This is a genomic window from Acidovorax sp. LjRoot117 (genome assembly GCF_964252695.1).
Classification (GTDB): domain Bacteria; phylum Pseudomonadota; class Gammaproteobacteria; order Burkholderiales; family Burkholderiaceae_C; genus Acidovorax.
In genome coordinates, this window is record NZ_CAXUPO020000005.1 from 56,175 (window position 1) to 110,031 (window position 53,857).

General features: G+C 67.8%; 56 protein-coding genes (2 of these 56 only partly in view). 33 read left to right on the top strand and 23 right to left on the bottom strand.

The features are described 5' to 3' along the window. Together aroQ and ACSQ3D_RS15395 are read right to left on the bottom strand one after the other, a co-directional pair. On the bottom strand, window positions 1–25 hold the beginning of the coding sequence (gene aroQ, locus ACSQ3D_RS15390; protein WP_436127496.1) for a type II 3-dehydroquinate dehydratase. 470 nt of this gene lie to the left of the window's left edge; the window shows 25 of its 495 coding nt (coding positions 1–25); it begins with the start codon at window positions 23–25; its stop codon lies beyond the left edge, outside the window. A 189-nt stretch (window positions 26–214) separates the two neighbouring features. After that, window positions 215–556, bottom strand: a complete 342-nt coding sequence (locus ACSQ3D_RS15395; RefSeq protein ID WP_056418859.1) for a hypothetical protein — start codon at window positions 554–556, stop codon at window positions 215–217. 174 nt (window positions 557–730) lie between these two features. Between ACSQ3D_RS15395 and ACSQ3D_RS15400 the strand changes: the two genes are divergently transcribed. The 3 genes from ACSQ3D_RS15400 (at window position 731) to ACSQ3D_RS15410 (ending at window position 3,823) form a co-directional block, all read left to right on the top strand. After that, window positions 731–2,566, top strand: a complete 1,836-nt coding sequence (locus tag ACSQ3D_RS15400) for a glutamine--tRNA ligase/YqeY domain fusion protein (RefSeq protein WP_436127497.1) — start codon at window positions 731–733, stop codon at window positions 2,564–2,566. Between the two features lie 244 nt (window positions 2,567–2,810). Further along, window positions 2,811–3,239 (top strand): hypothetical protein, encoded by a 429-nt coding sequence (locus tag ACSQ3D_RS15405; RefSeq protein ID WP_436127498.1) that lies wholly within the window; start codon window positions 2,811–2,813, stop codon window positions 3,237–3,239. Between the two features lie 404 nt (window positions 3,240–3,643). Beyond that, entirely contained in the window at window positions 3,644–3,823 is a 180-nt protein-coding gene (locus ACSQ3D_RS15410) for a hypothetical protein (protein ID WP_436127499.1), read from the top strand. Between the two features lie 38 nt (window positions 3,824–3,861). On the opposite strand, the gene ACSQ3D_RS15415 is transcribed toward ACSQ3D_RS15410, so the two are convergent. After that, on the bottom strand, window positions 3,862–4,803 hold the full coding sequence (locus ACSQ3D_RS15415; RefSeq protein ID WP_436127500.1) for a M14 family metallopeptidase: 942 nt from the start codon (window positions 4,801–4,803) through the stop codon (window positions 3,862–3,864). A 193-nt stretch (window positions 4,804–4,996) separates the two neighbouring features. On the opposite strand from ACSQ3D_RS15415, the gene ACSQ3D_RS15420 reads away from it, so the two are divergent. The 5 genes from ACSQ3D_RS15420 (at window position 4,997) to ACSQ3D_RS15440 (ending at window position 8,926) form a co-directional block, all read left to right on the top strand. Beyond that, window positions 4,997–6,388 carry a trypsin-like peptidase domain-containing protein gene (locus tag ACSQ3D_RS15420; protein WP_436127501.1) on the top strand — a complete coding sequence of 464 codons (1,392 nt, stop codon included), beginning with the start codon at window positions 4,997–4,999 and terminating at the stop codon, window positions 6,386–6,388. Continuing rightward, a complete protein-coding gene (locus ACSQ3D_RS15425) occupies window positions 6,385–7,371 on the top strand; it encodes an FHA domain-containing protein (RefSeq protein WP_056418879.1) in 987 nt (328 codons plus the stop codon). Before ACSQ3D_RS15420 ends, ACSQ3D_RS15425 begins: the two co-directional genes overlap by 4 nt. Window positions 7,372–7,492: 121 nt before the next feature. After that, window positions 7,493–7,822: a hypothetical protein gene (locus ACSQ3D_RS15430; RefSeq protein ID WP_436127502.1), complete on the top strand. Its 330-nt coding sequence runs from the start codon at window positions 7,493–7,495 to the stop codon at window positions 7,820–7,822. 126 nt (window positions 7,823–7,948) lie between these two features. Next, the gene (locus ACSQ3D_RS15435) at window positions 7,949–8,266 is read left to right on the top strand and encodes a DUF2322 family protein (RefSeq protein WP_436127503.1); all 318 of its coding nucleotides are present in this window, start codon (window positions 7,949–7,951) and stop codon (window positions 8,264–8,266) included. A 168-nt stretch (window positions 8,267–8,434) separates the two neighbouring features. Beyond that, window positions 8,435–8,926 (top strand): SRPBCC family protein, encoded by a 492-nt coding sequence (locus tag ACSQ3D_RS15440; protein ID WP_056418889.1) that lies wholly within the window; start codon window positions 8,435–8,437, stop codon window positions 8,924–8,926. Window positions 8,927–9,026: 100 nt separating this feature from the next. Here ACSQ3D_RS15440 and ACSQ3D_RS15445 read toward each other — a convergent pair whose 3' ends face one another. Next, complete coding sequence (locus ACSQ3D_RS15445) at window positions 9,027–9,812, bottom strand: transporter substrate-binding domain-containing protein (protein ID WP_056418892.1); 786 nt, start codon at window positions 9,810–9,812, stop codon at window positions 9,027–9,029. A 289-nt stretch (window positions 9,813–10,101) separates the two neighbouring features. Here ACSQ3D_RS15445 and ACSQ3D_RS15450 point away from each other — a divergent pair, with 289 nt between their 5' ends. The 3 genes from ACSQ3D_RS15450 to ACSQ3D_RS15460 all read left to right on the top strand — a co-directional run bounded on the left by ACSQ3D_RS15450 (window position 10,102) and on the right by ACSQ3D_RS15460 (window position 11,657). After that, the gene (locus ACSQ3D_RS15450; protein ID WP_056170038.1) at window positions 10,102–10,350 is read left to right on the top strand and encodes a hypothetical protein; all 249 of its coding nucleotides are present in this window, start codon (window positions 10,102–10,104) and stop codon (window positions 10,348–10,350) included. A gap of 145 nt (window positions 10,351–10,495) precedes the next feature. Continuing rightward, window positions 10,496–10,951 carry a helix-turn-helix transcriptional regulator gene (locus tag ACSQ3D_RS15455; protein WP_436127504.1) on the top strand — a complete coding sequence of 152 codons (456 nt, stop codon included), beginning with the start codon at window positions 10,496–10,498 and terminating at the stop codon, window positions 10,949–10,951. Next, window positions 10,944–11,657, top strand: a complete 714-nt coding sequence (locus tag ACSQ3D_RS15460; protein WP_436127505.1) for a nucleotidyl transferase AbiEii/AbiGii toxin family protein — start codon at window positions 10,944–10,946, stop codon at window positions 11,655–11,657. The genes ACSQ3D_RS15455 and ACSQ3D_RS15460 overlap by 8 nt, the downstream gene beginning before the upstream one ends. 72 nt (window positions 11,658–11,729) lie before the next feature. On the opposite strand, the gene ACSQ3D_RS15465 is transcribed toward ACSQ3D_RS15460, so the two are convergent. Then, on the bottom strand, window positions 11,730–13,025 hold the full coding sequence (locus ACSQ3D_RS15465; RefSeq protein WP_056418903.1) for a phospholipase D-like domain-containing protein: 1,296 nt from the start codon (window positions 13,023–13,025) through the stop codon (window positions 11,730–11,732). 134 nt (window positions 13,026–13,159) lie between these two features. Between ACSQ3D_RS15465 and ACSQ3D_RS15470 the strand changes: the two genes are divergently transcribed. From ACSQ3D_RS15470 to ACSQ3D_RS15485, 4 genes are all read left to right on the top strand, one after another. Continuing rightward, window positions 13,160–14,095 (top strand): peptidoglycan DD-metalloendopeptidase family protein, encoded by a 936-nt coding sequence (locus ACSQ3D_RS15470; RefSeq protein WP_396504013.1) that lies wholly within the window; start codon window positions 13,160–13,162, stop codon window positions 14,093–14,095. A 116-nt stretch (window positions 14,096–14,211) separates the two neighbouring features. Next, window positions 14,212–14,748 carry a pseudouridine synthase gene (locus tag ACSQ3D_RS15475; RefSeq protein ID WP_436127506.1) on the top strand — a complete coding sequence of 179 codons (537 nt, stop codon included), beginning with the start codon at window positions 14,212–14,214 and terminating at the stop codon, window positions 14,746–14,748. Window positions 14,749–14,948: 200 nt separating this feature from the next. After that, on the top strand, window positions 14,949–15,359 hold the full coding sequence (locus tag ACSQ3D_RS15480; protein WP_436127507.1) for a PaaI family thioesterase: 411 nt from the start codon (window positions 14,949–14,951) through the stop codon (window positions 15,357–15,359). Between the two features lie 173 nt (window positions 15,360–15,532). Further along, on the top strand, window positions 15,533–16,504 hold the full coding sequence (locus tag ACSQ3D_RS15485) for an IclR family transcriptional regulator (RefSeq protein ID WP_396504010.1): 972 nt from the start codon (window positions 15,533–15,535) through the stop codon (window positions 16,502–16,504). Window positions 16,505–16,785: 281 nt separating this feature from the next. Here the strand turns inward: ACSQ3D_RS15485 and ACSQ3D_RS15490 are convergent, their stop codons facing one another. The 4 genes from ACSQ3D_RS15490 to ACSQ3D_RS15505 form a co-directional block, all read right to left on the bottom strand. Beyond that, window positions 16,786–17,760 (bottom strand): Bug family tripartite tricarboxylate transporter substrate binding protein, encoded by a 975-nt coding sequence (locus tag ACSQ3D_RS15490; protein ID WP_436127508.1) that lies wholly within the window; start codon window positions 17,758–17,760, stop codon window positions 16,786–16,788. Window positions 17,761–17,793: 33 nt separating this feature from the next. Next, complete coding sequence (locus tag ACSQ3D_RS15495) at window positions 17,794–18,996, bottom strand: CaiB/BaiF CoA transferase family protein (RefSeq protein WP_396504009.1); 1,203 nt, start codon at window positions 18,994–18,996, stop codon at window positions 17,794–17,796. Between the two features lie 7 nt (window positions 18,997–19,003). Then, complete coding sequence (locus ACSQ3D_RS15500) at window positions 19,004–20,149, bottom strand: FAS1-like dehydratase domain-containing protein (RefSeq protein WP_436127509.1); 1,146 nt, start codon at window positions 20,147–20,149, stop codon at window positions 19,004–19,006. Between the two features lie 107 nt (window positions 20,150–20,256). After that, window positions 20,257–21,810: an acyl-CoA synthetase gene (locus tag ACSQ3D_RS15505; RefSeq protein ID WP_436127510.1), complete on the bottom strand. Its 1,554-nt coding sequence runs from the start codon at window positions 21,808–21,810 to the stop codon at window positions 20,257–20,259. A 433-nt stretch (window positions 21,811–22,243) separates the two neighbouring features. Between ACSQ3D_RS15505 and ACSQ3D_RS15510 the strand changes: the two genes are divergently transcribed. Further along, window positions 22,244–22,597, top strand: coding sequence for a dihydrofolate reductase family protein (locus ACSQ3D_RS15510; RefSeq protein ID WP_436127511.1), 354 nt, complete (start codon window positions 22,244–22,246; stop codon window positions 22,595–22,597). Window positions 22,598–22,682: 85 nt separating this feature from the next. Here ACSQ3D_RS15510 and ACSQ3D_RS15515 read toward each other — a convergent pair whose 3' ends face one another. Further along, window positions 22,683–23,120, bottom strand: a complete 438-nt coding sequence (locus tag ACSQ3D_RS15515; protein ID WP_056423167.1) for an Lrp/AsnC family transcriptional regulator — start codon at window positions 23,118–23,120, stop codon at window positions 22,683–22,685. A gap of 131 nt (window positions 23,121–23,251) precedes the next feature. Here ACSQ3D_RS15515 and ACSQ3D_RS15520 point away from each other — a divergent pair, with 131 nt between their 5' ends. Further along, window positions 23,252–23,791: an RBBP9/YdeN family alpha/beta hydrolase gene (locus tag ACSQ3D_RS15520; RefSeq protein WP_436127512.1), complete on the top strand. Its 540-nt coding sequence runs from the start codon at window positions 23,252–23,254 to the stop codon at window positions 23,789–23,791. 57 nt (window positions 23,792–23,848) lie between these two features. On the opposite strand, the gene ACSQ3D_RS15525 is transcribed toward ACSQ3D_RS15520, so the two are convergent. After that, complete coding sequence (locus ACSQ3D_RS15525; RefSeq protein ID WP_082486026.1) at window positions 23,849–24,511, bottom strand: DUF2242 domain-containing protein; 663 nt, start codon at window positions 24,509–24,511, stop codon at window positions 23,849–23,851. A 607-nt stretch (window positions 24,512–25,118) separates the two neighbouring features. Here ACSQ3D_RS15525 and ACSQ3D_RS15530 point away from each other — a divergent pair. The 4 genes from ACSQ3D_RS15530 (at window position 25,119) to ACSQ3D_RS15545 (ending at window position 30,231) form a co-directional block, all read left to right on the top strand. After that, window positions 25,119–25,556, top strand: a complete 438-nt coding sequence (locus ACSQ3D_RS15530) for a thermonuclease family protein (RefSeq protein WP_056170053.1) — start codon at window positions 25,119–25,121, stop codon at window positions 25,554–25,556. A gap of 169 nt (window positions 25,557–25,725) precedes the next feature. Then, window positions 25,726–26,994, top strand: a complete 1,269-nt coding sequence (locus ACSQ3D_RS15535) for an MFS transporter (protein ID WP_436127513.1) — start codon at window positions 25,726–25,728, stop codon at window positions 26,992–26,994. Window positions 26,995–27,170: 176 nt separating this feature from the next. Next, on the top strand, window positions 27,171–28,763 hold the full coding sequence (locus tag ACSQ3D_RS15540) for a DUF1800 domain-containing protein (protein WP_436127514.1): 1,593 nt from the start codon (window positions 27,171–27,173) through the stop codon (window positions 28,761–28,763). 259 nt (window positions 28,764–29,022) lie between these two features. After that, window positions 29,023–30,231 carry a DUF1501 domain-containing protein gene (locus tag ACSQ3D_RS15545; protein WP_396504002.1) on the top strand — a complete coding sequence of 403 codons (1,209 nt, stop codon included), beginning with the start codon at window positions 29,023–29,025 and terminating at the stop codon, window positions 30,229–30,231. An 85-nt stretch (window positions 30,232–30,316) separates the two neighbouring features. On the opposite strand, the gene ACSQ3D_RS15550 is transcribed toward ACSQ3D_RS15545, so the two are convergent. Next, a complete protein-coding gene (locus tag ACSQ3D_RS15550) occupies window positions 30,317–31,234 on the bottom strand; it encodes a DHH family phosphoesterase (RefSeq protein ID WP_436127515.1) in 918 nt (305 codons plus the stop codon). A 128-nt stretch (window positions 31,235–31,362) separates the two neighbouring features. Between ACSQ3D_RS15550 and ACSQ3D_RS15555 the strand changes: the two genes are divergently transcribed. Further along, entirely contained in the window at window positions 31,363–31,827 is a 465-nt protein-coding gene (locus tag ACSQ3D_RS15555) for a TerB family tellurite resistance protein (protein ID WP_436127516.1), read from the top strand. Window positions 31,828–31,877: 50 nt separating this feature from the next. Here ACSQ3D_RS15555 and ACSQ3D_RS15560 read toward each other — a convergent pair whose 3' ends face one another. Then, window positions 31,878–32,213 carry an ankyrin repeat domain-containing protein gene (locus ACSQ3D_RS15560; protein ID WP_436127517.1) on the bottom strand — a complete coding sequence of 112 codons (336 nt, stop codon included), beginning with the start codon at window positions 32,211–32,213 and terminating at the stop codon, window positions 31,878–31,880. Between the two features lie 110 nt (window positions 32,214–32,323). Between ACSQ3D_RS15560 and ACSQ3D_RS15565 the strand changes: the two genes are divergently transcribed. Continuing rightward, a complete protein-coding gene (locus ACSQ3D_RS15565; protein ID WP_436127518.1) occupies window positions 32,324–33,187 on the top strand; it encodes a pseudouridine synthase in 864 nt (287 codons plus the stop codon). 9 nt (window positions 33,188–33,196) lie between these two features. Here ACSQ3D_RS15565 and ACSQ3D_RS15570 read toward each other — a convergent pair whose 3' ends face one another. Then, complete coding sequence (locus tag ACSQ3D_RS15570) at window positions 33,197–33,787, bottom strand: NAD(P)H-dependent oxidoreductase (RefSeq protein WP_436127519.1); 591 nt, start codon at window positions 33,785–33,787, stop codon at window positions 33,197–33,199. Window positions 33,788–34,296: 509 nt separating this feature from the next. Between ACSQ3D_RS15570 and ACSQ3D_RS15575 the strand changes: the two genes are divergently transcribed. The 4 genes from ACSQ3D_RS15575 (at window position 34,297) to ACSQ3D_RS15590 (ending at window position 37,057) form a co-directional block, all read left to right on the top strand. Beyond that, complete coding sequence (locus tag ACSQ3D_RS15575; RefSeq protein WP_436127520.1) at window positions 34,297–34,809, top strand: MgtC/SapB family protein; 513 nt, start codon at window positions 34,297–34,299, stop codon at window positions 34,807–34,809. Between the two features lie 257 nt (window positions 34,810–35,066). After that, window positions 35,067–36,011 carry a DMT family transporter gene (locus ACSQ3D_RS15580; protein WP_436127521.1) on the top strand — a complete coding sequence of 315 codons (945 nt, stop codon included), beginning with the start codon at window positions 35,067–35,069 and terminating at the stop codon, window positions 36,009–36,011. Window positions 36,012–36,145: 134 nt separating this feature from the next. Then, the gene (locus ACSQ3D_RS15585) at window positions 36,146–36,373 is read left to right on the top strand and encodes a hypothetical protein (protein WP_056170078.1); all 228 of its coding nucleotides are present in this window, start codon (window positions 36,146–36,148) and stop codon (window positions 36,371–36,373) included. A 144-nt stretch (window positions 36,374–36,517) separates the two neighbouring features. Further along, a complete protein-coding gene (locus tag ACSQ3D_RS15590; protein WP_056170080.1) occupies window positions 36,518–37,057 on the top strand; it encodes a DUF924 family protein in 540 nt (179 codons plus the stop codon). A gap of 54 nt (window positions 37,058–37,111) precedes the next feature. On the opposite strand, the gene ACSQ3D_RS15595 is transcribed toward ACSQ3D_RS15590, so the two are convergent. The 3 genes from ACSQ3D_RS15595 to ACSQ3D_RS15605 form a co-directional block, all read right to left on the bottom strand. Continuing rightward, the gene (locus ACSQ3D_RS15595; RefSeq protein ID WP_436127522.1) at window positions 37,112–37,888 is read right to left on the bottom strand and encodes a fumarylacetoacetate hydrolase family protein; all 777 of its coding nucleotides are present in this window, start codon (window positions 37,886–37,888) and stop codon (window positions 37,112–37,114) included. A gap of 111 nt (window positions 37,889–37,999) precedes the next feature. Then, window positions 38,000–38,977 carry a Bug family tripartite tricarboxylate transporter substrate binding protein gene (locus tag ACSQ3D_RS15600; protein WP_056170712.1) on the bottom strand — a complete coding sequence of 326 codons (978 nt, stop codon included), beginning with the start codon at window positions 38,975–38,977 and terminating at the stop codon, window positions 38,000–38,002. A 252-nt stretch (window positions 38,978–39,229) separates the two neighbouring features. Further along, the gene (locus tag ACSQ3D_RS15605; protein ID WP_396503995.1) at window positions 39,230–40,471 is read right to left on the bottom strand and encodes a pyridoxal-phosphate-dependent aminotransferase family protein; all 1,242 of its coding nucleotides are present in this window, start codon (window positions 40,469–40,471) and stop codon (window positions 39,230–39,232) included. A 122-nt stretch (window positions 40,472–40,593) separates the two neighbouring features. On the opposite strand from ACSQ3D_RS15605, the gene ACSQ3D_RS15610 reads away from it, so the two are divergent. The 3 genes from ACSQ3D_RS15610 (at window position 40,594) to ACSQ3D_RS15620 (ending at window position 45,341) form a co-directional block, all read left to right on the top strand. Continuing rightward, a complete protein-coding gene (locus tag ACSQ3D_RS15610) occupies window positions 40,594–41,289 on the top strand; it encodes a GntR family transcriptional regulator (RefSeq protein ID WP_056170086.1) in 696 nt (231 codons plus the stop codon). Between the two features lie 12 nt (window positions 41,290–41,301). Continuing rightward, window positions 41,302–44,346: an FAD-binding and (Fe-S)-binding domain-containing protein gene (locus ACSQ3D_RS15615; RefSeq protein WP_436127523.1), complete on the top strand. Its 3,045-nt coding sequence runs from the start codon at window positions 41,302–41,304 to the stop codon at window positions 44,344–44,346. A 110-nt stretch (window positions 44,347–44,456) separates the two neighbouring features. Further along, window positions 44,457–45,341 carry a LysR substrate-binding domain-containing protein gene (locus ACSQ3D_RS15620; RefSeq protein ID WP_436127524.1) on the top strand — a complete coding sequence of 295 codons (885 nt, stop codon included), beginning with the start codon at window positions 44,457–44,459 and terminating at the stop codon, window positions 45,339–45,341. Window positions 45,342–45,410: 69 nt separating this feature from the next. On the opposite strand, the gene ACSQ3D_RS15625 is transcribed toward ACSQ3D_RS15620, so the two are convergent. The 3 genes from ACSQ3D_RS15625 to ACSQ3D_RS15635 form a co-directional block, all read right to left on the bottom strand. Further along, window positions 45,411–45,815: a TerB family tellurite resistance protein gene (locus ACSQ3D_RS15625; protein ID WP_436127525.1), complete on the bottom strand. Its 405-nt coding sequence runs from the start codon at window positions 45,813–45,815 to the stop codon at window positions 45,411–45,413. 87 nt (window positions 45,816–45,902) lie between these two features. Further along, window positions 45,903–46,079 (bottom strand): hypothetical protein, encoded by a 177-nt coding sequence (locus tag ACSQ3D_RS15630; RefSeq protein WP_436127526.1) that lies wholly within the window; start codon window positions 46,077–46,079, stop codon window positions 45,903–45,905. Window positions 46,080–46,396: 317 nt separating this feature from the next. Then, the gene (locus ACSQ3D_RS15635) at window positions 46,397–47,332 is read right to left on the bottom strand and encodes a succinylglutamate desuccinylase (RefSeq protein WP_436127527.1); all 936 of its coding nucleotides are present in this window, start codon (window positions 47,330–47,332) and stop codon (window positions 46,397–46,399) included. Window positions 47,333–47,520: 188 nt separating this feature from the next. Here ACSQ3D_RS15635 and ACSQ3D_RS15640 point away from each other — a divergent pair, with 188 nt between their 5' ends. After that, the gene (locus ACSQ3D_RS15640) at window positions 47,521–50,655 is read left to right on the top strand and encodes a WD40 repeat domain-containing protein (protein ID WP_436127528.1); all 3,135 of its coding nucleotides are present in this window, start codon (window positions 47,521–47,523) and stop codon (window positions 50,653–50,655) included. A gap of 49 nt (window positions 50,656–50,704) precedes the next feature. Here ACSQ3D_RS15640 and ACSQ3D_RS15645 read toward each other — a convergent pair whose 3' ends face one another. Together ACSQ3D_RS15645 and soxR are read right to left on the bottom strand one after the other, a co-directional pair. Beyond that, window positions 50,705–51,727, bottom strand: coding sequence for an OmpA family protein (locus tag ACSQ3D_RS15645; protein WP_396503990.1), 1,023 nt, complete (start codon window positions 51,725–51,727; stop codon window positions 50,705–50,707). Window positions 51,728–51,937: 210 nt separating this feature from the next. Further along, a complete protein-coding gene (gene soxR, locus ACSQ3D_RS15650; RefSeq protein ID WP_436127529.1) occupies window positions 51,938–52,402 on the bottom strand; it encodes a redox-sensitive transcriptional activator SoxR in 465 nt (154 codons plus the stop codon). A gap of 85 nt (window positions 52,403–52,487) precedes the next feature. On the opposite strand from soxR, the gene ACSQ3D_RS15655 reads away from it, so the two are divergent. Beyond that, complete coding sequence (locus ACSQ3D_RS15655; protein WP_436127530.1) at window positions 52,488–52,991, top strand: RidA family protein; 504 nt, start codon at window positions 52,488–52,490, stop codon at window positions 52,989–52,991. Between the two features lie 99 nt (window positions 52,992–53,090). Further along, window positions 53,091–53,234: a hypothetical protein gene (locus ACSQ3D_RS15660; protein WP_200912444.1), complete on the top strand. Its 144-nt coding sequence runs from the start codon at window positions 53,091–53,093 to the stop codon at window positions 53,232–53,234. Window positions 53,235–53,344: 110 nt separating this feature from the next. On the opposite strand, the gene ACSQ3D_RS15665 is transcribed toward ACSQ3D_RS15660, so the two are convergent. After that, on the bottom strand, window positions 53,345–53,857 hold the end of the coding sequence (locus ACSQ3D_RS15665) for a putative bifunctional diguanylate cyclase/phosphodiesterase (protein WP_436127531.1). 1,770 nt of this gene lie beyond the right edge of the window; 513 of the gene's 2,283 nt are visible here — the last part of the coding sequence; the start codon falls outside the window, past its right edge; the stop codon is at window positions 53,345–53,347.

The following is a 53,857-nucleotide window of genomic DNA, read 5'->3' on the forward strand; positions in this document are numbered from 1 at the left end:
CACTCCGAGGGGTTGCACCCGCCATGCAGCGGGCAAAGGTGCCAAATTATGCTGCGCCGCCACCTGCGCGCCCCCAAAGAAAAAGCGGCCCGAAGGCCGCTGTAAAAGGCAGCCTGTGCAAAGACGCTGCCTGTGAGCGACTGGCGCCCAAGAGGTTTTGGTTACAAAGTGCGGCAGCCGTGTCGGTCAGGACCGGCTGCCGGGGCGGGGCCGATCAGCGGTCCCAGCGGCCGTAGCCACGGTCGTGGTGATGGTGGCGGTGGCCCCGGTAGCCACGGTCACCGTAGTACACCACGGCGGGTGGAGGGGCGTAGTACGCTGGAGGGGGCGCGTAATACACAGGCCGTGGGGGCGCGTAATACACCGGTGGGGGCGGGGCCACATACACCGGGGCTGGTGCGTAGTAGCCATTGCTGGCCCCCACCACCACACCCGGCACGCCAATGCCCACCGACCAGTTGACGTCGCGGGCCTGGGCGGCGCCCGCGCCACCCAGCAATGCCAGCGCTACGCCTGCGGAAGCTGCCAAGGCATAGATAGAACGGGATTGAGTCATACGGATATCTCCTGTTGGAATGAGGGTAGCCAGCCAAATGGACTCGCCTCACCGGTACATAACGCACCAAGTAGGCAAAAGGATGGCATAAATTTGTCTTTACGTTGTGTCCGGAAGTACATTCGCCCGTTTCCATGCGTAAACCATCACGAAACCGGGCCCTAAAATGGCCCGATGAGCACCCAAAACCCCGTCAATCCAGCCGCCAACACACCGGCTGCCGCCACCGCGACAGCCCCGGAAGCCGTCAAGCCCAGCAACTTCCTGCGCCAGATCATTGAAAGCGACCTGGAAAAAGGCACCTACGCCGCCCGCCGCTGGGGTGGCACACCGGGCGACGCCGCCCACCACGCGGCGGGCCAGCCCGACCCGGCCAAGATCCGCACCCGCTTCCCGCCCGAGCCCAACGGCTACCTGCACATCGGCCACGCCAAGAGCATCTGCATCAACTTCGGCCTGGCCCGCGACTACGGCGGCGTGTGCCACCTGCGCTTTGACGACACCAACCCCGAAAAAGAAGACACCGAATACGTCGACAGCATCATCGACGCGGTGAAGTGGCTCGGTTTCGACTGGAACGGCCACCCCAGCGCCCCGCCCTACCAGGCCAGCGACTACTTCGACTTCATGTACCGCGCGGCCGAATACCTGATCGAGGCCGGCCACGCCTACGTGGATGAGCAAACCGTGGAGCAGATGCGTATCAACCGCGGCGACTTCGGCAAGCCCGGCGTGAACAGCCCCTTCCGCAGCCGCACCCCGGCCGAAAACGTGGCCAAGTTCCGCGAGATGAAGGCCGGCCTGCACGAAGACGGCTCCATGGTGCTGCGCGCCAAGATCGACATGGCCAGCCCCAACATCAACATGCGCGACCCGGCCATCTACCGCATCCGCCGCGCCACGCACCACAACACGGGCGACACCTGGTGCATCTACCCGATGTACACGTATGCGCACCCCATCGAAGACGCGCTCGAGCAGATCACCCACAGCCTGTGCACGCTCGAATTCGAAGACCAGCGCCCCTTCTACGACTGGCTGCTGGAGCGACTGACGGAAGGCGGCCTGCTGAGCAACCCGCCCCCCCGCCAGTACGAATTCGCCCGCCTGAACCTCACCTACGTCATCACCAGCAAGCGCAAGCTCGCCCAGCTGGTGTACGACCACAAGGTCAGCGGCTGGGACGACCCGCGCATGCCCACCATCGTCGGCTTGCGCCGCCGCGGCTACACGCCCGAATCGCTGCAGGTGTTTGCCGAGCGCATTGGTGTGACCAAGAGCGACAGCTGGATCGACTACAGCACCCTGGAAGGCTGCCTGCGCGAAGACCTGGAGCTCAAGGCCTTCCGCGGCATGGCCGTGCTCAACCCCGTCAAGCTGGTGCTGACCAACTGGGACGAGGTCATGGGCGCGGGCCACCTGGAGCCCTGCACCCTGCCATCACTGCCCCACCCCCCCGAAGGCGTGGAAAGCCCCGAGCGCCACTTCACCATCGGCAAGGAAGTCTGGATCGAACGCGAAGATTTTGAAGAAGTGCCCCCCAAGGGCTACAAGCGTCTGTTCCCCGGCAACAAGGTGCGCCTGAAGGGCGGCTACGTCATCGAATGCACCGGCTGCCACAAGGATGCCGACGGCACCATCACCGAAGTGCTGGCCACCGTGGTGCCCGACACCAAGAGCGGCACCCCCGGCGCCGACAGCGTGAAGGTCAAGGCCGCCATCACCTGGGTGGGCGTGGCCGACGGCGTGAAGGCCGAGGTGCGCATGTACGACCGCCTGTTCCTGGACGCCCAGCCTGACGCGGGCGGCAAGGACTTCATCGAGAGCCTGAACCCGAACAGCCTGAAGGTGGTGACGGCCATCGTGGAACCGTCGCTGGCCAAGGCCCAGCCGGACGACAAGTTCCAGTTCGAGCGGCACGGGTACTTTGTGGCAGACCGGGTGGATCACCGGGCGGGGAAACCGGTGTTTAACTTGGCGGTGGGGTTGAAGGACTCCTGGGGGAAGTAAATTTTCTCGATCACGAAGAGATCACCGGAGGGGTGAAACGTGTTGGCGGCTCCGATACCAGTGGCCCTAAGCGCGCGCAAGTGCTCCAGCAATCAGCGTCAAGAAAAACGTAGTGCGCCAATACATTTCAACTCCACTCGGTAATCTCTCACTCCTCGCAAAAAGCAGCGGCGTGGGCGGTGGGGCGTGGGATCAGGCCCCCCGCATATTCAGGAAATCCGTCGAGCCAGCGCTTCCAGACGGCATGTCTGTTCTTGGCTGCCACATCGTGTTGCTGCAGTGCACGCCGGGCGAAGCCTCAAAAGGCGTCACGTTCGAATGCAGTTGGGCCGACGATGTGCCGCTTTGTACAGGGCCGGAAACTGGTGAATGGCTTGAAGCCCAGGGCTGGGAGGGGCTCGGCTACAAGATCATCGTAGGGACTGAAGACTACGACTGTTTTGCAAAACGGCTGGGGCCTGAGATCGCTATCTCTGCATCGCAGCACTCAGTGCTCTATTCCGAAAGAGGAATCCGGATTCAGGTCGGCCCACTAGCAGGCGGCGTCGAGTTATCTCTGCACTTCGTGGTTTCGTGGAACCGTTCCCCTGACCCAGCTGACTGTTCGTGCTGGTATGCGGTAGGTATATCCCATCCCACAGTTCTCAGCCACGTCCATTCCGAGGTAGGGTGAGTTGTCTGCTGCAACGCAAAGCTGAAGGCGGCAACAACGCACTGGAATCCGGCAGGCGCGAAAGCTGATTGCTTCTGAAGTCGAGAGAAATTCGGCGGCTGTAGAACGAACACACGGCGCTGAACCGATCGTCTCGGTCAAACCATTTTGCGCGTCCCTTCAGCTAATGTCGTCCGACCTGTAATCCCCCGCGCGTTATCACGGAAGAATCCACTGCCAGGGCAGCGATGTGGTGATCACCTCCCTTTTTGAGATACAACCTCGCAATGCTGAACCCGCCCGAACAACCGCCTACCGTCAAACCCACCTTCGCCCACATGCCGCCCGGCCCAGTGGCAGGCCCCTTGCAGTTATTGCCTGTCAACGGATCGGTGGTGGCAGTCCACACGGCCGATGGCGCACACGTGGGTTCACTCAAAAAGATCGGCGCGGTCTGGAAATTCAAAGCCATGGGCTACGGCGCTGACGGCGGCATGGAGCCGGGCCACGGCCCGCTGACCGATCAGCACAACATGCAGTTCGCCACGCCCGATGCCGACGAGGTGAGCCCCCGGTTGCTGGGCGCTTTGGGCAATATTGCGTAAGCGGCGCGGGCAAGCACTGCCGTGATGGGCTGCAACACTCACGCCGACGCGCTGGCCACCACAAATTCCACCGCCGCACACACCGCCGCCACCTGCGCGTCAATGCACTGCGCCGGCGTGGCACGCGCACTATCCGGGTACACCTCCGTCGTCGTGGTGTAGCGCGCCCCGCTGATGCCCGCGCACAGGCCCCACTGTTTCATCGGGTAGTGGATCACGCCATGCGCCACCATCGGTGAACCGATGATTTCCCCCTGGTCATCCGCCGGCGCAATGTGCGTCACTTGGCTCACCGCATCGATGATCGCCTGCTGAAACGCAGGCTGCGGGTTGTCCGTGTCGTCCACCAGATAGAACCCGTCGGGGATGCTGCCGGGCTCGAACACCTTGCCGTCGCGCGCGGCCACGGCGGGGCGGTATTCGGATTCGTCGGTGTCTGTGGTTTCGTGCAGGTCGACGTGGGCCGCCCACTGGCCGCGCAGCGGGGCCACCAGGCGGATCAGCGCGGCAGCTTCTTGCGCGGGTGAGCCTTCACGAAAGGACCGGTTGGGGTCGATGGCGTCGAAGTTCCAGCGCTGGAAGCGCTCGTACGCCCAGGGACTGACGCAGGGCACCACCAGCAGGTTGGCGCGGCCGGCAAAGCGCTCGGCCTGCGTATCCACAAAGCGGAGCGCGCCGTGCACGCCGCTGGTTTCGTAGCCGTGCACGCCGCCGGTGACCAGCACGCTGGGCAACCCTTCGCTCCATGGGCGGCTGCGCAGGGCCCGCAGGGGATACCGCTCTGCCGCATGGTGGGCGTCGGCATAGACGACATCGCCGTACATCTCCACATCGAATCGGCCGCGCAGTGCCTCGACGGCGGTCAGCACGTCGTCGGCGTAGCTGCGCTGGCGCACCTGGCGGGCGCGCCATTGGTCGCGCTCTGCGGCGCCCCAGGGCTGGCCGGGTGTGCCGATGGGGTAGGAATGGGTGTCTGGCATGGCGGTGGTGTGGCGTGTGTAAAAAGCGAAATGGGGGTGCGTGGCGTGGGGTGGCTACACCGCCCGCGCGGAGCACGGTGCAGAGCGTTCATAGAATACCCCGATGCCCCTTCCCCTGCCCTGGCCGCTTCGGCTTGCCACACCCGTCGTTTTCTTGCTGGCCTGCATGTCGGTCCACGCACAGAAGGCGCCCATGACACCGCCTGCCCCCACCACCCCTGCCAGCGCATCGGCGGCACGCCCTGCAAGCGGGCTGCCGCCTGTGGCACCCGGCCTTGCAGCGCCGTCATCGCCTGGCGGCGAAGCAACCGGCAGTGCAGACCCTTCCACAGCAGGTGCGGCCGTGCCGGTGCCCGCCACAGCGCTGTCGCGCGACGCACGGCGCATCTACGAGCTGTCGCGCGACAAGCTGGTGCAGATCCGCACGCTGCTGCGCAATGCCGACACGCAGGCGTCGATCGGCTCGGGGTTCTTCGTGTCCGCCGACGGCCTGATCGTCACCAACTTCCATGTGGCCAGCCAGCTGGCGCTGGAGCCCGAGCGGTATCGCGGCGTGTACGTGACGATGGAGGGGCAGGAAGGCGAAGTGGAGTTGCTGGCGTTCGATGTGCAGCACGACCTGGCCGTGTTGCGCACCAAGGCCCGCACCGCCGCGGCGCCGGTGCTGAGCTTTCGGCCCGCCACCGAGGCCCTGGCGCAGGGTGAGCGCATCTATTCGCTGGGCAACCCGCTGGACATCGGGTTTGCCGTGACCGAAGGCACCTACAACGGGCTGGTGCGGCGCAGCTTCTACCCGCGCATCTTCTTCGGCGGCACGCTCAACCCCGGCATGAGCGGCGGCCCGGCGGTGGACGATGCCGGGCGGGTGCTGGGTATCAACGTGGCCAAGCGGCTCGACGGGGAGCAGGTCAGCTTCCTGATTCCTGCCGAGTTCGCGCAGGCGCTGGTGCAGCGCGCAGCAGCTGCCGCAGAACCCATCACCCAGCCCGCGTACGGCGAGATGACCCGGCAGCTGACGGGCCATCAGCAGTTGCTGACGGACCGGTTCCTCAAAGCGCCGTTTCGCGAGCAGCGCCACGGCAACTACCGCGTGCCGGTGCCGGACGACGCACTGGCGCGGTGCTGGGGCTCGGGGCGCGACCCGGCCTTTCCCGGCCTGAACCTGGAGCGCACACAGTGCAGGGCCGACAGCGATGTGGTGGCGGGTGACTTCAACACCGGCGCGGTGCGCCTGGCCTACGAAACCTACAACGCCCCGACCCTGGGCGCCGCCCGGTTCGGCCGCATGTACTCGCACAGCTTTGCCAACGAGCAGTTTCTGCGGCGCGGCAACCGCCAGCAGACGGCGGTCGACTGCTCCGAACGTTATGTGAACCCCGGCAGCCTGCCGATGCGGGTGGTGATCTGCATGTCGGCCTACCGCAAGCTGCCCGGCCTGTACACCATGACGGTGCTGGCCGCGAGCACCAACCAGCCCACCCAGGGCGTGCTGGGCCGTCTGGACGTGCAAGGCATCGCTTTCGACAACGGCATGAAGCTGGCAAGCCACTACCTCAAGGCGTTCCGCTGGGAGGCCGCACCATGATGCCGACACTGGGACTGATAGAAGCCTTTGACCGCCACGGCGCACTGTTGGCGCGCGCTCCCATCACGCGCTGGCCTGTGACCGTGGGCCGGGGGCTCGACTGCGACCTGGTGCTGGACGACCCCTTCGTCGCCCCCACGCACCTGCGCATCGACCGGGCGGCAGACGCCTCCCGCGAGGTGCAGGTCGAGGTGCTGGAAACGCGCAACGGCGCACGCCTGCAGCGCAAGCACTACCGCCAGGGCGAGCGCTTTGGCTGGCCCCACGGCACGCCTGTCGACCTGGGCCACACCCACATCGCTCTGCGCCTGGCCGACACGCCCATTGCCGATGAACAGCCGCTGCCGCAGTTTCCGTGGCGCACGGTGGGCACCACGGCCGCGCTGGCGGCCCTGGTGCTGTTCGCGGGGCTGGGGGAGTCGTGGCTGGATGCGCGCGACACCTTGCAGTACTTCAAGGATGTGCCTGGCGTGCTGCTCACGCTGCTGGTGGCGATGGTCGTGTGGTCGGGCGTGTGGGCAGTGGCCAACAAGGTGTTTGCGGGCTCCCTGCAGTTCTGGCGCCATGTGCGCATTGCCTGCGCTGCGGCACTGGCGATGGACGCAGTGCAGCTGCTGGCCCATGTGATCGCATTCGCTTTTTCGCTCGAGATTTTTGCGCAGTTCGCCAGTCTGCTGCTCGTGCTGACGCTGGCCGGTGCGCTGTATGCCCACCTGGCCGCCGTGCTGCCGCGTCGCCGTGTGGGCCTGGCCTGGACGGTGGCCGCCGCGATCGTGCTGGGCGTGCCGGCATGGCTGGGGGCGCAGTGGCTGAACAACATGCGGCTGTCTTCTGTGCTGTACATGAGCAGCCTGTTCCCGCCCAGCCTGCGCGTGGCCCCTGCCGTGCCGGTGGACCAGTTCCTGCAAGAGACCGAATCGCTGCGCGGCAAGCTCGACCGCCGCCTGCGCGACGACGGCCAGGGCAATGATGACGACGAGTGAACAACCGGTGTGAACAATCGGCCCGGCGCCACGGCCACAGGCCTGAAGCGCCGCGCACCACCGGCTACCCCCGCCCAGCCCACCAGCCCACCAGCCCGCCAGCGCCCACGCAACCACCCCCATGCGCCGCCGCAAACTCCATCACCACGTCTACGTCATCGAGCTATCGAAAGACGTGCTGCTGGAGCCACGCTTTCGCAAGAGCAATCCTGGCTACATCGACGGCAAGCCCTGCGTGTACGTGGGCATGACGGGCCTGGACCCGGACGTGCGGTTCGACAAGCACAAGGCCGGCATCCAGGCCAACCGGTTCGTGACGCAATACGGCCTGCGCCTGCTGCCCGACCTGTACGAAGGCTTCAACCCCATGAGCTATGAGGACGCGGTGGACCGGGAGATCGAGATCGGCATCGACCTGCGCTCGGCGGGGTTCGGGGTGTGGCAGGCGTGATGGCAGCACCCCGAGCGAGCGATGTGCACCCGGCGTCATGCGCCAGCATCAATGCTCCTCATTGAATAGCATTCACCGCTTACCAGTAATGCGGTAGCGGCATTTTTCACTCCAACCTAATTTTTTATGAACTTCGCAACCCGCCTCCAGCAACTCCCCGCCACCACCCACCTCGCCGCCCTGCAGCTGCTGGATGCCGGCGACGAGGTCGTGGCCACCATTGAGAACAAGCCCGGCCAGACGGGCTCCTTGGTCGTCTACGCCGCGCTGGCGGCCCTGTACGGCGGCAGCATCACGCCCGCCGCCGCTGCGCTGGGGCTGGAGTGGTATGCAGAGCACACGGCAGACGCCAAGGCCTTCCCTGGCAAGCACCCCAACATCGACCGCCTGCTGGCCTGGGCCGAGGGCAGCGAGAGTTTCCGCGTGCGCACCGTGGCCGCCTGAGGCCGGGGCTGGACAGCGCCAGGCGTCCAGAAAAAAATGCCGGCGCCGGTCACCAGTTGTCGAAAACGGCCTGCCCCGTTCGTCGTAGGAATGTGAACAGCTGCGGGCCCCGCTGCTGCCCACCTTCTTCATCCACCCTGAGTAGTTGACACCCCAAGGAGACCGCCCATGACGACCAGCAACCCGACCGACAACAGCAGCCACAGCGCCGCAGCCGGCGGCACTGCCACCCTGCACCGCGTGCTGCGCGCTCCGCCAGAGCGGGTGTACCGCGCCTTTCTGGACGCAGACGCGATGTGCAAGTGGCTGCCGCCCCACGGGTTCACCGGCCGGGTGCTGAGCCTGGATGCCCGCGTGGGCGGCACCTACCGCATGCAGTTCACCAACTTCGGCAACGGCCAGACGCATGCGTTCGGCGGCGAATACCTGGAGCTGGTGCCCGGCGAGCGCATCGTGCACACCGACCGCTTCGACGACCCCAACCTGCCCGGCGAGATGCGCACCAGCATCGTGCTCAAGAAGGTGCTGGTGGGCACCGAGGTGTCCATCGTGCAGGCAGGCATCCCCGCCGTGATCCCGACCGAGATGTGCTACCTGGGGTGGCAGGAGTCGCTGCAGCTGCTGGCGCAGTTGGTCGAGCCCGACATTCCAGCCGAGTGATCTGCAGCACCCGCACGCCGGCCGGTGCTGCGGCAACCGCGCCCGGCGCAGGGCGCGGGCTTGTGCCGTCAGGCGGGCGCCACCATCGTCATCATCCGTATCACTTGAGCCACTTGTCGGCGGCCTGCTTGAGCACGCCCCGGCTGTCCACCTGGCCCCAGACGAAGTTCATCACCCGGGTGTAGTCCGCATCGTCCTTGGGCAGCATGAAGCCCAGGTAGCTCTTGGGCGTGAGCGGCGCGTCGATGAAGGCAGCGTGAAGGCGCGGGTCGGCCTTGCTGTAGACCACGGCTTCGTAGGTCTCGGTGATCATCACGTCGCCCTTGCCTTCGGCAATCAGCGCAGGGATCTCGGCGTTCTTGTCGTGCGTGCTGACCTGCGCGGTCTTGAGGTTTTGCAGCACGAAGGTCTCGTTGGTGCCGCCGGGGTTCTTGATCACGCGCACCGTGGGCTTGTTCAAGTCGTCCACGGTGTTGTACTTGGCCTTCTCGGCCGAGCGCACCAGCGCCACCTTGCCGAAGGGCGCATAGCCCGGCAGCATCTCGATCAGGCGGATGCGCGCCACATTGCGCGTGATGCCGCCCACCGCGATGTCGAACTGGTCGGCCTGCAGGTCCTTCATCAGGTTGGGCCAGGAGGTCTGCACGTATTCGATCTTCACACCCAGCTCCTTGGCCATCGCCTCGATCACGTCGATGTCATGGCCCGAAAGTCCCGCGTCGGTCTTGATGGCAAAGGGCCGGTAGTCGCCCGGCGTGCCCACGCGGATGACCTTGGTCTCCAGGATCTTGTCGAGCCGGGGGCCGGCCTGCGCGGCCTGGCTGAAGAGGGACAGGCCCGCCACCAGAACGGTGGCAGCCACGGCGAGTGTTTTCTTGGTGATCATGATTTTTGAAGCGCTCCAGGAGGGGATGGACAAGCGTCCTTTGGGGGCCGCGCGGCAAACGCTGCACCGGCAGGACGCACAAAAAGAATACGCCAGCCACTAGCATCAACCATGCCGTGCAGGCGCCCAATGATGGCACCGGGCACGCACTGCCACCGTGCTGGGTTACCCTGCAAGCCCGATCCGCTGTTTCACCGGTGGATCATCATCCATGGATCGACCGTCGACCATGGCACTGCGAATCGATCGACCTGCCCTGCGCAGACGACCCCATCACACAAGGAACACCATGAAAAAACTCAACGTCACCATCCAGCTTGAAATGACCGTGCCCGACGACTGGCAGCTGGTCGAGACCTCCGAAGGCACGCCGGTGATCCAGATGGCCGAAGGCAAATTCCTGGACATCGCCATCGAGCCACTGTTCGCATCGGACCCGGAAGACATGTGGAGCAGCAGCGAGACCGATGATGAACTCAACGACGTGCTCGACATGGTGGAGAGCGAGGAAGTGGCGTACGAGTTTGTGACGCACTGACTCCACAGCACTTCGGCACTGGCACGTCTTTGCTTTAAAAATCGTTTCTCATTGTTGACAAAAATCGCATTTTGCAAATAATGAGAATCAAATGCCATCTCCAGCGCCTCTTGCCTCAGAGCACACTGCATCCCATCTGCGAGCCTTGGGCGAGCAACTGCGCGCCCGGCGCAAGGCCCTGCACCTGAGCGCCACGGTCACAGCAGAATCTGCGGGTATATCGCGGGTTACCTTGCATCGCATCGAAAAGGGCGAACCATCGGCGACCATGGGCGCCTGGTGCAACGTGATGAACGCGCTCGGCATGGTCCCGGCCCTGGTGGACCCTGCCAGCGGCCCTGCGTGTGCGCAGCTGCCAGGAACATTGGCAGGCTGGATTCCCGCTCGCATCCGGCTGGCTGACTATCCCCAGCTCAAGGCGCTGGCTTGGCAGGTGCATGGAACCGATGCACTCACACCCACTGAAGCGCTCGATATCTACGAGCGCAACGCACGCCACCTCGACTTGAGCGCCATGGCGGACAACGAGCAGGCACTGCTGAAAGCGCTGCGCCTGGCTTTCTCGGCCGTTGGCGACGGTAACGCCATCCCCCATGTTTGACAGGCCGCACCACCAGCGCATTGCCCATGTGCTGGCATCCCTGAACGGCGCTGTCCTCCGCCAGCATGGCTGCCTGTTCGGCGGGGGTACCTGCATCGCACTGCGGTATGGCGAATACCGTGAGTCTGTGGACATCGACTTTCTGGTCTCTGACCTTGCCGGGTACCGCGAGCTGAGGCAACTGCTCACAGGCCCAGACGGGCTGGCACCTATCACCCACGAACACGCCACGCCGCTGGTTGCGCAGCGAGAGATACGTGCAGACCAATATGGCATCCGCACACAGGTGCAGATGGACGGGCAGGCGATCAAGTTCGAGATCGTGCGCGAAGGCCGCATCACGCTCGCACCGCCAGGGCCCGACGATGTGGTCTGCGGCGTCAGCACGCTCACCCCGCTGGACCTGGCAGCGTCCAAACTCCTGGCCAACTCGGACGGACAGGCCGATGACGGAGTCTTCAGCCGCGATGTGATCGACCTGGCGATGATGGACCTGCGGTTGCCCGCACTGCGCAAGGCAATGGCCAAGGCAGAAGAGGCGTACGGCACATCGATAGCGCGCGACCTGGGCAAGGCGATTGACCGGCTTCAGAACCGCGTGGGTTGGCTGGACCGCTGCATGCAGGCCATGGGTATGCACGGCAGCCCGAAGGCGGTGGTCTGGAAAAAAGTGCGCGCACTGCGCAGGGTTCTGCCAGCGGCGTAACCCCACATGCGCCGGTGACGGCATCTGCGCAAAGTCCACTGCGCTCGAGCGACAACCACGCCGACGCATCCCTTACAACTGCGAGCGCAGCAGCCCCGTCATCTTCTCGTGCAGCTTCTCGCGCAGCGGCCGCTCCAGCCAGTCTGCGTGCGTCACGCGGCGAGACCGCTTGATGTCGTCTTCGAACACGAGCGTCTGCCGCTGCGCGAACTTCGCGTCGTAGACGTTCAGGTTCGCCTCGTCGTTCAGGCGAAACGACCGGTTGTCGAAGTTGGTGGAGCCCACCGACACCAGCAGCTGGTCCACGATCATCACCTTGCAGTGGTACATGGTGGGGCGGTACTCGTAGATCTCGGCGCCGGCCTGCAGCAGGTCGCCCCAGGTGGCGCGGGATGCGGCCTTCACGGTTTCGGTATCGGTGTGTTCGCCGGGGGTGACCAGGCGCACGCGCACGCCGCGTTTCAAGGCGTCCATCAGCAGGTTTTGCGTGAGCTCGTCGGGCACGAAGTACGCCACCGACAGGTCGATGCTGCGCTCGGCCGCGGTGATGGCCAGGTGGTACATGAGCTGCATGCTCTCGCTGCCGCTCGACGGCGAGCTGGAGAACATCTGCGCCTTTTGCGTACCCACCGGCGCGATGGCCGGAAAGTACGCATCGCCATGCAGCACCTTGCCCGTGACCTTGAGCCAGTTGTCGAGGAACGTGGCCTGCATCTGCGCCACCGCCGGGCCGCGCACCAGGTAGTGCGAATCGCGCCAGTGGTCGGGGTTTTGCGCATTGCCGGTCCATTCGGGCGCGATGCCCACGCCACCGGTAAAGCCCACCTGCCCGTCCACCACCAGCAGCTTGCGGTGGGTGCGGTTGTTCAGGCGCGCCAGGTTGTACCAGTGCGGCTCGTGGAACTTCTTGATCTGCACGCCCGCCTGCTCCATCTCGGCCAGGTAGCTGTCTTCCATCTTGGCGCTGCCCACCCAGTCCAGCAGCACATGCACCTGCACGCCGGCCTGGGCACGCTCGCTCAGCGCGTCGGCAAACTGCTTGCCGATGTCGCCCGACCAGTAGATGTAGGTTTCGAAGGTGACGCTCTTTTGCGCGGCCTTGATGGCTGCCAGCATGGGCGGAAAGATCTGGTCGCCGTTGAGCAGCTCGGTCACCTCGTTGCCGCCGACGATGCCGGGGCCCAGCAGGCTGCCCAGGGCGCGCTCGAACTGCGGGCTGGCGGTGCTGTAAAGCCGGGGCAACTCGTGCTGCACCTTCTTTTCACCGGCGGTGAAGTTCAGGGCCAACAGCACGGCAGCGCCGGTGACCAGTGCGGTCAGGAAGACGATGAGGGGGGTGGAGAAGCGGCGGGGGCCAGCGTGGGGCATGCAACAGATTGTGGCGGGGGGCCGTGCCGGACGATGTAGGCCGACACCGCAGCGGCGCGGCGGCACAATCGCCGGTGCACGCCCTGCGCGTGCTAGCCCCACCACCGACCCACTCAACGCCTTCATTGCCCACCGTGCCCCAGACCCACAGCCTCCTCACGCCCCGCCCCCTGCCCGCACTGACCCGCCGCAGCGCCTTGATCGGCGCAGGCGGCCTGCTGGCCCTGCCAGCCACCGGCTGGCTGCATGCCAAGCCCCTGCCGCCCGCGCCTGCCGTGTGGCCCCACGCACTGCCAGTGCCCGGCGGTGTGGCGCGGCTGTCGCTGGGCCCGGCGGCCACGCGGCCGGTGGCGCATGTGCGCCAGGGCGATGTGGATGTGCCGGTACTGGTGCTGGGCGATGCCATCGAGTGGACGGCCGTGGTGGGCATACCGCTGGCCGCAGAGCCGGGCGATGCCTTCATCACCGTGCAGCCCGCGGGCGGCAAACAACGCGAAGGCAGCGCGCGCCAGGTGCCGTACCGCATTGCGCCCAAGCAGTACAAGGAGCAGCAGCTCAAGGTCGCGCCCGGCAAGGTGGACCTGTCGCCCGAAGACCAGGCCCGCTACGAGCGCGAGCGCGACCACCAGGCCGTGGTCGTGGCCGCCTTCACCGAACAGCCTGCGGGCCAGGCGCTGGCATCGCTGCGCATGCGCGTGCCGGTGCCGGGGCGGCGGTCCAGCTCGTTCGGGCTGCGGCGCGTGTTCAACGGCCAATCGCGCAATCCGCACAGCGGCATGGACATCGCGGCAGGCACGGGCACGCCCATCGTGGCGCCTCTGCCGGGCCGGGTGATCGACGTGGGCGACTACTTCTTCAGCGGCGGCAGCGTCTGGCTCGACCACGGCCAGGGCCTGCTGACGGTGTACGCCCACCTGAGCAGCATGGACGTGCGCGTCGGCGATATCGTGAAAACCGGCGAGGCATTCTGCAAGGTAGGCGCCACAGGCCGCGTGACCGGGCCGCACCTGCACTGGGGCGTGATGCTCAACCGCGCGATGGTGGACCCGGCGCTGTTCGTGCCTGCTTAACTGCACATCGGCGGATTCCATATCGACGTGCACCGCAATCACTATCAATTTGATAGCTGCCCGCACTTGCTCACTGCGCGGTAGACGCCTTTTTTTATTCAAGATCCCACCACCGCATGACCTCGCGCCTCATCCGCTTCAACAAACCCTATGGCGTGCTGAGCCAGTTCACGGCCGAGGGCAAGTGGCAGGGCCTCAAGGACTACATCGACCTGCCCGGCGTCTACGTGGCGGGCCGGCTGGACGCCGACAGCGAGGGGCTGCTGCTGCTCACCAACGACGGCCCGCTGCAGGCCCGCATCGCCGACCCGCGCTTCAAGATGGAAAAGACCTACTGGGTGCAGGTGGAGGGCATCCCCGATGCCGCCGCGCTCGCCACGCTGTGCAGCGGCGTGGTGCTGAACGACGGCCCCACCCTGCCCGCCCGCGCGCGCCTGCTGGACCCGGCCCCCACGGTCTGGCCGCGCAACCCGCCCATCCGCGAGCGCAAGGCCATCCCCACCGCGTGGATCGAACTCGTCATCCGCGAAGGCCGCAACCGCCAGGTGCGGCGCATGACGGCCGCCGTGGGCTACCCCACGCTGCGGCTGATCCGCGCAGCCATCGGGCCGTACTCGCTGCAAGGGCTGGAACCCGGCACCTGGGCCGACTGAGGCACCGGGCCCGCGCGGGAAAGTCACCGCGGCCCGGCCCAGCCACGGCTTGCACGGGGCGCAAAACGTTGCCCACCATCGCCGACCCGAAGGCTCGTAAAGCAACAGCACAGCATCGCCTATTGTACTAATACAATCACATTTCAATCATACAATTGCGTCCAAGCCGCCTGCCAAGCCACCAGGCGAGAGGAGTCGCATTGCCTGATACCCCTTCACCCCCAGGCCCCGGCTGGAAGGCGCGCAGCCTGACAGGCTTCATCCAGCATGCCGGGCCGCTGTGGGCCCTGCGTGAAGAGCACGGCTGGGCCTACGGCTTGGCCGTGGGGCCGCAGCACTCCAACCCCGCAGGGTCGGCCCATGGCGGCGCCTTGCTGACCCTGATGGACCACACGCTGAGCACCGTGGCGTGGGAGGCGTGCGACCGCACCGCCTGCGTCACGCTGCAGCTCGACTCGCACTTTGTAAGCCCTGTGTGGCCGGGCCAGTTCGTCGAGGCGCGCGCGGCCGTGCTGCAGCGCACCGGCAGCCTGGTCTTCATGCGCGGCGAACTGCGCGCGGGCGAAAGCCTGGTGCTCACCGCCCACGCCCTCATGAAGGCGTTGAAGTGATGGCGCCGAAGCAAAGCCGTTGACGTAAAGCCGTTGAAGTGAAGCCCCTGACCGTGCCACGGCTGGGGCGTCACCCTTGAAGTAACCCAACCTGCCGCGGATCGCGGTGGCCTGCAGCCCCTCTGCGGCTCTTCGTCTGCCAGCCCGCTGTAACCCCGACCCAGGAGCACGCCATGGACATTCCCGCCCCCCACAGCCTGATGGCCCTGTTCGGCGCCCCGCTGCACCCTGGCCCTGCCGACGCACCTGCGGACGGCGCGACGGGCGGTGCGGCAAGCCGGGGCGCAAATGGGTTTACCCTCGCCGGGTCGAAGCTCACGAACTCCCCCATGGCCACCCGCTCCCAGTCCGCCTTGCCGCCCGCCGCAACCCCGCCCGCCAAGGGTGTGCGCGTGCGGCCCGTCCCGGCCGTCACGCGCTCCATCGCCATCCTGCGGCTGCTGGGCGAGCACAAGCAGCCGCTCACGCTCAAGACCGTGGCGCAGGAGCTCGACCTGGTGCCCAGCACCTGCCTGCACATCCTGCGGGTGCTGGTGTCGGAAGACCTGGTCACGCTCGACCCGGCCACCAAGCGCTACGCCCTGGGCACCGGCATGATCAGCCTGGCCCGCAGCGTGCTGGAGGGCGGCGGCTTCACGCAGCTGGTGCAGCCCGTGCTCGACCGCCTGGCTGCGCAATTCGGCGTGACGGCCATGGGCGTGGAGATCACCGCACGGCAGACGGTGATGGTGCTGGCGCTGTCACGCTCCAGCCAGCCGTTTCGGGTGCACACCGACGTGGGCAGCCAGTTCGAGACACTGGTCAGCGCCACCGGGCGGCTGATCGCGGCCTACAGCGGCGAGACCTGGCCAGCGCTCAAGGAAAAATTCGCCCGCGTGGTCTGGGACCAGGCCCCGACCTACACCACCTGGAAGAAAGAGGTCGAGCTGACCCGCTCGCGCGGCTGGAGCCTGGACCGCGACAACTTCATGGCCGGCATCACCGTGGTGGCCGTGCCGGTGTTCGCGCCCGGCGGCCGGCTGGTGCACACGCTGGTGGTGGTGGGCCTGAGCAGCCAGATGGGCGCCGCCGTGGTGCAGCAACTGGCCCAGGTGATGCAGCGCGAGGCTGCGGATCTGTCGCGCCTGGTGGGCGGCGCGGGCTGAGGGGCGCTGCACACCGCCTTACCGCCTTTCCGCCATCTCACCGTTTGCCCTGAGCGTGTCGAAGGGCAGTCACGAGACGTGCCCAGGCTTCGACAAGCTCAGCCCGAACGGGTGGGGGTGTTGAAAGCATCAGGGGGACCCTGAATCCACGGGCGTTCCATCGTCCTGGCGATCCCCACCGTTCACCCCACCAGCTTGTCGAAGGGCTGCCACGAAGGTGCCAAGGCTTCGACAGGCTCAGCCCGAACGGATCGGAGCGATGCCCACCACGAGCGGCAACCTCAATCCGCCCGGATCCCCGCTGCCTTGATGATCGGCGCCCAGCGCTGGCGCTCCCGCTTCGCAAAATCATGCAGCGACGCCGCCGTGCCCCCGGCGGGCTCGAAGCCCAGCTCCAGCAGGCGCTGGCGCACCTCGGGCCGGGCCAGCACCCTGTTGACGGCGGCGTTCAGGGCGCCTGTCACTGCCGCAGGCGTGCCCTTGGGGGCATACAGCGCGTTCCAGGCGATGAACTCGAACCCCGCGTAGCCTTGCTCGGCCACCGGCTTGACGCCCGGCACCAGGCTGCTGGCCGTGGCCGACGTCACCCCCAGGGCGCGCAGCTTGCCTGCGGCGATGTGGGGCCGCAGCGCCAGGGGCGTATCGATGACGGCCGGCAACTGGCCGCCCAGCACATCCGTCACCGCATTGCCCGAGCCTTTGTACGGTACGCCGAACAAGGGCACTGCAGAGCGCTCCTTCAAGAACTCGACCACCAGTCGCGCCGAGGTGCTGGGCATGGCGATGTCGGCCGAGCGGGGCGCGCGCTTCACGGACTCCAGCAGATCCGCCACCGAGTGATGGGGAGCGCCCGCGCCCACCGCCACCACCATCGGGAAGGTGCCCACCATGGCGATGGGCTCGAAGTCCTTCTCGGGGTCGAACGCCAGCCGGGCGTACAGGAACTGGTTGAGCACGTGCGTGGCATTGGTACCCATGGTCAGCGTGTAGCCGTCGGGCACGGCCTGGGCCGTGAGCTCGGTGCCCAGGTTGCCACCCGCACCCGCCTTGTTCTCGACGACGATGGGCTGGCCCAGCTCCCGGCCCAACTGCTCCCCCAGGAAGCGCGTGGCCACGTCCGTGCCCTGCCCGGCGGCATAGGCCACGATGATCCGAATGGGCTTGGTGGGGTAGCCGGGCGCGGGGGCCTGCGCATGGGCAGTTCCGAACGTCCACACCACACTGGCAGCCGTCATGATGGCAGCGATGGTTCGCATGCTTGTCTCCTGTATTTTTTTGTGATCTGCCCGTCAGGCAGAGGGAGCGCGGGCGTCGCCGCGGCGGTACATCTCTCCCCTTTGGGCTTCATTGAAACCGAGATCGGCCAGCACCTCGTCGGCATGTTGGCTGAAAACCGGTGGCGGCGCACCGGGCACAGCCGGGGTACCGTACAGCCGCGCCGGGCCGCGCAGCGCCGTGAACGTGCCCTGGCGGATGACCATCTGCCGGTGCGCGCAGTGCGCCTGGGCCAGCGCCTGGGGCACGTCGTTGACCACCCCGGCGGGCACGCCCACGCGCATCAGCGCCTCGCACAGCGGCTCGCAGTCGTGCGCGGCAATCGCGGACTCGATGATGTCCTTGAGCGCCTGGCGGTGCGCGATGCGGTCTGCGTTGGCGTGGAACCGCGCATCGTCCGGCAGGCCGGGGCGCCCGATGTGCTGGCTGAACCGGCGAAACTGCCCATCGTTGAGGATGCCGATGAACACATGCCCATCCCGCGCCCTGAACTTGTCGTACGGGGCGATGTTGGGGTGCGCGCTGCCCAGCAGCCCCGGCGCCTTGCGCGACGCGAACCAGTTCGAGGCGTGGGGCAGCAGCAGGCTCAGCGCGGTGTCGTACAGCGTGGCTTCCACCCGCTGCCCCGCGCCGCTCTGCTGCCGGCTGCACACGGCCATCAAAATGCCCGTGAGCGCCACATAGCCCGTGAGGTGGTCCACGATGGGAATGCCCATGCGCGTGGCGCCCGTGGCCGACTCGCCGTTGATGCTCATCAAACCGCACTGCGCCTGCAGCACCGCGTCGTAGCCTGGCAGGCCGCCCAGCGGGCCGTCACGGCCAAAGCCCGAGATGGCGCAGTAGATGAGGCGCGGGTAGCGCGCGGCCAGCGCCGCTTCGTAGCCCAGGCCCCACTTCTCCATGGTGCCGGGCAGAAAGTTCTCCACCAGCACATCGGCATCCTGCAGCAGGCGGTGCAGCACCTCTTGCGCGGCGGGCTGGCTCAGGTCCAGGCTGATGGCCTTCTTGCCGCGGTTGAGCGCGGCAAAGTAGGCCGAGTGGCCGCTGTCGTCGTAGGGCGGGCCCAGGTGGCGCGTCTCGTCGCCGCCGGGCGGCTCGATCTTGACCACCTGGGCGCCGTTGTCGGCGAGCATCTGGGTGCACAACGGGCCGGCGAGCACACGGGTCAGGTCCACCACGCGCAGGCCGTGCAGCGCCGGGGCGCTGACGCTTGTCATGCTGCGGCTACCCGCGCCGTGGCAACACCACCACGCCGCTGCCGAGCACCGAGAGCTCGCCGTCCTGGTTGTGCGCCTCCTGCGTGATCTCGACCAGGTGCTTGCCGCCCTCCTCGAACTTGCGCGTGACCTTGCCCTTGATGAACAGCATGTCGCCCTCGGGGTTGTGGCGGCGGATCTTGCAGCTGGCCTTGTGCAGGAAGCCCGCGTCGCCCATCCAGTTGGTCAGGTGGTGGGTGAGCCACGATGTGCGCTCCGGGCCGTAGTCGTACGCGCCGGGCGCGCCCACTTCGAGCGCGAAGTCTTCTTCCCAGTGCACGCGCTCTGGCACGTCCGGAATGCCGAAGCGGTTCTTGATGCCCACGCCCGGGTGCGCATCGATCAGCTTCCAGGCCAGCTTGTTGGCGCGGATGTACAGGCCGCCCCAGCCCTGCGCGTAGGCGATGAAGCCCGTCACGGTCATCGGGCCCTTGAACATGGTGGGCAACTCGTCGCCCACGCTCACGTCGTCCCAGTAGCGGGGGGTGGCGCCGCGCACTTCCTCGTTGCGGTAGAGCTTGTAGGCCTCGCCCAGCTCCTCGTCGGTGTACTGGCGCGGGCCGCGTTCGCGAACATTCTGGTACTTGCTGCCCTGCTCGCGCGCATGGTCGCGTTCGGTGCGAAAGCACCAGCTGTCGGCCTCGGCCACCTTGTCGCCGTCCTGGTTGAAGAAGTCCACGTGGTAGATCTGCTGGATGGCGCGGCCGGCAAAGCGGGTCTGGTGCTCGATCAGGTCCTTGAGGGATGCTTCGGTGGATATCACGTCGTTGCGGCGCACGGGCTTGTGCCAGGTCCAGTCCGCACCCGACCACATGGCGTGCACGCCCGGCAGCCCGCCCACATAGCCCGACACGATGCGGCTGGTGGCGAACAAGAAGCTGGGCAGCGCCACGATGCCGCCGTAGTGGCTCTTGGCCGCGTAGTCGGGGTCGCACCACAGCGGGTTGTCGTCGCCGATGCCGTGCGCATAGTGGCGGATGTTGTCGCGCGTGGCCTCGTAGCACCAGGGTTCGGCCGTCTGGCCGATCTTGGTACCGATGCGTTCGCGCAGTTCGTCAAGGCCGCTGTCGGTGATCTTGGGAAAGCTGCGCTGCGGCGTGGTGGCGGTGGACATGGTGAAGTCTCCTTGGGTTGTGGATGGGCGAAAACGGGGAAGCAACGGAAAGCGAAAAAGGAAGGGCGAAGAAAGGTGAAAGCACAGAGGGGAAGCGGGGCAGCCGCTCAGGCCACGGCGGCGGCGGCCTCGCGCTCGCGCAGCACCTTGCGGTGCACCTTGCCCGCAGGGGTTTTGGGCAGCTCCGCCACGAAAGCGATGTGGCGCGGGTACTCGTGCTGGCTGAGCTTGGTCTTGACGAGGCCCTGCAGCTCTTCGACGAAGCCGTCGCTGCGCGCGCGGTGCGACACGACGAACGCCTTGACCACCTGGCCGCGCAGTGCGTCGGGCACGCCGATCACCGCCGCTTCGAGCACGTCCTCGTGCATGAGGATCACGTTCTCGATCTCCACGGCGCTCATGGTCCAGCCGGCGGAGATGATCACGTCGTCGGCACGCCCGCCGTGAAAGAAATAGCCGTCCGCGTCGGTGCGGCCCAGGTCCTTGGTCGGTATCCACTGGCCGCGCCGCAGCACCATGAGCTGGCCTGTGGTGCCGGGCGGGCACACCGTGCCGTTGGCGTCGTGCACCTCGACACGCGTGCCGGGCACGGCCTTGCCCAGGGACCCGCGCTTGACCGGAAAGTCCGTTGCACCCGGGTAGCTGGCCAGCACGACGCCGATCTCGGTTGTGCCATACATGCTGCAGACCTCGAGCCCGAAACGCTGCTGCACGAAGTCGGCCGTGTCGTCGTCGATGGGCTCGCCAGTGAACGAGAGCTTGTCGAAGTGGTAGGCATGGTCGCCCGCCTTGCCGCTGTTCTTCATCATGCGGTAGTGCGTGGCCGCGGCCGACATGTTGGTGAAGCGATGCACCGACAGCGCCTGCAGCAAGCGCTCGGCGCTGAAGCGGCCGCTGTAGCTGCCAATGGTCAGGCCCAGCGCCAGCGGCGCCAGCGTGCCGTGCCACAAGCCGTGCCCCCAGGCAGGTGACGACGGGCACATGAACCGGTCGCCAGGCCGCAGCCCCGTGCCGTAGAGCGCGGCCACCATCAGCGTGACCAGCGCCTTGTGCGTGTGCTTCACGGCCTCGGGCAGCTCCCGCGTGGTGCCGGACGTGTACTGGAACACGGCCAGGTCGTCGGCCTGCGATGTGCTGGTGTAGGTGGCCGGCAGCGCCTGCAGTTGTTGCCACAGGGCGCCGTCGAACACTTCGAACGCCGTGGTGCCCAGGCCCGCGACGACCTCGCGCTTTTCTTCGTTGGTGATGAGCAGGCTGGGCTTGCAGTCTCCTACCCGCAACCGCACGCCGTCGGGCCCGAACAGGGTGAACAGCGGCACGGCGATGGCACCCCGCTTGATCACGCCGAACATGGCCGTGTAGAAGGCCCGCGAGGGCTCCAGCATGATCGCCACGCGGTCGCCGCGCTGCACGCCGCGGCCTTCCAGGTAATGCGCGAATCGGGCGGAGTCCTGCGAGAGTTCGTCGAAGGTGATGGTCTCGTCCACACCGTCCGCGCGGCAGACGATCACCGCATCGCGGCCCTGGCCGGCGTGGCGGTCCACGCACTCGTGGGCGATGTTGAAAGCGCTGCGGTCCCCGTCAAAAAGATCCCACAGGCGCTCGGCCGCGAAGTGGCTCTGGGCGTCGGCAAAAGTCGTGTACTCGGTCAGGCGTTTCATGGCTGCAGGGGCTCCGTGTGGCGGTGCATGCAGTCTCGATTCTTCGGTTTTTATTGTCAAATACGACCATCAATTGTCTCAATACAATTTTTTTTGAACCATTGATGACCCACCCGATGGCGCTTATCCGCGTGCCCGCGCGAGCCCTGCGGCGCTGCGTTTCGCCTGCCACCCCGCTGCCCTTCAGGGCCGGCACTGCATGGATCGCACTTCATTGCTGCCAGCCCGCCCTAGGGATCCTCTGCACGCATCGAGCTGCCAAGCGCGCACTGCGGATCGGGATGGAGTGCAAGGCGCAAAACGCAGCCATAGCCGTAGCTATTGCGAGTATTTGCAACGCCGCAGGCCGCCCGAGACCGTAGATGCACACGGCGCGATGATTCGTGCAGAGGGTCCCTGGAGTGCCGGGCTCACCTAGACACGAAGGAACGTCATGACGACGCAGTTCTACGGCGCGTGCAGCCTGGACGGATTCATCGCCACGCCCGACCACGACCTGTCCTGGCTGCTGCAGTTCGGCGAGATCGAAGGCTCCAGCTACCCCGCCTTCATCCGCGATGTGGGCGCGCTCGCCATGGGGTCGCACACCTGCGAATGGACGCTGAAACACGCCATCGGTGCGGGGCTGCTGGACGAGTTGATCGTGCAGGTCGCACCGGTCACGCTGGGCGCGGGCGCGCCGCTGCTGCCGCGGCGGATCACGCAGCCGGGGGCGTTGCGCCTGCAGTCGGTGGCCACGCTGGGCGGCCTCTTTGCGGAGCTGCGCTACGCGGTGCAGCTGCCCTGATGCGCGTGCTGCCCATTGCTATGCTTTGTATAGCTGGTAGCGCTTTATCAGCAAGCGGTAGCAGCCTTTTTGACTCCAACGACGCTCAGTCCAGCGCCACCGTTTTGCTCACCGGGTGCGACAGCACCAGCGACGTGGACACGCTGCCGTGCGCAGCCAGTGCGTCCACCACGCGCTCCAGGTCCGCGGGCTGGCCGAAGGCGCAGCGCACCACGAAGCAGTCTTCGCCCGTGACGCGCACGGCGTCCAGCACCTCGGGCATGGACTGGAACAGCTGCACGTAGCGCTGGATGTGTTCGTGCGTGGTGCGCACCCGCACCACGGCCTGCAGGCCCAGGCCCACTGCCGCCAGGTCGATGCGGGCCGCGTAGCCGGCGATCACGCCCGCGTCTTCGAGCTTCTTCACGCGCTCGCTCATCGCGGGCTGCGACAGGCCGATCTGCTTGCCCAGCGCCGACAAACTTTGCCGCGCATCGCGCTGCAGCGCCATGAGGATCTGCCGGTCTTTCTTGTCCAGTTCCACGTGCAAGGTCCTTTGCCAGCAGGCGATGAGTTCAAGGTTTGGAGGCACGCTTTTCGATGATGTCCCCTGGTGGGGGACGCGCGCGTTGCCTATCGTAGGCGGTCTTTCAACACTTCAAGAAGCATCACGCCATGCGCCCTGTCCTGCTCATGCCCGGCATCCACAACTCCGGTCCCCTTCACTGGCAATCATTGTGGCAAGCGCAGCATGCCGGCGTCTCGCGCGTGCAGCAGTCCGACTGGGACCACCCGGTGTGCAGCGACTGGGTGCAGGCGCTGGACGCTGCCGTGGCCCGCGCGAGCGAACCGCCCATCCTGGTGGCGCACAGCCTGGGCTGCCTGGTGGCAGTGCAGTGGGCGGCCTTGAGCACCAGGCCCGTGCACGCCATGCTGCTGGTGGCTGTGCCCGACCCGCTGGGGCCGAACTTTCCGGCTGATGCGCAAGGCTTTGCGCCGCTGCCGGGCGCCCTGCTGCCGATGCGGCGGTTGACGCTCATCAGCAGCACCGACGACCCCTATTCCACGCCCGCCTTTTCAGTGCAGCGTGCGGCCGACTGGAAGGCCGAGCATGTGGTGCTGGGCGCTGCAGGCCACATCAATGCCGACAGCGGCCTGGGCGCGTGGCCGCAAGGGTGGGGCCATGTGGAGCGCTGGCGCGCGCAGGCAGTCTGAGAACGCAGCGCACGCCGTCAAGGCTGGCGCGGGTGGCACAGCACCATCGCAGTGTGTTCAGCCGCCCAGCGCCTGTGCCTGGTCGATGATGAGGTAGCGCTTGACCAGGTCGAAGAAGCTTTCGTAGAACGTGTCCTTGGAGATCGTCTCGCTGCCCACCTTGACCATCGATTCGCTGCTGGCCGAGAGCGGCAGCGACACCGAACCGATGGCGCCCACGCCCAGGCTGGCGGAGTTGTTGGTCTTGCGCAGCGCATAGGTGTCCTGCAGCGCGGTGACGAAGCCCAGGCTCACCTTCCCGTCGCTGGCCTCGGGCACGCAGACCACACGCACGACCATCTGCAAATGCGATTCGGCCTCGGGCTGGAAGCTCTTCTTGCCTTCCACCAAATCTGCACTGCTCGACGAGATGATGTAGCCCTGGCTCAGCAGCGCCCGGCGCGACGCCTCGCAGGTCTGGGCGGGCGTGGCGTCGAACATGCGCGAGTAGGTGCTCACCGAGCCAAAGCTTTCCTGCACGCCGAAGGTCTTCACGTTGGTGCCCACGCAGCCGGCCAGCAGCAGCGCCCCGCCCGCCAAGACGGCGGCGGCAGCGCTGCGCACGGCGGGCCGCCAACGGCCCGTGTCGAGGGGAGAGGCCGTCAGCGACGGCGTCGGTTGGCATGCAAGGCTGGGCAACAGGTGGTCCTGGTTGTGTGTCTGGATCTGGGTCTGTGTCATGTCGTTCTCACCAATTCCGTATGGCGCTGGCAGGGGCCCGCAGCAGGGCGGCCCGCCCCGCTTGCTCTGACGGCGCGTGCCACACCGGGTTCCATGGATTCTAGAAACTCCGGACTGCGGCGCACGCAGGATGCTGCACTGCACTATGCCGCCAGCGGAGCCACGCAGCCGTCAGGAAAAGGCGACTGAACGTATCAATTTGCACCGTCGGCCCACGGGGGCGGCCCCAACGCTCCTGAAAAGATAGCTTGCGGCCCTTTGCCAAAAAAGCGTGCGCGCCACTTACTCACGCGCCTGGAGGGCCATGGCGAGTTATACCCGTCGGATGTGCAACAAGCTGTGGATAAATCCGGGGACAAGCCCCGGAACCCGCACCAGCACTGACGCGCGACGCGTTGCCTAAAAAACGGTCAGCCGTAGCGTCCCCAGCAAGCAAGGTGCGCCTTGCACGCCTTTGTTACGGCAGGACACGGCATGTCCGAGACGTCCAGCAGCTATACTATTGATAGCTAATCGCGCTGACCCATCCTGCGGTGGAGCGTGAATCACCCCTGAATCCCAAGCGCTGCGCTGTGTCGCCAGCGCTCGAACCTGCCCCACCCCCACCGTGCCCCTTGCCACCCTGCTCTGCCTGGTCGTCGCCATCAGCGACGGCGACACACTCACGGCCCGCTGCGGCACGCCCGGGGCCTACCAGCAGGTCAAGGTGCGCGTGGCCGCCATCGACGCGCCGGAGTCGCGCCAGGCGTTCGGCCAGAAGTCGCGGCAAAACCTGGCGCGGCTGTGCTTCAAGCAGCGCGCCGCGCTGCAGCCGGTGGATGAGGACAGCTACGGGCGCACGGTGGCCAACGTGCGCTGCGGCGGCACCGACGTGGCCACGGCCCAGGTGCGTGCGGGCTTGGCCTGGGTGTACACGCCGTATGCCAGCGCACACCCGCACCTGGCGCCCCTGCAGCGGCAGGCGCGCAGCAGCAGCACGGGCCTGTGGTCGCAGCCACGCCCGCTGGCACCGTGGGACTACCGGCACCGCCGCAGCCGGCATTGAAGGTGGCTGCGACGCCTGCAGCGTTGATGGCTGGCGTCGGCCGGTTTCTGCGGGTCTTTACCTCGCCGCCCGGCAAACGCGCGGCTAAGCCGGTAGCATCGAAGGGTCTTTCCCCCGGCCCCTGCGGCACGCTCTGCGGCCGGCCGCCCTGCCTGCCTTTCGCCATTTCATGACAGCCCCCCAACCCACCCTTGCGGCACCCGATGCCGAGACGGCCAGCGTCTACCGCCATTCCGGCTTCATCTCGTTTCTGATCGCCCGGGTGGTGGCCGTGGTGGCCACGCAGGTGCAGGCGGTGGTGGTGGCCTGGCAGGTGTACGACCTGACGCGCGAGCCGCTGGCGCTGGCCTATGTGGGCCTGGCGCAGTTCCTGCCCATGTTGTGCCTGCTGCTGCCGGCGGGCGACCTGATCGACCGGTTCGAGCGCAAGCGCATCCTGGCCATCAGCTGGTCGGTGGGCGGCGTGTGCAGCGCGCTGCTGTGGTGGCTGTCGGGCCACGGGGCCAGCGGGGTGGCGGGCATCTACGCGGTGCTGGTGCTGTACGGCTGCTCGCGCGCCTTCTCGGGCCCGGCCATGCAAAGCCTGCTGCCGCAGATCGTGCCCCGGGCCCAGCTCGCGCAGGCCATTGCAGCCAACAGCATGCTCATGCGCGTGGCCAGCATCGGCGGGCCGCTGCTGGGCGGGCTGCTGTTTGCGCTGGGCGGCGGTGAGCTGACGTACGCCGTGTGCTGCGTGTGTTTTGCGCTCGGCGTGGTGCTGCTTCTGCGCGTGGTGGTGGCGCACGCCACCGCGCCCGGCCCCACGCAGGGCACCATGTTCGAGCGCTTTGGCGCGGGCATCACCTTCATCCGCACGCGGCCCATCATCCTGGGCACCATCTCGCTCGATCTGTTTGCCGTGCTGCTGGGCGGCGTGATCGCTCTGCTGCCCATCTACGCCCACGAGGTCCTGCACGTGGGCCCCACGGGCCTGGGGGCGCTGCGCAGCGCCATGGCCGTGGGCGAGGTGAGCGCGGGGCTGTACCTGAGCATGCGCCCCTTCAACCGCCATGTGGGGCGCACCATGTTCATCGCCGTGGCGGTGTTCGGCGCGGCCAACCTGGTGTTTGCGCTGTCCACGGTGTTCTGGCTGTCGTTCGCGGCGCTGCTGGTGGCGGGTGCGGCCGACATGGTCAGCGTCTACATCCGCGGCGCGCTGGTGCAGTTCTCGACCCCAGACACCATGCGCGGGCGGGTGAACGCGGTGAACATGCTGTTCATCGGCTCGTCCAACGAACTGGGCGAGTTCCGCGCGGGCACCAGTGCGGCGTGGCTGGGCGCAGTGCCTGCCGCCATCGTGGGGGGCCTGTGCACGCTGGGCGTGGTGGCGACCTGGGCCACGGTGTTCAAGCCGCTGCGCAAGGTGGACAAGTTCGAGGAAGCCGCGCAGGCACGGTAGCTCCCGCGGGCCGCGCAGTGCCGGCTCGACATGGCCGGCCGCTACAGCTGCTCACAACCTTCGGCGCGTTTGTATCGCGTGGGTAAAACCCGCTGCGGGGCCTTGCCTTGGCTGCGCGGCAAGCGCAGCATGGCGCTCCAGCCCTGGCATCGATGGGCTTGCAGGATACCCGCACCATGCGCCACGACCCACCCCCTTTGTTGAGCACCACCCCGCCCATCAACCGCCGCCAGTGGCTGGCACTCGCAGCGCTGGGCGCATCGGCCAGTGCTTTGCCGGCCCTGCCCACCTGGGCCGCCGTGCCCGCAGCACCGGCCGACGCGGCCGACGATGCCGTGCGCGCGCGGTTGCTGGACCGCATCACCTGGGGCAGTACCGCGCAGGGCGCGCAGGCCATGGCGCCACAGGGCATGCAGGCCTGGCTGGCCAGCCAGCTGCGGGCCCCCGCCGACGCGCCGCTGCCCGCCGACGCCCAGTCGCAGATCGACGCCATGGCCATCACCCGCACCCCGTTCGAAACGCTGGCCCTGCAGATGCAGGAGCGCCAGCGCGAAGCGCGCGCACTGCCTACCGAAGACGAACGCAAGACCGCGCTGGAGGCCTGGCAAAAAGACATGCGCAACCTGCAGCGCGAGGCCAGCCAGCGCTTCGTGCTGCGCGCGCTGTACTCGCCCGCCCAGTTGCGCGAGAAGATGACCTGGTTCTGGATGAACCACTTCAACATCTTTGCCGGCAAGGCCAACCTGCGGGCCGCCGTGGGCGACTACGAAGAGCGCGCCGTGCGCCCGCATGCGCTGGGCCGCTTTCGCGACCTGCTGGGCGCCACCACGCGCCACCCGGCCATGCTGTACTACCTGGACAACGTGCAGAACGCCGCAGGCCGCATCAACGAGAACTACGCCCGCGAGCTGATGGAGCTGCACACCCTGGGCGTGGGCGGCGGCTACAGCCAGCAAGACGTGCAGGAGCTGGCGCGCGTGCTCACGGGCGTGGGGGTCAGCATGCGCCCGCTGGACGACGAGCCACCGCGCATGAAGCCGGCGCTGCGCGCCCACTACGTTCGCCAGGGTTTGTTCGAGTTCAACCCCGCGCGCCACGACTGGGACGCCAAGACCCTGCTCGGCCAGCCCCTGCGCGCCCAGGGCCTGGCAGAGCTGGACGAGGCACTGGATCGGCTGGCCCGCCACAGCGCCACGGCCCGCTTCATCACGCGCAAGATGGCCGTCTACCTGGTGGGCGACGCGCCCTCGCCCGCCCTGCTCGACACCCTGGCCCGCACCTTCGAGCGCACCGACGGCGACATCGCCGCGGTGTTGGCCGCGCTGTTCCAGGCGGGCGAGTTCCAGGCCTCGCTGGGCCAGCGCTTTCGCGACCCGGTGCAGTACGTGCTGGCCGGTGCCCGGCTGGTGCACGGCGACCAGCCGGTGCTGGCCACCACCGAGCCCCTGCTGGGCTGGCTGCAGCGCCTGGCCGAGCCCCTGTACGGCCGTGCCACGCCCGACGGGTACCCGCTCGACGCCGCCACCTGGTCGGGCTCGGGCCAGATGAGCACGCGCTTCGAGGCAGCCCGCGCGCTGGGTGCCGGCGCCGTCGCCAACGCGGGAGCGCCGGGCCAGCGCACACCGCCGCCGGCCCTGTCGCAAACGCCCTACCTGCGCCAGATCGACGCCACGCTGGCGCCTGCCACACGCGCCGCTTTGGTGCAGGCAAATTCGCCGCGGGAATGGAACCTTTTGTTCCTTTCATCTCCCGAATTCATGCACGGCTAGAGATGGAGTACATCCCCCTGAGTCGCTTCGCGCCTCGGTGCGTCCGCCGGAGGCTGTCGCTCTTCAGGCACGTCCAAGCCTGCGCAGGCAGGCTTGGAGCCGCGGCCTTCAGCCCCTTCTCTCGACCCGCTGCGCGGTTCGGGAAGGGGGACGCAGCCAGTGCGGCGGGGCGGCCCTTGCACGGCTGCCCTCGCTTCGGGAGTGCGAATTTCAAGCGCAACAGTGCATGCCATGCGCCGACGTCATTCAAGGAGATCACATGCTGAGACGACACTATCTCCAGGCTCTGGGCGCCGGCGCCCTGGGCATTGCCACCGCTTCCGCCCAGGTGTCCGCTGCCCCGCGCGCAGGCGACGCGCGCCTGCTGCTCGTGTTCCTGCGCGGCGGGTACGACTGCGCGAACCTGCTGGTGCCCACCAGCAGCAGCTTCTATTACGAGAGCCGCCCCAACATCGCCATCGCCCGCCCCGGGCAGGAGGGCGGCGCGCTGGAGCTGACCAGCGACTGGGGCCTGCACCCGGTGCTGGCGCAGTCGATGCTGCCGCTGTACCAGCGGCGCGAGCTGGCCTTCGTCCCGTTTGCCGGCACCGAAGACCTGTCGCGCAGCCACTTCGACACGCAGGACAGCATCGAGCTGGGTCAGCCCCTGGCGGGGCGGCGCGACTATGGGTCGGGCTTCCTCAACCGCCTGGCGGCCGAGCTGGGCGCCAGGCAGCAAGACGCATCGCCGATGGCCTTCACCAGCACCCTCCCCTTGGTGCTGCGCGGCACGGTCGATGTCCCCAACACGGCGCTGGCCGCCGCGGCCGGCAAGCCCGGCGTGGACGAGCGGCAGGCCGGGCTCATCGACATGATGTACCGCAGCACCAGCCTGGCCCGGCCCGTGGCCGAGGGCTTTGCCACACAGGGCGAGGTGGCCCGCAGCATGCAGGGCGAGATGGATGCCGCCAGCCGCAATGCGCTCAGCACCAAGGGCTTTGAAGGCACGGCGCGCCGCATGGCGCGGCTGATGCAGACGCGCTACCACCTGGGCTTTGTCGACGTGGGCGGGTGGGACACGCACGTGGGCCAGGGCAACGCCACGGGCGCGCTGGCCAACCGCCTCGAAGAACTGGGCCGCGGCCTGGCGGGCTTTGCCGACGAGATGGGCACCGCGGCCTGGAAGAACACCGTGGTCGTGGTGGTCAGCGAGTTCGGCCGCACCTTCCGCGAAAACGGCAACCGCGGCACCGACCACGGCCACGGCACCGTCTTCTGGGTGCTGGGCGGCGGCGTCGGCGGCGGGCGCATTGCGGGCGAGCAGCAGGCGCTGTCGGCCACCACGCTGTTCCAGAACCGCGACTACCCGGTGCTCAACGACTACCGCGCGGTGCTGGGCGGACTGTTCGCGCGGATGTACGGGCTCAACGCTGCGGCCGTGGGGCGGGTGTTCCCGGGCACGCGGGGCGTGGACCTGCGGTTGGTGTAGCCGCTATCGATTGCTATATTTTCGATAGCTGCCAGCGCTTACCTATCGAACGGTAGCGGCCTGCTGGGCCCCAAGGGTGGCCGGGTCAGGCGTTGAAGGTGCCCGTCAGCAGTTCGGGCAGGCGTTCGATCTTCATCTTGAAACCACACGCCTGCGCGTGGCCGCCGCCGCCCATGCTTTCGGCGAGCGCAATGCAGTCGAAGTTGCGCTGTGCACGCAGGCCCACCTTCACACCCTTCTCACCCGCGCTCCACATCAGCGCGAAGGTGCCGGTCTTGGCGGAGAGGATGTCGCCCACCAGGCTGTGGAACATGCCGGGCGCGTTCACCATCAGGCCAGTGATGCCGTTGAACACCAGCGGCTGCGCGCCTTCGGCGATGCTCGCGCACAGCTTGCGGTACTTCTCGTCCATGGCCGCGCCGCGGGCCATGAACTGCGTGAGCTCGTCGGGCCTGAAGGCTGCGATCTGCTGCCAGCGCGCAAAGCCCTGCTCTTCCATGTCGAGCGCCGACAGGAAGGCCCCGCTTTCCGGGAACTCCCACTTCCAGATGTCGCGGTCTTCCACATACTGCAGCAGCGCGGGCACGGGCTCGTGCGGGTGAAAGAACTCCCACGCCAGGCGCGCGCCCGACTTGCTCATGTCGAAGTGCACCACGCCGCAGCGGCAGGCAAAGCCGGTGAGCTTTTCGGCCGCGCTCTTGTGGTGGTCCAGCATCACGAGCTTGGCCGCGCGTTCGTCGATGGCGGTCATCACCTCGGCGGCGAACGAGAAGTCGAGGATGTAGACCGCCCGGCCCTGCACCGGCGGCAGGTCGTCCACGGTGTTGATATCGCCGTGGTCCAGCCCCACATATTCGGCACGGTCGCCGTAGTACAGCCATGCGGCCAGCGCCGCGCCAAAGCCATCGGGGCAGTTGCGCCCGTGGTACAGGATCAGCGGGGCCGGGTCGTTCTTGTCGGGCGCAACCAGCAGTTGCAGGGGGAGTATGGTTTTCTTCGTCATGGCCCCCGATTGTCGCCGGGGCGGTGGCAGGCGGCGAGCACTGCATCGCCAGCCAGGGAACCAAGCGCGGCCCTGCGGCCTCCATCCATGCGTACATGCACGCCCCGGCTCCACAGAAAGCACACCCCATGTTCCAGACACTCAAAGACCTGCTCGACAGCCTGATGCAACCGGCCCACACCGCCACGGCGCAAGACCAGGCCCACGCCGTGCAACTGGCCGCCGCCGTGCTGCTGGTGGAGGTGGTGCGGTTCGATGCGGCCATGGACCCGGCCGAACGCACGGCCATGGTCACCGCCCTGCGCGGCAAGTTCGACCTGGCGGGCGATGAGCTGGACCGCCTGCTGGAGCTGGCCGTCGACACCTCCCGCAGCGCCTACGACTACCAGCGCTTCACCGGCAGCCTGAACGACCACTTCACGCAGCCGCAGAAGGTGCAACTGGTCGAAGCCATGTGGCAGGTGGCGTACGCCGACGCGCGCCTGGACGAGAACGAGATGCACACCATCAGCAAGGTCGCTGGCCTGCTGCATGTGACGCACGGCGAATACATCGCCGCCAAGATGCGCGCGAAGGAAGCGGCTGGCGTCTGAATTGTCTGGATCATCTGAATCGTCTGCACCGCATACGACTCAGGGGGCTTCTACAAAGGCAGCCAGCGCCACCAGAAGGGGGTCTTGACCTCCCGCGCACCGCGCTCGCGCAGCAGCGTGACGAACTCTGCGCGCCCATGGCGCCGGGCCGCCTGCAGCGGCGTCATGCCGTCGAACTCCGAGCGCAGCTGCGGGTCTGCGCCGTGGTCGAGCAGGTAGTGCGCGATGGCATCGTGCCCGTGGATGAGGGCCGCCACCAGCGGGGTGCACAGGATCTCTGGGTGCTGGTAGTTGGGGTTCACGCCCGCGCCGATGTGGTGGCGCACCAGCGCCAGGTCGCCTGCCAGGGCGGCGGCATACATGTCTTTCCAGTCTCCGGCCGACATACGCAGCAATCCTTTGCATGAACTTGATCGCCGCAGTGTAGGTACGCCCGGCGTGCTGCACAATGCGCGCCTTCCCTCATTCGGCCTGCGCCACCGGCCCGGCCTCTTTCATGCACCCTCCCCTGCACATCCTCTGGCGCGACGAGCACCTGGTGGCCGTCTACAAGCCCGCTGGCTGGCTGGTGCACCGCACGGGGCTGGACGCGGGCGAGACGCGCTTTGTGATGCAGACCCTGCGGGACCAACTGGGCCAGCACGTGTTCCCCGTGCACCGGCTGGACAAGGGCACCTGCGGCGTGCTGGTGATGGCGCTGCACAGCGATGCGGCGCGCGCGCTGTCACAGGCTTTCGAGCATCAGGCCACGCACAAGCGCTACCTGGCGCTGGTGCGCGGCTGGGCGCCGGGTGCCATCGAGGTGGACCACGCGCTCAAGCCCGACGACGCACCGGCCGATGCCGCGGTGCAGGAGGCGCACACGCGCTTTCAGCGCCTGGCACAGCTCACGCTGCCCGAGGCCAGCGACGCCCGCTTTGCCAGCACGCGCGCATCGCTGGTCGAGGCCATACCGACCACAGGCCGGCGCCACCAGATCCGCCGCCACCTCAAGCACCTGGCGCACCCCATCATCGGCGATGCGACCCATGGCAAGGGTCCCATCAACCGCTGGTGGGCCGAGCGCCTGGGCCAGCAGCGGCTGTGGCTGCATGCGTGGCAGCTCACGGTGCCGCACCCGGTGAGCGGGGAGCACATGACCTTCGACAGCGGACTGCAGTGGCCGACGGCCCTGCCCGGCAGCCCCGTCGCAGTGGACGATGGGGGCAAAGGCAACGGCAACGGCAATCACAACGGGAATGCCGTGCGCGCAGCCCCCACGGCCGACTGGGAGCGCCTGCTGGCGGCGCTGCCCTGGCAGCGCTGCGACGAGCTTCCGGAAGACCTTTCAAAAGACCTGCCGGGAGCAGCCCGGCCCTAGGCGATGGCCCTACGCAGCCTTGGCACCCAGCGCGTGCATGCGCGCCTTCCACTTGGCCACACCGCCGTCGCCCAGTTGCTCCACGCTGCCCACCAGGGTTTCGTGCACGGGGGCGATGCCCACAAAGCCCAGGATGTTGCGCTCCAGCGACTTCACGCTGTGCGCCCGGAAGTACCAGCGGTACACCAGCGCCGGCATGCCCATGGTCACGACCACGCGCGCGCTGCGGCCGGTCAGCCCCTTGCGGCCGAACGGGTTGCTGCCCTCGGTGGTGAAAGCAAAGCCGGGCCGCGCCACTTGCTCCAGAAAGCCCTTGAGCAAGGCCGGCATGTCGCCCAGCCACAGCGGAAAGAAAAGGACGATGTGCTGCGCCCAGCCAATGTCTTCTTGCGCAGGCTTGAGCCGGGCCGGCAACAAGCCCAGCTCCCATTCGTGCTGGCTGCGCAGCAGGGCGAAGTCGATGGCGGCGACGTCGACCACCCGCACCGCGTGGCCGGCACCGGTGGCGCCTTGGGCGTACGCCTGCGCCAGGGCATGGCACAGATGGGGCGCGCTGGCGTCGGGGTGTCCCTGGATCAGGACGATGCGCTGCGGGGTCATGGTGAACTCCTCACCGGGCCGCGCCAGGCCCCAGGGGCGGCGGCCTGGGCAAACGGCGGCGTGGGGGGCCCACCGCGCATCGTGGCACGCAGCAGGGTGCCATGCAAGCGGTGCGACCCGAGCCTGGCGAACAAGGATGTAAGACCTGATGCGCGCGGTGTCCGAGCGTGATTGAAACGCTCCTTTTTTAATAGCTTCTGGCGCTTTACTGGCGAGCGGTAGAGGCATATTTTTGCCATTTTTTTGTTCAACACGGGCCTGCGTGACTGGCGGCGTCGGCTGTGTCCTACCCGCCGGGCGGTCGGTCGCCTGTAGACGGCTGCCGCGGCAAGGCGCACAGTGCGCGGACGGTGGCCCAGCCGGCGCCCTCATCCTTAACCCCTACCTACCCCAACCCTGCACCATGCATGCTCTTGCCAGCCCACCGTGTCCACTGACGTCGCTGCGTTCACCGTGCCCGTGCACGCAGTCGCCCGCCGCTCTGATCGCCGCGTCCAAGGACCACTCCCATGGCTGATATCTGGCACGAAATCACCAGCACGGTGGCGTCCGAGTTTTCGGACGTCACCGACGTGGGCCAGGCCACACGCATCGTCGTGCGCCTGACGATGGCCGGGGTGCTGGGCGGCCTGCTCGGGTGGGAACGCGAACACGCGGGCAAGGCGGCCGGCGTGCGCACCCACATGCTGGTGTCGATGGGCGCCGCGCTGTTCGTGCTGGTGGCCCAGCAGGCGGGCATCGAGCCGGCCGACAACAGCCGGGTGCTGCAGGGCATCATTGCGGGCGTGGGCTTTCTGGGCGCCGGCACCATCCTCAAGGGCGATGCCGAAAGCCAGGTCAAGGGGCTGACCACGGCGGCGGGCATCTGGCTCACCGCCGCCATCGGCGTGGCGGCCGGCCTCGGCCGCGAGACCACGGCCGCGCTGAGCACGCTGCTGGCGCTGCTGGTGCTGTGGGCCATGCCGATGCTGCACGACCGGATGGCGCGCACCGCCACACAACCCCGGCGCGAAGACGACTGAGCGCGCGGAACCCGCCACGCGGGCGGCTGCAGCGGCCCGCGCGTGCGCTACACTTTTTGGCCCTCCTCCACACGGGCCTTCGGCATGCGCAGACAGCACCCGCATGCCGCCGGCAGTCCCATGCACCGCCAACCAGCGCAGCGCGCACTTCCCCAAAGCCACACGGCAGCGATGCCCCATTCCACGCGCCCTGTGCGCGGAGATTCTCGGGCGCCTGAAGCGCCCTGCGCCGCCAGCAGCCACGGGGCGCTGTGCCCATGAGCCAGGCCCGCGAACCCGGCACGCTGCAAGCCCCTGCCGCCGACAACGCCGCCACCGCAGCGCAGGCCGAGGCCTCCGGCAACCTGCGCGGCATCATCGCCATGGTGTTGGCGGTGGGGTGCTTTTCGTTGATGGACGCGCTGCTCAAGACGCTGTCGGCCAGCTACCCCGCCATGCAGGTGGCGGCGCTGCGCGGCTGGGCGGCCTTGCCGCTGGTCGCCCTGTACGTGCTGTGGCGCGGCGAGGTGCGCGGGCTGCTCAAGGTGCGCTGGCCGCTGCACCTGCTGCGCGGCGTGCTCAACATCTCGATGCTGGGGCTGTTTGCCTACGCGCTCAAGGAGCTGGGCCTGGCCGAGGCCTACACGCTGTTCTTCATTGCGCCGCTGCTCATCACCGCGCTGTCGACCGTGGTGCTGCGCGAGAAGGTGCGCGCCGCGCACTGGGTGGCCATTGCGCTCGGCATGGTCGGCGTGCTGGTGGCGCTGCGGCCCAGCCAGGATGCGTTCTTCACGCTGGGGGCACTCGCAGTGCTGGGCGCCGCCTGCGGGTACGCCGTGTCGGCCATCACGGGGCGGGTGCTGACCCGCACCGACTCCAGCGCCAGCCTGGTGTTCTGGACCACCACGCTCCTGGCCCTGGGCGCGGGCGCACTGGCCTGGCCCGGCTGGGTGGGTGTGGACCGGGCGCACTGGCCGCTGGTGGCGGGCCTCGCCGTCACAGGCTTTCTGGGGCAACTGGCGATCACCGAGGCCTTCCGCCACGGGCAGGCGTCGGTGGTGGCGCCGTTCGAATACACGGCCCTGGCCTGGGGCATGGGCCTGGACTGGGTGCTGTGGCAGACGGTGCCGGGCTATTCCACGCTGCTGGGCGGCGCCATCATCATCGGCAGCGGGCTGTACCTGGTGCGGCAGGAGCGTACGCAGGCGGTGGTGCCGCCCTGACCGGCCAGCCACCCCACAGCACAACGCTGGAACGCGGCCCGCGCCCACGCAGGGCGCGGTCTTACAGCCACGCAGACCGCGTCGCAGTGCAATGGGCGATCAGCACTGCGGCACGCGCCGCGCAAGGAGATCGCATGACACAACACGCCACCATTGCAGGCCACGTCACCTACACCCCGGGCGACGGAGCACCGCTCACCATCCCCAAGGGCCCTGTGGAGCTTGAGCCCGCCAAGGACAGCACCACGCTGAGCTGGACCGCCGACAACGACGCCGTCGGCTCCGCCGCCATACCGCGCGACCAGTTCAACCAGTACGTGCGCGACGGCAAGATCCGGCTGGACAAGGACGCGCAAAAGTAAGAGGCTCGCCAGGGCGGGCTGCGGCAGGCCGCACTCACGCTGCGGTGGCGCCCCAAGGCGCGCCGCCGTGGGCTGCTTTTCACAGCCACGGTGGTCTGCTGAAGCAGCACCAACCGCCCTTTTCAACGACTAGCCTTTGCCCCTATGCCTTCAGAAAACATCCTGCGGTTCTGGTTCGAAGAACTCAGCCCAGCCCAGCACTTCGCGCAGGACGACAAGGTCGACGACCTGATCCGCACCCGCTTTGGCGCCACTTGGGAGGCCGCGCGACTGGGAGAACTCTGGACCTGGCGCGACAGCGCACGGGGCCGACTGGCGGAAATCCTGGTGCTGGACCAGTTCTCGCGCAACATCCACCGCGGCTCGGCCCTGGCGTTTGCGCAGGATGCCCAGGCCCTGACGCTGGCACAGGAGCTGGTGGCCAGCCGCCGCGATGCCGAGCTGCCCGTGGAGCAGCGCGCCTTTGCGTACATGCCCTACATGCACAGCGAATCACTCACCATCCACGCGCAGGCCATGGCTCTGTTCAGCCAGCCGGGGCTGGAGCACAACCTGCAGTTCGAGCAGCGCCACCAGGAAATCCTGGCGCGCTTTGGCCGCTACCCGCACCGCAACGCGGCGCTGGGCCGCAATTCAACGCCCCAGGAAACCGCCTTTCTGGCGCAGCCCGGCTCGTCGTTCTAGAGACCGCGGCACGGCCTGCACCAGCCAAGCCTGCGGGCCAGCGCCGGCGCGCAGCTACAGCTGGGCCGTGGCGCTGCCCACACCGTCGAAAGACACCACAACGCTGTCGCCGCGTTGGGCCTGCAGCAACCCCACCCAGGACCCCGTCGTCACCACCGTGCCCGCAGGCACGGTCGCGCCGCTGCGTGTCAGGTGGCGCAGCCACACCGGCAGCAGCCAGGCCGGATCGCCCAGCGGGTGCGTGCCCTGGCGCACCACCGGCGTTTGCGAGCCGATGCGCACCTCGCACGGCTGCGCGGCCCAGTCCCGCGCCGCGTAGGGAACCCACTCGCCCAGCACCAGCGCACCGTGCGACTGCAGGTCGGCCAGGCGCAGCAGCGCGGGCGCGTCGCCGCCTTCCTGCCAGCGCGAATCCACGATCTCGATCGACACGGCCATCGCATCGACCCATGGGCCCGCGGTGGCCGGCGTCATGGCCGCGGCTTGTTCGGGCGACACGGCCCGGCCCAGGCGCAGCGCGATCTCGGCCTCGATGCCCGGTGTGTGGAACCGCATGTCTGCATAGTCGGCCGGGCTGGTGCGCACGCCCGCGGGCGGCAGCGGCGCATGCGTGAGCACCGCCTGGCGGTGCGGCCCGCCGGACTTCCAGTGCTGCGCCGGGCCTGCCCGAAACCAGCCCATGCCCTGGGCCACCGCCTCCTGCGCCGCGTAGGCCGCAGCCGCATCGCCCAGTGCCCCGGCCCACGGCAGGGCGCTGGTGGTCTGGCCTGTTTGCCAGGCGGCGACCAGGGCGTGGGTCAATCCGCGGGTCGGGTCTTTGTCTGTCTGCATCTGATTCATCCCAGTATTTTGCAATCGCACGCAGCCTACAAAAAGCGCAGCCCAGGCCCGTGCCACCGTGCAAGGGACCGAGGCGCGAAGCGACTCAGGGGGTCACTTAACTTAACTCTCCACCTTCACATTGCCATCCTTCACCACCTTGCCCCACTTGGCAATCTCGGTGGCGATGAAATCCTTGAACTTGTCGCGGGTGCCGCCGCCATCCTCGGCGCCGTAGGTGTCCATGCGCTCCTGCACATCGGGCATGGCCAGCACGGTGTTCACGTCGTGGTTGATCTTGTCCGCGATACCGGGCGCCAGTTTGCCAGGGCCGACCAGGCCATACCAGGTCGTGGCCTCGAAACCCTCGAAGCCCTGTTCCTGCATGGTGGGCACGCCCGGGTGCCCCTTGGCGCGCTTGGTGCGCGTCTGCGCCACCGCCGCCACCTTGCCGCTTTTGACATGCGGCGTGGCCGAGGTCATGGTTTCAAAGCAATACTGGATCTGGTTGCCCATCAGGTCGGCCAGCGCGGGGCCGCTGCCCTTGTAGGGCACGTGCAAGGCATCCACACCCGCCTGCAGCTTGAACATCTCCAGCGCCAGGTGCTGCGCAGAGCCCGGGCCTGCGGAGCCAAAGGTCACCTTGCCCGGGTTGGCCTTGCACAGGGCCACCAGTTCCTTCACCGTGAGCGCCTTTTGCGCCGGGCCCGCGATCAGCAGGTTGGGCGTGACACCCACCATCACGATGGGCACGAAGTCCTTTTGCGGGTCGTAGCGCAGCTTGGGCTGCAGGCTGGGCGCGAGCGCATGGCTGTTGATGTGCGCCATCAGCAGCGTGCTGCCGTCGCTGGGCTGCTGCGCCACGTACTCGGCCGCCAGCACGCCGGCCACACCCGCCTTGTTCTCCACGATGACCGACTGCTTCCACAAGGTCGACAACTTGACCGCCACCACCCGCGCCAGCGCATCGGTGCCGCCGCCGGGCGGAAAGCCCACCACGATGCGCACCGGGCCGGTGGGCCACTCCTGCGCAAACAGGCGCGGGGCGCCGAGCGAGGCCGCCGCCGCGCCAGCGGACTGGATCAGGGAACGTCTTTTCATCATCGCTTGTCTCCTTCGTGGGCCCTGGTCGGTGCGGGCCGGGTTGAATGAACTCAGCAAAGCCAAGGCCCCTGCGGCGCGCGTGCAGTGCACGGCGGGCGGTGGGGACTGGAAAACACGGGATCGGTCGATGCGCTGCGGCCTCGGCAGGCCGCCAGCGGGAGCGGAAAATGCGCACATTCAAAAGCCGGCGCCTCCCGCAGGCGCCGGCCGGTCCATCTGTCAGAACAAGGCCGAGCGAAAGCCGCAGGCTCAGGCAGCCTTCTTCAACGCTGCAGGCGCCGCGTGGCTGGCGAAGTAGTCCATGCTGGCCTGCACGCCGCTGCCGGCCAAGGCCACGCCCGAGAGCTTGAGCCCCATCTCCACGCCCGCCACCATGGCGATCAGCGTGAGGTCGTTGCTGTCGCCCAGGTGCCCCATGCGGAACATGCGCCCCTTGAGCTTGCCCAGGCCCGTGCCCAACGACAAATCGAACCGCTGGTGGATGAGCCTGCGCAGGGCATCGGCATCCACACCCTCGGGCGTGATCACGCCGGTGAGCACGGGCGAATACACCGCCGGGTCGGCGCACTGGATGGGCAGGCCCCAGGCATTGACGGCGGCGCGCACGCCCGCGCCCCAGCGCTGGTGGCGCGCGAAGACGTTGGGCAGGCCCTCGGCCAGCAGCATGTCCAGCGCCTCGGACAGGCCGTACAGCAGGTTGGTGTTGGGCGTGTAGGGCCAGTAGCCGTCCTTGTTCATCTCCACGATCTCGTCCCAGGCCCAGAAGGCACGGGGCAGCGTGGCTTTCTTCGCGGCTTCGAGCGCACGCGGCGACAGCGCGTTGAAGCTGATGCCCGGCGGCAGCATCAGGCCCTTTTGCGACCCGCTGATGGTCACGTCCACGCCCCACTCGTCGTGGCGGAAGTCGGCGCTGGCCAGGCCGGAGATGCTGTCCACCATCAGCAGCGCGGGGTGGCCCGCCGCGTCGATGGCCTTGCGCACCGACGCGATGTCGGAGGTCACGCCCGTGGAGGTCTCGTTGTGCACCACGCACACCGCCTTGATCCTGCGCTCGGTGTCCTTGCGCAGGCGCGCCTCGATCAGGTCGGCCTGCACACCCCGGCGCCAGCCGCCGGCCAGGGGCAGGTGCTCGTCCTTGCCCTCCCAGGCCAGGAACTCGGTGGAGATGCCCAGGCGCGTGGCCATCTTCTGCCACAGCGACGCGAAGTGCCCGGTCTCGAACATCAGCACGTGGTCGCCCGCGCTCAGGGTGTTGGCGAGGGCCGCTTCCCAGGCGCCGGTGCCCGATGCGGGGTAGATCGCCACCGGGTGGCGGGTCTGGAAGATCTTCTGGATGCCCGAGAGCACCTTGAGTCCCAACGCACCGAACTCCGGCCCCCGGTGGTCGATGGTGGGCAGGCTCATCGCCCGCAGAATGCGGTCTGGCACCGGGCTCGGGCCCGGAATCTGCAGGAAGTGGCGGCCCGTAGGGTGAAAGTCGAGTTGCAGCATGGAGCGTCCTTTCTTTTTTCAGTTTTGCATGCAAAAACTGCGATTGCATGCGGGTATACCCTCAATCAACAGGATTGTTCGGGTAATTTTTTGCATGCAAAATTCAAATCACCAATCACACCATGGCTGAAATTATTGAAATCTCCCGCCTCGCGCTGCACGACCAGGTCGCTGCGCGCCTGCGCACCATGCTGGTGGAGGGCCACATTGCGCCCGGCGCCAAGCTCAACGAGCGCGAACTGAGCGAGCAGTTGCGCGTGTCGCGGACCCCGCTGCGCGAGGCCATCAAGCTCTTGGGCGCCGAAGGCCTGGTGGACCTGCTGCCCAACCGCGGCGCGGTCGCGGTCAAGCTGACCGAGGCCGACGTGGTCAATACCTTCGAGGTGCTGGCCACGCTCGAAGGCATGTCGGGTGAACTGGCGGCCCAGCGCATCGGCGACGCCGAGCTGGCCGAGCTGCGGGCCCTGCACTACGAAATGATGGCCTGCTTCGCGCGGCGCGACCTGTCGGGCTACTACCGCATCAACGCCAGCATCCACACCGCCATCAACGAGGCGGCGAACAACCCGGTGCTCACGGCCACCTACCGCTCCATCAACGCCCGCGTGCAGTCGCTGCGCTTTCGCACCAACCAGAACGAGGCCAAGTGGAAGCTGGCCGTGGCCGAGCACGAACAGATGATCGAAGCCCTGGCCGCGCACGACGCCGAAGCCATGCGCCGCGTGCTGGTGGCCCACGTGCAGCGCAAGCGCGACACCGTGCTGGAGCTGCTGCGCGCGGGCGAGATCTATCCCCTGAGACGCCAAGCCCCCACCTAGGACTACCCTTCCATGCGCATCGAACCCGCCAGCACCCTGCAGCCAGCCGGTACCACCCTGCCCCCCAACGAGACCTGCGAGGCGCTGGCGCGGCGCCTGGCGGCGGAGACCGAGGGCGAGGTGCTGTTCGATGCCGGCTCGCGCGGGCGCTACGCGACCGATGCCTCCATCTACCAGATCATGCCGGCCGGCGTGCTGGTGCCGCGCACCGAGCGCGACATCGCGGTGGCCATCGACATTGCGCGCGACCTGAAGGTGCCCGTACTGCCGCGCGGCGGCGGCACCAGCCAGTGCGGCCAGACCACGGGCGCGGCGCTGGTGATCGACAACACCAAGCACTTCCGCAAGGTGCTGGCGCTGGACGCCGAGGCCCGCACGGTGACGGTGGAACCCGGCATCGTGCTCGACCACCTCAACGCACAGCTCAAGCCCCACGGCCTGTGGTACCCGGTGGATGTGTCCACCAGCGCCCAGGCCACGCTGGGCGGCATGGCGGGCAACAACTCCTGCGGCTCGCGCTCCATTGCGTACGGCAACATGGTGCACAACGTGCTGGGCGCGAGCGCCTGGCTGAGCGATGGTGAGCTGGTGGACTTTGGCCCGCTGGCCACGCTGGGCCCGCGCGCCAGCGCCATTGCGCAGCATGTGCACGCCCTGGCCCAGCAGCACCGCAGCGAGATCGCCGAGCGCTGGCCCAAGGTGATGCGCCGCGTGGCGGGCTACAACCTCGACATCTTCGACAACCAGAGCGAAAAACCCTACACCGCCGACGGCAGCGTGAACCTGGCGCACCTGCTCATCGGCTCCGAAGGCACGCTGGCCTATACGCGCAGCCTGACCCTGAAGCTCAGCGAGCTGCCGCGCGCCAAGGTGCTGGGCATCGTCAACTTCCCGAGCTTTCACAAGGCCATGGACTCGGCCCAGCACATTGTCAAGCTCGGCCCCACGGCGGTGGAGCTGGTGGACTGCACCATGATCGAGCTGGCGCTGGCCAACCCGGCCTTTCGCCCCACGGTGGAGACGGCCCTCATCGGCAAGCCTGAGGCCATCTTGCTCGTGGAGTTCTCGGGCACAGACAAGGCCGCCCTGCTGCCGCAACTGCGCCAGTTGGTGGAGCTGATGGGCGACCTGGGCATGCCCGGCAGCGTGGTCGAGATGCCTGACGAGGCGCCGCAGAAGAACCTGTGGGAGGTGCGCAAGGCGGGCCTGAACATCATGATGAGCCTCAAGGGCGACGGCAAGCCCGTGAGCTTCATCGAAGACTGCGCCGTGCCACTCGAACACCTGGCCGAGTACACCGACGGCCTGACCGAAGTGTTCGCCAAATACGGCAGCCGCGGCACCTGGTACGCGCATGCCTCGGTGGGCACGCTGCACGTGCGTCCCATCCTCGACATGCGCACCGATGGCGCCGCCAAGATGCGCGCCATTGCCGAGGAGGCCAGCGCCCTGGTGCGCAAGTACAAGGGCGCCTTCAGCGGCGAGCATGGCGACGGCCTGTGCCGCGGCGAGTGGATCGAATGGCAGTTCGGCCCGGCGATCAACGAGGCGTTCCGCGCCATCAAGAACCACCTGGACCCGATCGGCCTGTACAACCCCGGCAAGATCATCGACCCGCCCAAGATGGACGATGGCGCGCTGTTCCGCTTTGCACCGCCCACGGCGCCCAAGCCCTACAAGCGCATCCCCCTCACGCCTGTGCTCGACTGGTCGGCCTGGAACGTGCAGGCCGACCCGGTGACCGAGGTGACTACCGCCCCCGGCACCGGCGGCGACGTGACCGGCGGCTTCGCCAAGGCCGTGGAGATGTGCAACAACAATGGCCACTGCCGCAAGTTCGACGCCGGCACCATGTGCCCCAGCTACCGCGTGACACGCGACGAGCAGCACCTGACCCGCGGCCGCGCCAACACCCTGCGCCTGGCCGTGTCGGGCCAGCTCGGGCCCGACGCCTTCACCAGCGAGGCGATGCACGACACCATGGACCTGTGCGTGGGCTGCAAGGGCTGCAAGCGCGACTGCCCCACGGGCGTGGACATGGCCAAGATGAAGGTCGAGTTCCTGGCCCACTACAAGCGCCGCCACGGCCACACCCTGAAGGACAGGCTGGTGGCCCACCTGCCAGGCTACGCGCGCACGGCCAGCCACTTCGCCTGGCTGCTCAACCTGCGCAACACCGTGCCCGGTGCCGCCTGGCTGGGCGAAAAGCTGCTGGGCTTTTCCGCCAAACGCTCGCTGCCCGCATGGCGCAGCGACACCTTCTGGCGCAGCCACGACAAGGCGCTGTTCAGCAGCCGGGCCGACACCATCGCCTCCGCCCAGGCTGGCCGCAAAACAGCCGTGCTGTTCGTGGACACCTTCAACGGCACTTTCGAGAGCGAGAACGCCCTGGCCGCCGCGCGCGTGCTGCATGCGGCTGGGTATGTGCTGCACACCGTGGAGAAGGCCGGCGGCCACCACTGCTGCGGCCGCACGTACCTGGCCACCGGCATGGTCGACGAAGCCAAGGCGCGCGCCGGTGCGCTCATCGACGCCCTGCTCCCCCTGGCCCAGGCCGGCATCGACATCGTGGGCCTGGAGCCCTCATGCCTGCTCACCCTGCGCGACGAGGCCCTGGTAATGGGCCTGGGCGACAAGGCCGTGACGGTGTCCCAACAGGCCCTGCTGTTTGAAGAATTCCTCGCCCGCGAAGCCAAGGCAGGGCGCTTCGCCCCATCCCTCCAGCCCGCAGGCCGACCCATCCTGCTGCACGGCCACTGCCACCAGAAGGCCTTCGGCGCCGTGCCCCCCATCCTGGAGGTGCTGCGCCTGATTCCCGACGCCAAGCCCGAGCTCATCGAAAGCTCCTGCTGCGGCATGGCCGGCAGCTTTGGCTACGAGGCATCGCACTACGAGGTCTCGATGCAGATGGCCGAAGCCGCGCTGCTGCCCGCCGTGCGCAAGAACCCCGATGCGATCGTGGTGGCGGACGGTACCAGTTGCCGGCACCAGATCGCGGATGGCGCGCAGCGCGAGGCGGTGCATGTGGCGCGGCTGCTGGACCGGCTGCTGACGTAGAACGTGGTGGCGCAGCCCCGGCTGCGAGCGTGACAGTCAGCAAAAGCCGAACGCATGGACATTCGGCCGGGTCGCACCTAGTATTCGGTTTTTTCGAACCGATGACTCCCATGCTGAACTACCGCCACCTCTACTACTTCTGGATGGTTGCCAAGGAAGGCGGCTTTGCCCGCGCCGCAGACCGGCTGGAGATGGCGGTGCAGACCATCAGCGCCCAGGTGCGCGATCTGGAGAAGTCCCTGGGTCACCAATTGCTCAAGCCGTCCGGGCGCGGTGTTGCGCTGACCGAGGCGGGCCAGGCGGCCTATGCGCGGGCCGAAGAAATCTTTCAGTTGGGCCAGAGCATTCCGGACGAGGTGCGCGAAGCCGCCAGTGCCAAGGTGGCACGGCTGTCAGTGGGGCTGTCGGACGGCATCTCCAAGCTGGCGGCGCATGCCTTGCTGGAGCCGGTGCTGGGCACACCCCACCTGCGCCTGGTGTGCCACGAAGGGGAGTTCGACGAGCTGCTGTCGGAGCTGGCCCTGCACCAGCTCGATGTGGTGCTGGCCGGGCAGGCGGCGCCGCGCAACCCGAACCAGCGCCTGTCCAGCGAACGCATCGCGCGCTCTGCCCTGCAGTGGTACGGGCCGGCGTCGCTGGTGCGCAAATCTGCGCGCGACCACTTTCCGCAGTCGCTGCAGGACCTGCCGGTGCTGCTGCCCACCGCCCATTCGCCGCTGCGCGCCACGCTGGACCACTGGTTCGAGGACATCGGTGTGCGGCCCCGTATCGTGGGCGAGTTCGAGGACAGCGCCTTGCTGGCCGTGTTCGCCGCCCGGGGGCTGGGCGTGTTTCCGGTCAGCCAGCTGGGGGCGCAGGATGTGGGGCTGGTGCGGGGCTTGCGCATGCTGGGCGACTGGCCCGGCATCAGCGAAGAGGTGCATGCCATCTGGTCGCGCCGCGGGCAGCACCACCCGCTGGTTCGGCAGATGGTGGACTCTGCGCGCAGCGCTTAGCGGGTGCATGACGCCAGCGGCGGGGGCCATCGACAGGCCGCTGCAGCGCGCCCCACGCATGCGTCAGCCTCAGCCCTGCGCTGGCAGCTTGCTGACACGCCACTGTGTCAGCGCCGCCCGCATGATCCAGGCTTCTTCTGCGGCCACGTGGCTGTCCGCCATGGCGGCGGCGTCGGCAAAGTACAGCACCTTGTGCTGGAGGTCCGGCTCCGTCACCTCCGCCATGACGGCGTCCAGCGTGGCCTGGTCGATACTGCCGGTGAGCACGCGGCGCTCGTGTGCGACCATCAGCAGGTCTTCGCATAGGGTGTTGAGCACCTGGCCGAATCCGCCGGGTGCCAAGCCGATTTGCCGCTCGATGTCCTGGCCGTACAGGGCCTCCAGCTCCTGGCGGCTGACGTTGCCGTCGGATATCAGCAGCAGGGCAACGATACGGGCTGCTGCTTCGGGGCTGTTGTGGGAATAGCTGCGCATGGTTCTTCCTTGTCGATGGGGTGGTTGTTCAGGACGCATGGGGTCATGCCAGATGGCATGGCGAAGGCGGGCCGCAGGCCCGCCGCTTCAATCGCGGTAGCGGTAGCGGCGGCGCGCGTTGTCACGCTGGGATGCAGGGACCCGCGAGGGGACCCGTGCCGGTGCACGCAATGCACCGTACCGTTGCGACCATTGCCAGACCCGTTGCAGTACCTGGGCGCGCAGCGCATTCAGCAGTGAATGGACGAACATCAATCGCTTCATGGGTACCTTGTCATGGTTGAACAAGGCTTGAATGTGCGGCTGCAGGCACGATTCAAGAAGCAGGTTTTTTATGAGTCATGCATCGGTGGAACCGAACCTGACCTCAATGCCGGACTTTGGCGGCATCCGCCGACGGACGCTTCAAAGGCGGCCTGCAGAGCCGTGTGGCCGCGCGCAGCCCACGGCCCGTGCCCCAGCGCGCAAGCCCCTGTCGGCGAGACGGCACGCCGATAGATTGCATGCCTGTGCCGCCCCAACGCCAGACAGCACAGGAGGCACAGGCAGACCGCTGCGTGGACAGCGCTGGCAGCGCGCCCTCAGATCGGCCGTGTCAGGTAGACGGCCTCGCGCCCCACGATGGGCTCGCGCGTGGGCATCAGCACCGTGCAGTCGTCGCACAGCGCGCGAATCTCGTGCGGGCCGTCGGTCGCGATGAGTTCATCCTTGGCAAACACTTCAAAGCCCTGGATGGGACGCGCAAAGCGAAAGTCGGGCGTGCGCACCATGCAGGTCTCCAGCAGCTCGTAGCGGCGCTGGGGGCCGGGCGCCGGGCGTCCCGCACGCGCATCGATGAGGCCGAAGTGGGCCAGGAAATCGAGCGCTACCGCCGTGGCCATGTCGGCCGCGGACTGCAGGAAGTGCTGTCCGCATTCGACCACCAGGGCCACGCCCTGGCTGTCGGCCTGGCCGTGGAGACCATGCTGGATGAGTGGCGTGCCCGAGCCCAGGCCGCTGGGCATGACCAGGTGCACCGGCGGGCGGCCGATGGACAACGCCACATCGGCATTGCGCTGGTAGGCCGGGTAGACCCAGAAGGGCTCCACGTCCTGGCTGGTGGAGTGGATGTCGAGAATGTGGTCGGCCGCGGCCACTACAGGGCGCAGGGCGCGGGCGCGCAGCAGTTCGGGGCTCTCGGCCGTGCCGTCGAGCTCGGCGGCGGACCAGATGCGGTTGAGGTTGTGCACCAGCTGGCGGCTCTCGAACGGGCGGGCGCGGTCGAACGACTCGTACGCCGCCACGTTGGCAAAGCTGATGGTGAGCGTGCCGATGCGGGGGCGCACGCCGCTGTCGAGCAGGTGCGTGGCCGCCACCATGCCGCAGATCTCGTTGCCGTGGGTCAGTGCGTTGATCAGCACGTGGGGACCGGGCTGGCCGGATTCGAAACGGTGCACGTAGTCGATACCGACATTGCCCTGGCGGTAGGCCGACAGGTCGCGCGGCAGGACTTCAAAGGCGGGAGGATTTTGGCTCATGGGGTGGTGATGCTAAGACGACACATGATTGTGTCCCCAATGGGCGGAAAGCGCACGCGGCCGCGTCAAAGACCGCGAGCGAAGAGCGCCAGCACCGGCCGTCGGCTGCCGCCGCGGCGGGCGATGGAGCGATGTACCATGCCCGCCAGTTCCTGGTACCGGTCTGACGCCCTCCCTCGCCTATGCCCATGCCCATTGCCCGAATTTGCCCGCTGGCCGACGTGGCCATCCATTTGCCCGCCGACAGCTCTATCAGCGAGCGCCTCCAGCACGAGCCCGGCGAGCTGGACCAGGAGCTGGTGCTCTATCTGCGGGGCGATGTGACGGTACCGGAGCTGCACCTGAACGCTGCGCTCGACGGCAACCACCCACTGCACGCACTGCTTGCAGGCGCAGCGCAGGTGGGCGAGACGCCGTACCTCGTGCTCATCGACGGCAGCCTGCAGATCGACGGCGCCCTCACGGCCGAGGACGATGGCGACGCAGCGCACCTGGTGGTCCTGGGCAGCGCGCACCTGCGCAACGCGGTGCTGGCCGGGTCGCTGCTGTACGTGCGTGATGCCCTGGCGGTGGACGACCTGCTGTGGGGCGACGGCAGCAGCGGCGCGCTGCAGGCGCCCGGTGGCCTGCAGGCGCGTGTGGGGCTGTTCACCGACGATTTCACGGTGCAGGTGCAGGGCCCCGAGCAGGTGGAGTTTCTGATGGACGAAGTGCGCAGCGTGGCGCACCGCGCAGAGTTTGGTAGCGAGATCGTGGGGGCTATCTTCCCCGACGAGTTCCACGATGGCATCGACGCCGGCGAAGACGGCCTGCACCACATGCTCGACCGCGACCGCGTTCTGGCTGCCGTGCGCGCAGGCGACAGCGCCACCCGCACGAGCGAGGAGATCAACGCCCAGTGGCCCGTGGCCCAGGACCTGTGCGCGGACGATGCCATCAGCGTGGAGAACATCCTGGCGGTGGTCCGCACCCCGGTGATTGCGCACAAGGAGCACAAGGCCTACGGCTGGTACCAGCAGACCGACTTCTCGGTGTGCCAGCGGCATGTGGACGACGATGGCGACCAGCGTGACGACAACGTGTTCATCACCGTCTGGAAGACCTGGGACTTCTACCTGTCGGTAGACATGGTGCGCAGCCCGCAAGGCCTGCTGCCTCGGCTCGCAGCCGCCGTGCTGCGCCGGCCCGTCACCACGACGCCCGTGCTGATGCTGGTGTACCGCCCCTACACCGACGGCGAGGCCGGCGAATGGCAAGCGCTGGCGCCCGACTCTGCCCCCGAGGCCTGGGCCGCCTGCCAGACCGCCTGGCGCGGCGTGCTCGACTACGTGCGCAAGGCCGTGGGCCAGCACCGGGCGCGCTACCCGCTCTACCAGCGGCTGCGGGCCGACCTGACCGCCCGGCAGATCGAGGACTTCACCAGCCTGCCCGTGTTCACCGAGCGCTACAACGACTGGTGGGACAGCGACAAGAACGGCCACTGGCAGGGCGAGGTGTGGGTGGGCGCGCGCCAGCCCTGCATGCACGACGGCGAGCCGTGGGGACGGGCGCTCAAGTTCAGCTGGGAGAACGGCAGCCCCGCCCCCGGGGACGACGACGACAACGCCCACAGCGTCTACCAGATCGATGTGGACGAAGCCCGCGAGGGGCCTGCGCTGGTCGAGTTCACCCACGCACAGCGCCAGAACGAAGCACGCGTGGCCTTGCCGCGCGGCGCTGCCGACCACTTGGCGCGCCTGCTGCGCTTTTACCGGCTGGTGCAGGCCCGGCTGCGCGAAGAGCATGAGCGCGAGCAGGCCCGCGAAGCCGAAGCGCGCCGCATCGAGGCTGCGGTGTACTTGCTGGCGCTGCCGCCGCTGGCGCCCGACGTGCCGGACGCTGGGGTGTTCCCGGTGGAGCTGATGACTTTGTCTGAACAATGGCAGGCCGACGGACAGGCCTACGTGGCGGCGATCCGGGCCCATCAGTTGGCCATGGATGCGAAGGCGCAGCGGTCTGGCGATGAGGACGGCACAGCGGAAGTGGCAGGCAGCGACGGCGAGCCCAGTGGACAAGAACCGCAGGACGATGAAGAAGCCCTGCCCTCCGACCCGCGCAAGGAGGCCGCACCCACGGTGCTGCAGCTCGCACGCGTGGTCCACGCCCAGGCCGACGAAGACCTGGGGGACCGGTTCCGCCAGCGCTTCGCGTTTGCGCCGGACGCCTACGTCCGGCGCGCCGCCAAAGCCGGCCGGTTCATCGGACCGGTGATCGCCCTGGAAGACGGCCGGGTGCTGGCGCGCATCGGCCCGGCGTATGACGATGCCGCGCACTGGGTGGCGCTGCACGGCGTGGGCCACACGCCGCTGGCGTCGCTGCGGGGCCTGGGCCGGTCCCATGACCGGCAGGTCTTTGCGCAGAGCGACGGCCAGCAGGTCACCACGCACCGCGGCTTCGAAGGCCCGGTGATCGCGCGCTTTGACCTGCCCCGTGGCAACGAGGGGCTGCCGCCCGAAGTGGCCGTGACGGCAGGGCCACTGGGGCAGCGCTGCGATGAGCTCATTCCCTTCAACGACGGCCAGCGCGTGCTGCTGCTCAACCCCACCGGGGTGTACCTGCTGACCGCGGGGAGCAGCCGCACGGGCGTGCAGCGCCTGCACCCGCAGACCTTCGAGGAAGACGGCCCCTACACCTGGCCCAAGAATCAGATGGACGACGAGGTGGGTGGCAACACCATCACCACGCTGGCGCTGGACATGCTGCACATGGCACTGTCGCGCGATGAGCGCCACATCGCGGTGGGCGACCAGGACAGCCGCCACATCCTGCTCGACGCGCAAGGGACGGTGGTGGCGGAATACGACACGTTGTCGTCCTATCCGCACCACGCCGCCTTCTCGCACGACAGCACGCGCCTGTTCGCCAATTCGTGCCACCTGTACTGGGGCAGCACGCTGTCGGTGCCCATAGCCCCGGTGGCTGCGCAGTCGCCACAGGCTTCAGGGCCGGATCAGGCGGAGACCCCGCCGCTGGACGAGAGCTGCCGCGTGTACGCCTCGGTCACCGAACCCGGACTGGTGATCCTGGGCGACGCCGACGGCTATCTGCACGCCATCGGCGACGACGGCCGCCCGCTGTGGCGCCACCACATCGGCAGCACCATCAGCGGCATCGACATTTCTCCCGACGGCAACACGCTGTGGGCCGCCAGCTACGGCGGCTACCTGGCCAGGCTGGAACGCAGCGAGGCGGGCATGGACCCGTACGCCATCGGCACATCGCGGTATGTGGAAACCAGCCGCTGGATCTTCTGGAGCGACGAGGCCGGACCCCTGCGCTGGTAGCCCGGCCCCAGGAAGGCGTGCTGCGAGCGTGGGGGCCGCAGCAGGCCCCTCACTGCAGCACCAGCTCCACGCGGCGGTTCTTGGCCCGGCCGTCTTCGGTGGCGTTGTTGGCCACGGGTGCCAGCGAGGCCACGCCGTTGCCCACCAGCCGGTTGCCGGCAATGCCGTAGTCCTTGGCCAGCACGGCGGCCACCGCGTCGGCCCGGCGCTTGGACAGGGCCAGGTTGCTGTCGAATCCGCCCACGCTGTCCGTGTGGCCCACCACGTGCAGCTTGACGGCCGGCTCGGCTTTCAAGAAGGCGGCGATCTGGTCCAGCGAGGGCTTGGACTCGGGCTTCACGTCCGCCTTGCCGGTATCGAACAGGATGCCGTAGATGGCGACCTTGCCATTGGCGGTGATGGACTTGCCGATGTCGGACGCGCTGACCACCACCATGTTCTGCTCCATGGCCTTGGTCTCGAGGATGTCCACCGCGATGTACGCGCCCTGCTTGGACTTGTACGTCGCGTCTTCCTTGGGCCAGTCGATGGCCACCAGGCGCACCGTGGTGCTGCCTTTCTGGAAGGTTCCGGTGCGCACGGTCCCGGCATCGGCCGCGTACATCACGTATTCGCTGCGGTTGTTCTTGATGGAGTCGCGCTGGCCGCTGCTGAAATTGGCCAGGAAGTTGGTGTAGTTGCCGGCTGCGCTGTCGCGCGTGGAGTCGTACAGCGCGGTGAAGCCGTTGGCCGTGAGGTCGTTGGCGTAGTTGCGGTACAGCTCCAGCGACCGCGTGGCGCCCGGCGCCTCGTACCACAGGCGGGTGAGCTTGCCCTCCAGCGCCAACGGCGGCTTCACGTATTGCCGCTTGTTGGTCTGCAGGTCGAACTCCTTGAAGGTGGAGGTCTGGAACTCCACCGCTTCAAAATTGCGCACCTCGTAGCCGACGATGGTGCTGCCGCCGAACCGCTTCACGGCCGGGTGGTCCTTGGCGCCAGCGAGGTCCTGGGCGCTGGCCGGCAGGTGGCTGGCCACGGCCAGGAACCCGAGGCACAGCGATGCGCCCCATTGACGAAACAGCCGCATGGTCATGAACATTCTCCGGTTGGAACTGGCGTGGGCCCTGTGGCGCCCTCTTGCGCCCTTTAGCGCCCTCTAGCGCCCTCGTGCGCCCGGCGGGGTGCTGCGCCGCGTCGGCGGGGCCCGGCCATCATAGGGGAGCCCCTGGCAGCGCGCCATGCCGAGAATGTGCAGAGGCCCCCGGCAGCGGCGTTTGCGCGCAAAAGTTCACGCTCGGCGGCATTAAAAATGCGGGCCGGGCCCTTCCTTGGCGAGCGTGTCCTGCGCATTGCGCAGCGGGCAGACCTTGAGCGACAGGCACCCGCAGCCGATGCAGCCGTCCAGCTGGTCGCGCAGGGCGGTGAGCGTGCGGATGCGTTCGTCCAGGTCCTCGCGCCAGCGCTGCGACAGCCGGCGCCAGTCGGCCACCGTGGGTGTGCGGCCCGCGGGCAGGGCCTGCAGCGCCTCGCCGATGGCCGCCAGCGGCACGCCCATGCGCTGGGCTACCTTGATCACCGCGACACGGCGCAGCACCGAGCGTGGGTAGCGCCTCTGGTTGCCCGCGCTACGCAGGCTGGCGATGAGGCCCCGCGCCTCGTAGAAATGCAGCGCCGACACGGCCAGGCCGCTGCGGCGGGCGACCTCGCCCACCGACAGGTCGGCCGCCATGTCCAGCGGTGTGTCGCCCAGGGCGTCTTCGTGTTTCATGCGATCGCTTTCTGCAGGTGCTTGACCTCAACATAACTTCAGGTTTGATACTAGCAGCTCTTGCCACTCCCGCTCAGGACCCGCCATGCCGCCCATCGCCTCGCACCTCGCCAAAGTCCCTGCTGATCAGCTCATCCATATCAACCCGGACGGCCTGTACGACCCCGCGCCCAACGGCTATTCGCACCTGGTCGTGGCGCCGCTGCACGGCCGCACGGTGTACCTGGCGGGCCAGGGCGGCGAGAACGCGGCGGGCGAGCTGCCGGCGGGTTTCGCGGCGCAGCTGGATCAGGCGCTGCGCAACATGCGCACCGCGCTGGCTGCGGCGGGCGCCACGGTACACGACGTCGTGCGGCTGACCCTGCTGGTGGTGGACCGCACCGAAGAGCGCCTGGCGCTGTGGACCCGGGCGGCGCGCGGCGTGTGGAAAGACGCCCCCACGCCCGCCTGCACGCTGATACCCGTGCCGCGCCTTGCGCTCGACGGCATGCTGGTGGAAGTGGAAGCGACTGCCGTGGTGACAGTGACGGCTGTGACCACAGGCACAGCAGCCATGGCAGCCACGGCTGCGGCAACCCGGCAGAACTGAGGTCCGTGGAGGATTGCGGCCCGCTGCCTCCAGACCGCCCCGGTTGTGGCGTACCATCGCGCGCAGTGGTCGCATACCGAGACCCAAACAGGAGGACCCATGGCCAAAGGCGAACAGCGCAGCAACAAGATGGCAAAGAAGCCCAAGAAGGACACGTCGATTCCCAAGGAGTCGCACGGGTCCGACCGCCCGATGCCCCCCGTGACGGCAGTGATGCCCCGCGGCAAGGACAAGAACAAGTAAGTAGCAAGCGGCCGTCCCGCGCTGCGGGACCGGACACACGACGGCCCCCAGTGCCTTGGAACCTTTGAGCAGGTTCCAAGGCACTGGGGGCCGTTTGCCATGCGGCGTCGTCAGGCCGCGTTGCCCGGCGGCAGGCGGGCCAGCCAGTCTTGCTGCGGCTCGGGCCGGCCAAACAGGTAGCCCTGGTAGACGATGTCGGGCGCGCGCTGGCGCAGGAAGTCGGCCTGGTCGCGGGTCTCCACGCCCTCGGCCACCACACGCAGGCCGAAGTGGCGCGCCACCGACAAAATACCCTCGACCAGCACGCCATCGTCGGCATTGGTGGGCGCCTCGTGCACGAACGAACGGTCGATCTTGAGCTCCTGGATGGGCAGCCGCTTGAGGTAGGCCAGCGACGAGTAGCCCGTGCCGAAGTCGTCCAGCGAGAACTCCACGCCGAGCGCAGCCAGTTCGCGCATCTTGGCCACGGCCTCGTCGAAGTCGTCGATGACGAGGCCTTCGGTCACTTCCAGCGTGAGCAGCGACGGGTCCGCGCCCGAAGTGGCCAGGATGTCGCGCAGCTGCGGGATGAACCCGGCCTGGCGGAACTGCCGCGCACTGAGGTTCACCGACAGGCGCAAGCG

What these genes read in the sequence shown, in the direction of transcription:
- ACSQ3D_RS15395 (WP_056418859.1), bottom strand. Translation starts at nt 556, where the DNA reads ATGACTCAATCCCGTTCTATCTATGCCTTGGCAGCTTCCGCAGGCGTA.
- ACSQ3D_RS15400 (WP_436127497.1), top strand. Translation starts at nt 731, where the DNA reads ATGAGCACCCAAAACCCCGTCAATCCAGCCGCCAACACACCGGCTGCC.
- ACSQ3D_RS15405 (WP_436127498.1), top strand. Translation starts at nt 2,811, where the DNA reads ATGTCTGTTCTTGGCTGCCACATCGTGTTGCTGCAGTGCACGCCGGGC.
- ACSQ3D_RS15415 (WP_436127500.1), bottom strand. Translation starts at nt 4,803, where the DNA reads ATGCCAGACACCCATTCCTACCCCATCGGCACACCCGGCCAGCCCTGG.
- ACSQ3D_RS15420 (WP_436127501.1), top strand. Translation starts at nt 4,997, where the DNA reads ATGACACCGCCTGCCCCCACCACCCCTGCCAGCGCATCGGCGGCACGC.
- ACSQ3D_RS15425 (WP_056418879.1), top strand. Translation starts at nt 6,385, where the DNA reads ATGATGCCGACACTGGGACTGATAGAAGCCTTTGACCGCCACGGCGCA.
- ACSQ3D_RS15430 (WP_436127502.1), top strand. Translation starts at nt 7,493, where the DNA reads ATGCGCCGCCGCAAACTCCATCACCACGTCTACGTCATCGAGCTATCG.
- ACSQ3D_RS15435 (WP_436127503.1), top strand. Translation starts at nt 7,949, where the DNA reads ATGAACTTCGCAACCCGCCTCCAGCAACTCCCCGCCACCACCCACCTC.
- ACSQ3D_RS15440 (WP_056418889.1), top strand. Translation starts at nt 8,435, where the DNA reads ATGACGACCAGCAACCCGACCGACAACAGCAGCCACAGCGCCGCAGCC.
- ACSQ3D_RS15445 (WP_056418892.1), bottom strand. Translation starts at nt 9,812, where the DNA reads ATGATCACCAAGAAAACACTCGCCGTGGCTGCCACCGTTCTGGTGGCG.
- ACSQ3D_RS15450 (WP_056170038.1), top strand. Translation starts at nt 10,102, where the DNA reads ATGAAAAAACTCAACGTCACCATCCAGCTTGAAATGACCGTGCCCGAC.
- ACSQ3D_RS15460 (WP_436127505.1), top strand. Translation starts at nt 10,944, where the DNA reads ATGTTTGACAGGCCGCACCACCAGCGCATTGCCCATGTGCTGGCATCC.
- ACSQ3D_RS15465 (WP_056418903.1), bottom strand. Translation starts at nt 13,025, where the DNA reads ATGCCCCACGCTGGCCCCCGCCGCTTCTCCACCCCCCTCATCGTCTTC.
- ACSQ3D_RS15475 (WP_436127506.1), top strand. Translation starts at nt 14,212, where the DNA reads ATGACCTCGCGCCTCATCCGCTTCAACAAACCCTATGGCGTGCTGAGC.
- ACSQ3D_RS15485 (WP_396504010.1), top strand. Translation starts at nt 15,533, where the DNA reads ATGGACATTCCCGCCCCCCACAGCCTGATGGCCCTGTTCGGCGCCCCG.
- ACSQ3D_RS15490 (WP_436127508.1), bottom strand. Translation starts at nt 17,760, where the DNA reads ATGCGAACCATCGCTGCCATCATGACGGCTGCCAGTGTGGTGTGGACG.
- ACSQ3D_RS15495 (WP_396504009.1), bottom strand. Translation starts at nt 18,996, where the DNA reads ATGACAAGCGTCAGCGCCCCGGCGCTGCACGGCCTGCGCGTGGTGGAC.
- ACSQ3D_RS15500 (WP_436127509.1), bottom strand. Translation starts at nt 20,149, where the DNA reads ATGTCCACCGCCACCACGCCGCAGCGCAGCTTTCCCAAGATCACCGAC.
- ACSQ3D_RS15505 (WP_436127510.1), bottom strand. Translation starts at nt 21,810, where the DNA reads ATGAAACGCCTGACCGAGTACACGACTTTTGCCGACGCCCAGAGCCAC.
- ACSQ3D_RS15510 (WP_436127511.1), top strand. Translation starts at nt 22,244, where the DNA reads ATGACGACGCAGTTCTACGGCGCGTGCAGCCTGGACGGATTCATCGCC.
- ACSQ3D_RS15520 (WP_436127512.1), top strand. Translation starts at nt 23,252, where the DNA reads ATGCGCCCTGTCCTGCTCATGCCCGGCATCCACAACTCCGGTCCCCTT.
- ACSQ3D_RS15525 (WP_082486026.1), bottom strand. Translation starts at nt 24,511, where the DNA reads ATGACACAGACCCAGATCCAGACACACAACCAGGACCACCTGTTGCCC.
- ACSQ3D_RS15535 (WP_436127513.1), top strand. Translation starts at nt 25,726, where the DNA reads ATGACAGCCCCCCAACCCACCCTTGCGGCACCCGATGCCGAGACGGCC.
- ACSQ3D_RS15540 (WP_436127514.1), top strand. Translation starts at nt 27,171, where the DNA reads ATGCGCCACGACCCACCCCCTTTGTTGAGCACCACCCCGCCCATCAAC.
- ACSQ3D_RS15545 (WP_396504002.1), top strand. Translation starts at nt 29,023, where the DNA reads ATGCTGAGACGACACTATCTCCAGGCTCTGGGCGCCGGCGCCCTGGGC.
- ACSQ3D_RS15550 (WP_436127515.1), bottom strand. Translation starts at nt 31,234, where the DNA reads ATGACGAAGAAAACCATACTCCCCCTGCAACTGCTGGTTGCGCCCGAC.
- ACSQ3D_RS15555 (WP_436127516.1), top strand. Translation starts at nt 31,363, where the DNA reads ATGTTCCAGACACTCAAAGACCTGCTCGACAGCCTGATGCAACCGGCC.
- ACSQ3D_RS15560 (WP_436127517.1), bottom strand. Translation starts at nt 32,213, where the DNA reads ATGTCGGCCGGAGACTGGAAAGACATGTATGCCGCCGCCCTGGCAGGC.
- ACSQ3D_RS15565 (WP_436127518.1), top strand. Translation starts at nt 32,324, where the DNA reads ATGCACCCTCCCCTGCACATCCTCTGGCGCGACGAGCACCTGGTGGCC.
- ACSQ3D_RS15570 (WP_436127519.1), bottom strand. Translation starts at nt 33,787, where the DNA reads ATGACCCCGCAGCGCATCGTCCTGATCCAGGGACACCCCGACGCCAGC.
- ACSQ3D_RS15575 (WP_436127520.1), top strand. Translation starts at nt 34,297, where the DNA reads ATGGCTGATATCTGGCACGAAATCACCAGCACGGTGGCGTCCGAGTTT.
- ACSQ3D_RS15580 (WP_436127521.1), top strand. Translation starts at nt 35,067, where the DNA reads ATGAGCCAGGCCCGCGAACCCGGCACGCTGCAAGCCCCTGCCGCCGAC.
- ACSQ3D_RS15585 (WP_056170078.1), top strand. Translation starts at nt 36,146, where the DNA reads ATGACACAACACGCCACCATTGCAGGCCACGTCACCTACACCCCGGGC.
- ACSQ3D_RS15590 (WP_056170080.1), top strand. Translation starts at nt 36,518, where the DNA reads ATGCCTTCAGAAAACATCCTGCGGTTCTGGTTCGAAGAACTCAGCCCA.
- ACSQ3D_RS15595 (WP_436127522.1), bottom strand. Translation starts at nt 37,888, where the DNA reads ATGCAGACAGACAAAGACCCGACCCGCGGATTGACCCACGCCCTGGTC.
- ACSQ3D_RS15600 (WP_056170712.1), bottom strand. Translation starts at nt 38,977, where the DNA reads ATGAAAAGACGTTCCCTGATCCAGTCCGCTGGCGCGGCGGCGGCCTCG.
- ACSQ3D_RS15605 (WP_396503995.1), bottom strand. Translation starts at nt 40,471, where the DNA reads ATGCTGCAACTCGACTTTCACCCTACGGGCCGCCACTTCCTGCAGATT.
- ACSQ3D_RS15610 (WP_056170086.1), top strand. Translation starts at nt 40,594, where the DNA reads ATGGCTGAAATTATTGAAATCTCCCGCCTCGCGCTGCACGACCAGGTC.
- ACSQ3D_RS15615 (WP_436127523.1), top strand. Translation starts at nt 41,302, where the DNA reads ATGCGCATCGAACCCGCCAGCACCCTGCAGCCAGCCGGTACCACCCTG.
- ACSQ3D_RS15620 (WP_436127524.1), top strand. Translation starts at nt 44,457, where the DNA reads ATGCTGAACTACCGCCACCTCTACTACTTCTGGATGGTTGCCAAGGAA.
- ACSQ3D_RS15625 (WP_436127525.1), bottom strand. Translation starts at nt 45,815, where the DNA reads ATGCGCAGCTATTCCCACAACAGCCCCGAAGCAGCAGCCCGTATCGTT.
- ACSQ3D_RS15630 (WP_436127526.1), bottom strand. Translation starts at nt 46,079, where the DNA reads ATGAAGCGATTGATGTTCGTCCATTCACTGCTGAATGCGCTGCGCGCC.
- ACSQ3D_RS15635 (WP_436127527.1), bottom strand. Translation starts at nt 47,332, where the DNA reads ATGAGCCAAAATCCTCCCGCCTTTGAAGTCCTGCCGCGCGACCTGTCG.
- ACSQ3D_RS15640 (WP_436127528.1), top strand. Translation starts at nt 47,521, where the DNA reads ATGCCCATTGCCCGAATTTGCCCGCTGGCCGACGTGGCCATCCATTTG.
- ACSQ3D_RS15645 (WP_396503990.1), bottom strand. Translation starts at nt 51,727, where the DNA reads ATGACCATGCGGCTGTTTCGTCAATGGGGCGCATCGCTGTGCCTCGGG.
- soxR (WP_436127529.1), bottom strand. Translation starts at nt 52,402, where the DNA reads ATGAAACACGAAGACGCCCTGGGCGACACACCGCTGGACATGGCGGCC.
- ACSQ3D_RS15655 (WP_436127530.1), top strand. Translation starts at nt 52,488, where the DNA reads ATGCCGCCCATCGCCTCGCACCTCGCCAAAGTCCCTGCTGATCAGCTC.
- ACSQ3D_RS15660 (WP_200912444.1), top strand. Translation starts at nt 53,091, where the DNA reads ATGGCCAAAGGCGAACAGCGCAGCAACAAGATGGCAAAGAAGCCCAAG.